Annotated in this window: 37 protein-coding genes; 22 read left to right on the top strand and 15 right to left on the bottom strand. The window is 36.3% G+C overall.

The genetic code is table 11. From position 1 onward, the window contains the following. Positions 1–256: 256 nt before the first annotated feature. Positions 257–721 (bottom strand): hypothetical protein, encoded by a 465-nt coding sequence (locus tag OM074_RS16625; protein ID WP_301201500.1) that lies wholly within the window; start codon positions 719–721, stop codon positions 257–259. 193 nt (positions 722–914) lie between these two features. Between OM074_RS16625 and OM074_RS16630 the strand changes: the two genes are divergently transcribed. After that, positions 915–2,099, top strand: a complete 1,185-nt coding sequence (locus OM074_RS16630) for a BamA/TamA family outer membrane protein (protein ID WP_301201502.1) — start codon at positions 915–917, stop codon at positions 2,097–2,099. Positions 2,100–2,459: 360 nt separating this feature from the next. On the opposite strand, the gene OM074_RS16635 is transcribed toward OM074_RS16630, so the two are convergent. Further along, on the bottom strand, positions 2,460–5,105 hold the full coding sequence (locus tag OM074_RS16635; RefSeq protein WP_301201504.1) for an alpha-L-rhamnosidase-related protein: 2,646 nt from the start codon (positions 5,103–5,105) through the stop codon (positions 2,460–2,462). A gap of 562 nt (positions 5,106–5,667) precedes the next feature. Between OM074_RS16635 and gdhA (OM074_RS16640) the strand changes: the two genes are divergently transcribed. From gdhA (OM074_RS16640) to OM074_RS16670, 7 genes are all read left to right on the top strand, one after another. Next, the gene (gdhA, locus tag OM074_RS16640) at positions 5,668–7,005 is read left to right on the top strand and encodes an NADP-specific glutamate dehydrogenase (protein WP_301201505.1); all 1,338 of its coding nucleotides are present in this window, start codon (positions 5,668–5,670) and stop codon (positions 7,003–7,005) included. A 143-nt stretch (positions 7,006–7,148) separates the two neighbouring features. Then, positions 7,149–7,919, top strand: a complete 771-nt coding sequence (locus OM074_RS16645) for a TatD family hydrolase (RefSeq protein ID WP_301201507.1) — start codon at positions 7,149–7,151, stop codon at positions 7,917–7,919. 13 nt (positions 7,920–7,932) lie between these two features. Continuing rightward, positions 7,933–8,958 (top strand): asparaginase, encoded by a 1,026-nt coding sequence (locus OM074_RS16650; RefSeq protein WP_301201509.1) that lies wholly within the window; start codon positions 7,933–7,935, stop codon positions 8,956–8,958. 152 nt (positions 8,959–9,110) lie between these two features. Further along, positions 9,111–9,917, top strand: coding sequence for a MotA/TolQ/ExbB proton channel family protein (locus tag OM074_RS16655; RefSeq protein ID WP_301201511.1), 807 nt, complete (start codon positions 9,111–9,113; stop codon positions 9,915–9,917). A gap of 7 nt (positions 9,918–9,924) precedes the next feature. Next, positions 9,925–10,371: a hypothetical protein gene (locus tag OM074_RS16660; protein ID WP_301201515.1), complete on the top strand. Its 447-nt coding sequence runs from the start codon at positions 9,925–9,927 to the stop codon at positions 10,369–10,371. A 10-nt stretch (positions 10,372–10,381) separates the two neighbouring features. Continuing rightward, complete coding sequence (locus tag OM074_RS16665; protein ID WP_301201517.1) at positions 10,382–10,957, top strand: ExbD/TolR family protein; 576 nt, start codon at positions 10,382–10,384, stop codon at positions 10,955–10,957. Between the two features lie 5 nt (positions 10,958–10,962). After that, positions 10,963–11,433 carry an ExbD/TolR family protein gene (locus tag OM074_RS16670; RefSeq protein WP_301201519.1) on the top strand — a complete coding sequence of 157 codons (471 nt, stop codon included), beginning with the start codon at positions 10,963–10,965 and terminating at the stop codon, positions 11,431–11,433. A gap of 62 nt (positions 11,434–11,495) precedes the next feature. Here the strand turns inward: OM074_RS16670 and cobT are convergent, their stop codons facing one another. Both cobT and gdhA (OM074_RS16680) read right to left on the bottom strand, forming a co-directional pair. Beyond that, complete coding sequence (cobT, locus tag OM074_RS16675; RefSeq protein ID WP_301201521.1) at positions 11,496–12,554, bottom strand: nicotinate-nucleotide--dimethylbenzimidazole phosphoribosyltransferase; 1,059 nt, start codon at positions 12,552–12,554, stop codon at positions 11,496–11,498. A gap of 95 nt (positions 12,555–12,649) precedes the next feature. Continuing rightward, positions 12,650–14,002, bottom strand: a complete 1,353-nt coding sequence (gene gdhA, locus OM074_RS16680) for an NADP-specific glutamate dehydrogenase (protein ID WP_301201523.1) — start codon at positions 14,000–14,002, stop codon at positions 12,650–12,652. A gap of 233 nt (positions 14,003–14,235) precedes the next feature. Between gdhA (OM074_RS16680) and OM074_RS16685 the strand changes: the two genes are divergently transcribed. Further along, complete coding sequence (locus OM074_RS16685) at positions 14,236–17,043, top strand: PEP/pyruvate-binding domain-containing protein (RefSeq protein WP_301201525.1); 2,808 nt, start codon at positions 14,236–14,238, stop codon at positions 17,041–17,043. A 152-nt stretch (positions 17,044–17,195) separates the two neighbouring features. On the opposite strand, the gene OM074_RS16690 is transcribed toward OM074_RS16685, so the two are convergent. Beyond that, entirely contained in the window at positions 17,196–18,935 is a 1,740-nt protein-coding gene (locus OM074_RS16690) for a response regulator (RefSeq protein WP_301201527.1), read from the bottom strand. 430 nt (positions 18,936–19,365) lie between these two features. Between OM074_RS16690 and OM074_RS16695 the strand changes: the two genes are divergently transcribed. Further along, positions 19,366–20,211 carry a hypothetical protein gene (locus OM074_RS16695; RefSeq protein ID WP_301201529.1) on the top strand — a complete coding sequence of 282 codons (846 nt, stop codon included), beginning with the start codon at positions 19,366–19,368 and terminating at the stop codon, positions 20,209–20,211. Between the two features lie 105 nt (positions 20,212–20,316). Then, positions 20,317–22,002, top strand: a complete 1,686-nt coding sequence (ettA, locus tag OM074_RS16700) for an energy-dependent translational throttle protein EttA (RefSeq protein ID WP_301201531.1) — start codon at positions 20,317–20,319, stop codon at positions 22,000–22,002. A 67-nt stretch (positions 22,003–22,069) separates the two neighbouring features. On the opposite strand, the gene OM074_RS16705 is transcribed toward ettA, so the two are convergent. Next, positions 22,070–23,176 (bottom strand): adenylate/guanylate cyclase domain-containing protein, encoded by a 1,107-nt coding sequence (locus tag OM074_RS16705; RefSeq protein WP_301201533.1) that lies wholly within the window; start codon positions 23,174–23,176, stop codon positions 22,070–22,072. A 6-nt stretch (positions 23,177–23,182) separates the two neighbouring features. Further along, entirely contained in the window at positions 23,183–24,310 is a 1,128-nt protein-coding gene (locus OM074_RS16710; protein ID WP_301201535.1) for an adenylate/guanylate cyclase domain-containing response regulator, read from the bottom strand. A 212-nt stretch (positions 24,311–24,522) separates the two neighbouring features. On the opposite strand from OM074_RS16710, the gene OM074_RS16715 reads away from it, so the two are divergent. Together OM074_RS16715 and hisS are read left to right on the top strand one after the other, a co-directional pair. Beyond that, a complete protein-coding gene (locus tag OM074_RS16715) occupies positions 24,523–25,005 on the top strand; it encodes a WbuC family cupin fold metalloprotein (RefSeq protein ID WP_301201537.1) in 483 nt (160 codons plus the stop codon). A 66-nt stretch (positions 25,006–25,071) separates the two neighbouring features. Then, entirely contained in the window at positions 25,072–26,436 is a 1,365-nt protein-coding gene (gene hisS / locus OM074_RS16720; RefSeq protein ID WP_301201539.1) for a histidine--tRNA ligase, read from the top strand. Between the two features lie 34 nt (positions 26,437–26,470). Here the strand turns inward: hisS and OM074_RS16725 are convergent, their stop codons facing one another. The 3 genes from OM074_RS16725 to OM074_RS16735 all read right to left on the bottom strand — a co-directional run bounded on the left by OM074_RS16725 (position 26,471) and on the right by OM074_RS16735 (position 28,030). Next, positions 26,471–26,950, bottom strand: a complete 480-nt coding sequence (locus tag OM074_RS16725; protein ID WP_301201542.1) for a hypothetical protein — start codon at positions 26,948–26,950, stop codon at positions 26,471–26,473. Between the two features lie 10 nt (positions 26,951–26,960). Continuing rightward, positions 26,961–27,389, bottom strand: coding sequence for a hypothetical protein (locus OM074_RS16730; protein WP_301201544.1), 429 nt, complete (start codon positions 27,387–27,389; stop codon positions 26,961–26,963). Between the two features lie 74 nt (positions 27,390–27,463). Then, on the bottom strand, positions 27,464–28,030 hold the full coding sequence (locus tag OM074_RS16735; protein ID WP_301201546.1) for an RNA polymerase sigma factor: 567 nt from the start codon (positions 28,028–28,030) through the stop codon (positions 27,464–27,466). 259 nt (positions 28,031–28,289) lie between these two features. Between OM074_RS16735 and ychF the strand changes: the two genes are divergently transcribed. Both ychF and OM074_RS16745 read left to right on the top strand, forming a co-directional pair. Further along, positions 28,290–29,390: a redox-regulated ATPase YchF gene (gene ychF, locus OM074_RS16740; protein WP_301201548.1), complete on the top strand. Its 1,101-nt coding sequence runs from the start codon at positions 28,290–28,292 to the stop codon at positions 29,388–29,390. A gap of 124 nt (positions 29,391–29,514) precedes the next feature. Next, positions 29,515–30,123 (top strand): DUF4294 domain-containing protein, encoded by a 609-nt coding sequence (locus tag OM074_RS16745; RefSeq protein ID WP_301201550.1) that lies wholly within the window; start codon positions 29,515–29,517, stop codon positions 30,121–30,123. A 66-nt stretch (positions 30,124–30,189) separates the two neighbouring features. On the opposite strand, the gene OM074_RS16750 is transcribed toward OM074_RS16745, so the two are convergent. From OM074_RS16750 to OM074_RS16770, 5 genes are all read right to left on the bottom strand, one after another. Continuing rightward, on the bottom strand, positions 30,190–30,930 hold the full coding sequence (locus OM074_RS16750; protein ID WP_301201553.1) for a LytR/AlgR family response regulator transcription factor: 741 nt from the start codon (positions 30,928–30,930) through the stop codon (positions 30,190–30,192). 398 nt (positions 30,931–31,328) lie between these two features. Further along, positions 31,329–31,973 carry an isoprenoid biosynthesis glyoxalase ElbB gene (elbB, locus tag OM074_RS16755; RefSeq protein WP_301201555.1) on the bottom strand — a complete coding sequence of 215 codons (645 nt, stop codon included), beginning with the start codon at positions 31,971–31,973 and terminating at the stop codon, positions 31,329–31,331. A 494-nt stretch (positions 31,974–32,467) separates the two neighbouring features. Further along, complete coding sequence (locus tag OM074_RS16760) at positions 32,468–32,857, bottom strand: DUF3859 domain-containing protein (RefSeq protein ID WP_301201557.1); 390 nt, start codon at positions 32,855–32,857, stop codon at positions 32,468–32,470. Between the two features lie 19 nt (positions 32,858–32,876). After that, positions 32,877–35,078 (bottom strand): tetratricopeptide repeat protein, encoded by a 2,202-nt coding sequence (locus OM074_RS16765; protein WP_301201559.1) that lies wholly within the window; start codon positions 35,076–35,078, stop codon positions 32,877–32,879. Between the two features lie 140 nt (positions 35,079–35,218). Further along, positions 35,219–36,454, bottom strand: coding sequence for a tetratricopeptide repeat protein (locus OM074_RS16770; protein WP_301201561.1), 1,236 nt, complete (start codon positions 36,452–36,454; stop codon positions 35,219–35,221). Between the two features lie 321 nt (positions 36,455–36,775). Here OM074_RS16770 and OM074_RS16775 point away from each other — a divergent pair, with 321 nt between their 5' ends. From OM074_RS16775 to OM074_RS21625, 7 genes are all read left to right on the top strand, one after another. Continuing rightward, positions 36,776–39,163, top strand: a complete 2,388-nt coding sequence (locus tag OM074_RS16775) for a TIM-barrel domain-containing protein (protein ID WP_301201563.1) — start codon at positions 36,776–36,778, stop codon at positions 39,161–39,163. Positions 39,164–39,257: 94 nt separating this feature from the next. Next, a complete protein-coding gene (locus tag OM074_RS16780) occupies positions 39,258–41,126 on the top strand; it encodes an alpha-amylase family protein (RefSeq protein WP_301201565.1) in 1,869 nt (622 codons plus the stop codon). A gap of 196 nt (positions 41,127–41,322) precedes the next feature. Continuing rightward, positions 41,323–41,694 (top strand): BlaI/MecI/CopY family transcriptional regulator, encoded by a 372-nt coding sequence (locus OM074_RS16785; RefSeq protein WP_301201567.1) that lies wholly within the window; start codon positions 41,323–41,325, stop codon positions 41,692–41,694. Between the two features lie 5 nt (positions 41,695–41,699). Then, positions 41,700–43,214, top strand: coding sequence for a M56 family metallopeptidase (locus tag OM074_RS16790; RefSeq protein ID WP_301201569.1), 1,515 nt, complete (start codon positions 41,700–41,702; stop codon positions 43,212–43,214). A 173-nt stretch (positions 43,215–43,387) separates the two neighbouring features. Next, positions 43,388–43,651, top strand: coding sequence for a CPF_0552 family protein (locus OM074_RS16795; protein ID WP_301201571.1), 264 nt, complete (start codon positions 43,388–43,390; stop codon positions 43,649–43,651). A gap of 165 nt (positions 43,652–43,816) precedes the next feature. Further along, complete coding sequence (gene hydG / locus OM074_RS16800; protein ID WP_301201573.1) at positions 43,817–45,250, top strand: [FeFe] hydrogenase H-cluster radical SAM maturase HydG; 1,434 nt, start codon at positions 43,817–43,819, stop codon at positions 45,248–45,250. A gap of 215 nt (positions 45,251–45,465) precedes the next feature. Beyond that, positions 45,466–47,748 (top strand): NADP-dependent malic enzyme, encoded by a 2,283-nt coding sequence (locus tag OM074_RS21625; protein WP_301201575.1) that lies wholly within the window; start codon positions 45,466–45,468, stop codon positions 47,746–47,748. The last annotated feature ends 256 nt before the right edge of the window (positions 47,749–48,004 follow it).

The following is a 48,004-nucleotide window of genomic DNA, read 5'->3' on the forward strand; positions in this document are numbered from 1 at the left end:
GGTAGTTTCCACTTCAGAGCCTGTCCCGATCAAACGGGAGGATGTATGGAGGAGTATAACGAGAAAGTACTTTCAGTTTGTAAGTAACCACTCTTCGTTAAAAGAGTTTTCACACCCCCTGCCAGGGGAAGATTGATTCCCGTAACGTACAACATTTTACTAATATCAAAGCTCTTTCCGAACACCCAAGCCCTCCGCTCTAAGCCCTCCGCCCTAAGCTCTATGCCCTTCGCTCTTCGCCCTCCGCTCTCCGCTATCAATCCTTTCCAGAACAACTCTCTACCAGCAAAACAATATATTTCTCACCCTCATAAGCAAACAATTTGGTCGTATACTGAATCCTCATGTCCACTTTATTTTTATCATCAATATAAAAGGGGCGAATGATTTCTTTTCTAAGGGTACTGGTGTTATTCAAATAAGTAGATATGGCACTTAACCTTAACTCACAGTGCCGGCATTTGGTAGTGGTTCCGCAATCCGTTTGTTCTTCAACCTGGTAGGCACAACCAATGGCCTCTCCACATCTTACAAATTTCAGGTCTTTGTCTTTATTTTTAGGAAATATGGTAATGAGGGCATCGTTAAACGACACCAGCTCCATTTTGTTGTTTAATAACAACACCGCACTGTTGATGTTGTTAAGGATCAGGTTCAGGAATTCCTGTGATCCTTTTAAAAAGTTAAACGAAACGTTGGTAAGTGCAATTTCTAAGCTCATGTGTTAGTGATTAAATTGTGTTTAAGCAATATAAGCAAAAATGGAAACGAAATCCACAATAAAGTGAGTAAAAAAAGTAACCTCAATGTGTTTATTACGTAATGTCTTTGATTTCATTAATTTAATGCAAGTTGGTTGTTTTGAAAAGAATACATAAGTTGTATATTTGCAGGGATTTATAATTAGGGTAAAAATGTTGGAATTCAGAGGGGGGGCGCTGGTCTTTTTCTTGTTTTTTGTATTTAATATGTTGGGGCAGGAGGTAACCACCATTGATCCTGTAAAAACAGAAGTTGAGGGATTAAATTCTTTAAGCCCGGAACTATGTAAGGAGAAGAATCTTATGATTACACCTTATGTGGCACCCACTTACACCCCTGAGTTAGGTATGTTAATTTCTGGCGGAGGGTTGGTTTCTTTTAAAATTCATCCACAAAACCCGTTAGTCGACCGCTCAAGCGTACCTTTTTCCATTGGTTATAGTACCAATGGTTCCATTTCATTAGCAGCTTTTCCATGTATTTACGGTAAAAATGATAAAATCAGGATACTGACCAGGATCTTTTATCGCGATATGCCGGATAATTATTGGGGCGTTGGATATGATGCAGGAAACAGGACCGCAGAAACAGATGCTACCACAAATTATCAGCGCCAATGGTTTTCTGTTGAAGGTAAAGTAGTACGGCGGGTAAATAAGAACTTTTTTGTGGGTTTGAGTTATGATTTTAATAGCACTAAGGCCATGGGGCTTAATGAATATATGCAAGCCGACGCGTATGTGATGACTTATGGTTCAAGCGCTACCAATTTTGGTCTTGGACTGGCATTTGAACTGGATAAACGGGATAATGTTCAAAATCCGCAGGAAGGCTACCTGTTAAGTCTGGCATTCACTAAATACAATAAGATATTTAGGTTTTCTGATAGCAATGAGTTTTCAAAGACCACCCTTGATGCCCGAAAATACTTTAAGCTTGGGCATAAAAAAGTGTTGGCCACTCAATTTAAAACCCAGTTTGGAGATGGGAATATTCCATGGATGGATATGCCTCAGTTAGGTACCCCTTTTGATTTAAGGGGCTATCATTGGGGGAGGTTCCGCGACAAAATTTCTTTGTTTGGTATAACCGAGTACCGGCATATGTTCTCGGGCCGCAACATGCGGGCACTCGAAAAATATATTAGTAAGATGGGATTTGTTGTTTGGTCGGGTTTTGGAGCGGTAACCCCACGGTACGACAAACTAAAAAATATCCTCCCCAATGTGGGCGCCGGACTTAGAGTTGAAATCCAACCGGGTATGAATCTTCGAGTTGATTATGGCGTGGCAAAAGATCAGCGTTCGCTTTATATCGCTTTTAGTGAAGCTTTTTAATAATAATTTCTATACAACTTCTATACAAAACCTATATGGTTATGCAACTTCTGTACAACTTGTTCGCAAATGGTATGAAACAGCTAAGGGAAGGAGCCGACTTAACGATGAGGCAGCCACACAAATTTCCGCAGGGTGTCCACCTGTTGCAGGCAGGATGTACACCATAGGTTTTGCGAATAATCTGTATATAATCTGCGATAAATCTGCCTTTCTGTCTCAGATTTGTCTCATGGTTATCCCATAGAAGGTTCATACCAATTCAATTTTTTCGTCCTAATAAATCAGGTACTTTATAAACTTTACGAACTTTAAACTTTATAAACTTTACAAACTTTATACTATACAAACTCCGTCTTATTACTTTCTCTCCAGAATCATTTCGCCCAATAAGGCAGTGTTCGTATCTACATTCATGTTTTCGTTTTCCGGTTCAAAAGTTAGTTTAAAAGCGTGGGTTCCCTTGCTTAAATGGAAATCGACTCTATTGGATTCTCCAAGGTTTTTCCATTCATTGGTGCCTCTTTGTGCCATGATTACCGGAGCAACTTTTTGGTTATCGATCCAAAGTGTTCTGATGGCGCATTTGTTATCTGTATTCCAGGGGCCGCTGCCATTAGTGTATCTAAAATATATGACATAGTTCCCCTCTTTTTTGCAGTTTGCTTTCCAATTTACTGTAGTGTTGCGTGTTTTACTTAACTCAATTATGCCAGTAGGTGCTTCGGGTATTGAAACGGTTTTGTCGGCAGAGTAATTGTTAAAAGTACATATGGGCTGTGGTGTACTGTATATGGGCTCGCTTATAAAAGATGGAGTGTTTACTATATCCATTGCCCTTACAGTATATTCAGCAGGTTCTTTATCAATTGATGCTTTAGTTATATCAGTAGTGGTTTTATAAAGACTGCCATCTTTATAAATCTCGTACTTTACAGCATTAGGAATGGCATCCCAAATAATTTCCGTATCTACAATTTTAGGTTCTGGAGTGGTAATGTGAAACTTATTAGGAACCAGATTGTATTCGCCATAAAAATCATTATTTGCCATTTCTATCTCAATAATATGTTTGCCCTGGCCTAAGAGGCTTATAAAATGGTTTTCTGATTTTTTCCCATCAATACGGAATGACTTGATCTTATTTCCATAACCATGAATCTTGATATTTAAATCCTTGTTTCTGATTTTTAAATTACTCAGCTCCATATTGGCATTGTACGATTTTGGAATAGAAGGTGTAAACCAAATCTTGCTATCAGTAGTAAAATTCATTCCAAAAAATATTTTATAAATATGGCCCAGGTTGCCCGCTACGCTCCATAGTTGCCTGTCTGAATTAAGAGCAGTCATAAAATCGCCATTTTCGGCAACCATATTCTCTTTGTTGGTTAAAAACATGGCGGCAGCTCTGTAAAATGCGCTTATCCCATGTTCCAGTGCATTTGAATTTCCTGTTTTAGCAATAGCCAAATTCCAAAAGGTTTGAACAAATGGCCAAATACCATTATTGTGGTAGGGGGTAATCTCCGGTATCTGAGGGTATACACATGGGATACCCCATGATACAACCGGTGTGTTTTTGATTACAGTGCCAGCCTTGTTATCTGCAACTTCATATAAAACAGAAAAAGCTTCGCCCAGTGCTTCGGATTTTGGAGAGACAAATTCATGGTTTCTTCCATAAATGTACTGGTTGTAATAGCCTTTTTCTTCATTCCAAAGCTTATTGTTTATGGCTGTTTTTAGGTTTTCAGACCAGGCGTAATATCTTTCCTGATCATTTTCATGATTTAGTATACTGGCCATCTCACTTGCAATGAGCAGGGTTTTGTAGTGTACCATGTTGGTTCCCAGATTTTGCGATTGGTAAATATCTACATTATCCATCCACCTGGGGTAAGTTTGGGTTCGCCAGTCTAAAAATGAAGATTCTCCGCGGTAAAGACCCGATTTGTTATTGTAAACAACCTTTCTGTCATCTTCAATGGTATTCCTGATAACCTGATAACTGAATTCCAGCCATTGTTGGTCGCCTGTGATCAGGTAAAGCTCCCATGCCGCCAGCGACCAGGTTGTTCTGTCTGAAGATACAGGCCAGGCACCCCCAGATCCTGTGTCCTGAACAATCCGGTTTCGTTTTACTTTTTTCAGAAGTGAGGTGCGGGCTCTTTGGGTGTCAGCTATCCCCATACCTAAAACAATGGCGTAGCTAACATCACGCGTCCATACTCCGGCCCATTTGGCTCCGGTCCTGAAAGTTCCGTCATCTTCGCTGAGTAGCCTGGTTTCTTCCAAAGCCATGTTATACAGAGATTGGATTAAAGGATTGTTGGTTTTTAACTGGGGGTATTGACTAATGTCTTCGCTTAGTTTCCAAAAAGGTTTTACATACTTGTCAGGATCATGTGTGTTTATCTTTACGGATAATTCATATATGTGATCTCCATCTTCATCTTTAAGTTTAACGTCTTCATTAAGGTTTTCAAAATCAAAGTTTAATGGAGTAATGTTTCCGGCAAGGAAAACTCCTTTAAAATCATTTTTAGAAATCTTTTCTCCATTAGTATCTTTATAATAACCTGTTGTTTCAAATTCTTTAAACACCCTGCTCATGTCAAGCTTTATTTGCAGGGTTGTGTTTAACTCAAGTACCTCGTTAATATCGGCTTTGGAATCGGTATATTGCTTGCCAAATGTTATTAGTGGTGTAGTGTAAACTCCGTTTTGTGGAGTAACAACAATTTTATGGTTCTTGCCAAATGGAAGTTCGTTGTCTTTATTGTTAATGCTGAATTTGAGTTCTATGGTTCTTTTATGAAGCTCGTTTCCCGGACTGGCATAGTTGCTGGTTATGGAACCATCCGGTTTTACTTCTGCAATATATTTGCCCTGAACAACTTTATTGTTGTATACAGTGTAGTCACGATTTACGTGCATGGGTTTTTGTGTGTTGTTACAGCTCAGTAGGCCATAGGTTAGTAATAAAATCAGGAGGTGTTTCATCTCGTTATAATTATTAAATATGAATCAATACTTCGTTAAGCCTTTGGAAAGCACTTGTAAATAATGTATTGGTGGTGTCAATTTGTTTTATTCTTACTGCTAAAAAACTATAATGCCAGGTATGTTACTAAAAATACAAAAAATATATAGATGATAATAATGATGCATGGATTGAATATCAGGTATATAAGGTGTGGTGGTGAGGCGAGTAATATAGATTGAGTATGGCCGGTGTTACGGTGTTTAAACAAGGAATTGGAAGGATAATTATATAAAATGACAAAAAAAGTGTAACTGCATTGTAATGCTTATGTGTACGAGGTTTTTGATAGGTTTTTTTTGTAGTTTTTATGGAGGGCTTATAAATTGTAACTGATTTTGTGCATTATTTATGATGGTTATCATGACTTCTGGTATTAATGAAGTTTTTAATGAGGTAAGTGTTTGAAAATTAATGAGGAATAAACTTTTTGCTAAAAGGAGATAAGTTGCTAAAAGTCATGAATTCCGTATTTTGAAATACCTAATTTTGAATTGTTAAAAATTTATAAATGTATTTGTCATGGATGCTAAAATAAAAGAGTTCATAGATACAGTAAGGATGAAAAATCCTGGGGAAGACGAGTTTTTACAAGCTGTTGAAGAAGTAGTTGAAACAGTTTGGGAATTTTATCAGGAAAATCCACATTACCAAAAAGCAAAAATACTTGAGCGAATGACTGAACCTGAGAGGGTAATCATGTTCCGAGTGCCATGGGTAGATGATAGTGGTGAAGTTCAGGTAAACAGAGGTTATAGAGTTGAGTTTAATAGCGCAATTGGGCCATATAAAGGTGGGCTTCGGTTTCACCCAAGTGTTACTTTGAGCGGGCTTAAATTTTTAGGTTTTGAGCAGACGTTCAAAAATAGTTTAACAAGTTTGCCTATGGGTGGTGGCAAAGGAGGTTCTGATTTTAATCCAAAAGGAAAGTCAGACTATGAGATTATGCGTTTTTGCCAGGCGTTTATGAGTGAACTATATCGCCATATTGGTCCAAATACCGATGTTCCTGCAGGAGATATCGGTGTTGGCGGCAGGGAAATAGGCTATTTGTTTGGTCAGTACAAAAAGCTCCGTAACGAGTTTACAGGCGTTTTAACCGGTAAAGGCTGGGAGTTTGGCGGTAGTTTGATCCGTCCTGAAGCAACCGGTTTTGGTGCTATTTATTTTGTGCGCGAAATGTTGGCACTAAAAGGTCAGTCCCTGAAAGGAAAAACTATTGCGCTTTCAGGATTCGGTAATGTGGCATGGGGGGCTGCTTTAAAAGCAGTTGAATTAGGAGGTAAAGTAGTCACTTTATCAGGACCAGATGGGTATATCTATGATCCGGAAGGTGTTTCAGGTGATAAAATTGATTTCTTGCTTGAATTAAGGGCTTCAAACCAGGATGTTATTCAGCCCTATGCCGATAGATATGGAGTAGCGTTTTTTGAAGGCAAAAAGCCATGGGAACAGAAGGTGGATATAGCAATTCCTTGTGCAATCCAGAACGAGTTGAATGAAGAAGACTGTAAAAAGCTTATTGAAAATGGGTGCCAGTTGATTGCAGAAGCATCAAATATGGGATGCACAGCAGAAGCTGCATTTATGGCTACTGAGAAAATTCTGTTTGCACCAGGAAAAGCTGTAAATGCCGGGGGTGTTGCAGTTTCTGGTTTGGAAATGAGCCAGAATAGTATGCGCTTAAACTGGAACGAGGAAGAAGTTGACAGCCGACTGAATGATATCATGGTTAACATACATAAAGTATGTGTTCAGTATGGAACGGAAGTTAACGGGAAAATTAATTATATCAAAGGCGCCAATGTGGGTGGATTTGTTAAGGTGGCGGATGCAATGATCGCACAGGGAGTTGTGTAATGTCATCGGTTCAACTAGCTGAACGTAATAATTGAAATTTATTAAAAACCTTAAAGGGGCTAATTCTCCTTTGAGGTTTTTTTCTATTGGTCTTTGTGAAAAATATTCCACCTTTGTAATTGATAAAAAACAATATTTGCTGAATGGGAATAATAGATACGCACTCTCATATCTATCTGGAGCAGTTTGATGATGATCGTGATGAAATGATAAGGAGAGCTTTTGAAGCAGGCCTCGAAAAAATACTGATGCCCAATATAGATGTTGAATCTATAAAAGCGATGATGGACTTGCATGATAAATATCCTGAGAATTGCATTCCTATGATGGGGCTGCATCCTACTTCGGTTGGAGAAGGATATCAAAAGCAGTTGGATGAGATGTTTGGGCAGCTTCAAAAACATCGCTTTTGTGCCATAGGTGAAATAGGGATAGACCTGTATTGGGATAAAACCTATTTAAGCCAACAGCTGGAGGCGTTTAGAATCCAGCTCAATTGGGCAAAAGAGTTTGAACTGCCTGTTGTTATTCATGCAAGGGATGCTTTTGATGAAATTTTTCAGGTGCTGGATGGTATGGATATGCAAGGGATTACCGGTGTGTTTCATAGTTTTAGCGGTACAGAAGAGCATGCCAGGAAGATTCTGGACTACCAGAACTTTTATCTGGGAATAAATGGAGTGGTGACCTTTAAAAATTCCGGACTGGATAAAATAGTTCGTGAGATTGGCTATGAAAAGCTACTTCTTGAAACAGATGCACCATATCTGACACCAACTCCTTTTCGGGGAAAACGTAATGAGCCCGCATATATTAACTATGTGGTTCAAAAGCTGGCTGATATTTTTGAAGTTTCACAAACAGAAATAGAGGATGTGACAACAGCAAATGCCAGGGATTTATTCAACCTTTAAATATTTTGATATTTTGAAACGTAAATTGCTGATAATATATACAGGAGGTACAATAGGGATGGTGAATGATCCTGAAACAAATTCACTTGTTCCTTTTGATTTTTCAATGATTGAAGAAAAGGTTGTTGAGCTTAAACGCTTTGATTTTAAGGTCGACAGCACATCCTTTTCGCCCATTGTAGATTCTTCAGATATGAATCCCCAAACGTGGATAAAGCTGGTCACAATTATTGAAGAAAATTACGATGTGTATGATGGTTTTGTGGTTTTGCACGGAACAGATACCATGGCCTACACAGCCAGTGCGCTCAGCTTTATGTTGCAAAACCTGGCTAAGCCGGTTGTGTTTACAGGAAGCCAGTTGCCTTTAAGTACCCTGCGTACCGATGGAAAAGAAAACCTGATTACCGCATTGGATATTGCCTCTACATACGAAAACGGGCAGGCAAAAGTGCCTGAGGTCTGCATCTTCTTTCAAGATAAGCTGTACAGGGGCAACCGGACAACAAAATTTAATGCCGAGCACTTCAGGGCATTCCGAAGCGATAATTATCCTCCCCTTGCAGAAGTAGGGATTCATATACGATACAACGATCCATATATACACCGGAATAACCCCAAAGACGAATTTTGTGTTGCAAAACATATGGATAATAATGTGGCCCTTTTAAAGATATTTCCGGGTATGAGTCAGGCCTATCTGGAAACCGTTTTGGGTACCCCCGGATTAAAGGCATTGGTTCTTGAAACATATGGCTCTGGCAATGCACCAACCACTCCCTGGTTCCTGAATGCAATAGAAAAAGCGGTGCGTAATGGCTTGATTATACTCAATGTTACTCAGTGTCTTGCAGGAAGTGTGGCTATGGGAACTTACAAAACCGGTGTGCATCTTTTGGAGATGGGAGTTTTTAGTGGAGCCGACATCACAACAGAATCTGCAATCACCAAATTAATGTACTTGTTGGGTAATACCAGCTCGTTGGACGAGGTTAAGATTTATTTAAATAAGTCACTAAAAGGGGAAATCTATATTTAAATACTATTTGTATTTGATGATTTTTTTGTATTTTGCACACCTGAATTTTTAAAATTTCAATTATTAACTTGTTTATTGCGATAAAAAGGGAATTATTAGCAAATAAACTATAGTATTAACAAACTAATACAAACAAAAATTTTTTACAGACTATGAAAAAGCTATTTGCGTTTTTTGCAGTTTTCGGGATGATGACGATTGGTGCATCAACAATGTATGCTCAGGATGAAACTGAAGCACAAGAAGAACAAGCTGTTGAGCAGACAGTAACCGAAGAAGTTGCTGATGAAGTTGTAACTGAAGAAGTTGCTGCAGAAGCTCCTAAAGGAGTTCACAAACAAATCAAAGCTAAATTTATCGAAGGTGGTGCTATCTTCATGAGTTTCGTGCTTTTATGTTTGATTTTTGGATTGGCTTTGGCTATTGAAAGAATCATTTATTTGAATCTTGCATCTACCAATACCAAAAAATTATTACAAAACATTGAAGATGCCCTAAATGAAGGTGGTGTTGAAGGTGCTAAAGAGGTATGTCGTAATACGCGCGGACCAGTAGCTTCAATTTTCTATCAAGGTTTAGATCGTATTGATGAAGGTGTTGAGGTTGTTGAGAAGTCAGTTGTTTCTTACGGATCAGTTCAAATGGGTCTTTTGGAAAAAGGTTTAACCTGGATTTCTTTATTTATCGCACTTGCTCCTATGCTTGGGTTTATGGGAACAGTAATCGGTATGATTGAAGCATTTGATAAAATTCAGGCTATGGGTGATATCTCTGCAACAGCTGTAGCAGGTGGTATTAAAGTAGCACTTATTACTACAGTATCTGGTTTGATCGTAGCAATTATTCTTCAGGTATTCTACAACTACATCGTATCTAAAATCGATGGTATTGTAAATACAATGGAAGATGCTTCTATCTCTCTATTAGATATTTTAGTAAAATACAACATGAAAAAATAAGTAAAACATGACTAAGCTTTCAAAAATATTAAATTTCGTATTATATGCATTGATAGCTGTGACTGTTGTATTTACTATCATGTTTTATACAGGAGGTGATGTTGCTGGTGAAACTTATCAGACGCCTGTTTATACTGACATGATCTTAAACTGGGCTAAGGCTTTAGTTTTTGCAACAGCTATTATAGCTATCTTGTTTGAGATTTTTCATTTGGTACTTAATCCAAAGAATGCCGTTAGAACTTTAATTTCAATTGGAGCATTAATTGTTATTGCTTTAATTTCTTATAGTTTGGCAGATGGCACACCTATGGAATTAGGAGGTTATGAAGGATCAGATAACGTACCTTCAATGCTAAAACTTGCAGGAGCATTCCTTTATGGTACTTACATACTTTTAGCAGTTGTTGTTGGTGCAATTTTGGTATCAGAGGTATCAAAAGTATTTAAATAATTAAGGTAATATGGCAAAAAGAGAAACACCAGAAGTGAATGCGGGGTCAATGGCCGATATTGCATTCCTTCTACTTATATTCTTCCTTGTTACCACTACCATGGATACTGATTCTGGTTTGGCAAGGCTTTTGCCTCCTCCAGTACCGGAAAATCAGGAGCCACCACCACCAATTAAAGACAGGAACGTTTTTACTGTTCTTTTGAATAGTAACAACCAATTGTTGGTGAAAGGTAAACCATTGAGGGTAGAAGAACTCAAGGATGCTGCAAAAGAATTTATTCTTAACGAGGATAATGATGAAAAATTACCTGAATTTAAAGATGTTGAGGTAGATTTCTTCGGAGTTGTTCCAGTAAGTAAAGGGGTAATTTCTTTGCAAAACGATAACGGAACTCAGTATCAGGCATATTTGATGGTTCAAAATGAATTACAAAGAGCCTATAATGAGGTTAGAAATGAATTAGCTAGAAGAAAATGGGGTAAAGGTTACGATGATCTTGATGAAGATCAGCAAAAAGCAATTCGTGCCATTTATCCTCAAAAGATTTCTGAAGCGGAACCTAAAAATATTGGTAAAAATTAAACATTATGGCAAAGTTTAGAAAAAAAGGATCGAAAGGACTTCCTCCTATTAGTACAGCTTCTTTGCCGGATATCGTGTTTATGCTTTTATTCTTTTTCATGGTATCAACTACCATGAAAGAGGTTTCATTAAAAGTTAGAATCCAATCACCACAGGCAACAGAATTAGCTAAATTAGAGAAGAAGAGCTTGGTAACTTATATTTATGTTGGTGTACCAACACATCAGTATAAGGCGCTTTATGGTTCAGAACCTCGAATTCAGTTAAATGACCAGTTTGCAACTGTTGGTGACATTCAAAGTTATATCGCGCAGGAGCGTGAAGGTATGAAAGAAGCAGATCGTCCTAAGATGACTACTTCTATCAAAGCTGACTTTGACTGTCCAATGGGTATTATTACCGATATTAAACAGGCATTACGTAAAGCTCAGGCACTAAAGATTAATTATTCTGCAGTGCAAAAGTCGAATTATTAAGATTGACTTGAAATATAAAAGAAAGGGGATCAGTTTTGATCCCCTTTTTTTATCCTTTAGTTTTAAAGAATCCTGATTCCTTCTCCGGTAGTATCTGTAATGCTGGCCTGCTCAAAACTTGTCATGTCGTTTATCATGGCCACTGCTCCCTGGATAATAGGGTATGCCAAAGCTGCTCCCGTTCCTTCACCTAGTCTCAGATCAAGATTAAGAACCGTTTCTGCTTTTAGATAATCCATCATCAATGCGTGTCCTCCTTCTTTTGAATTATGTGAATAAATAACGTAATCAAGAACGTTTTTATTCAAGGCCTTTGCTGCCAACAAAGCAGAAGTAATGATAAATCCATCGTTAAGTATAAGCATTCCAAGTTCTGCTGCCATTAACATACCACCGGTAATTGTAGCAATTTCTAATCCTCCGTATTGATAAAGGATTTCTAATGGATCACTAATTCCTGGACATCTGTCAATACACTTTTGTAAGATGGTCAGTTTTTTCAGTACCCCTTCTTTATTCAACCCGCTTCCTGCACCAACGCACTGTTCTAGTGGTATGTTGCAATATAGATGCATTAAAATGGATGCCGGGGATGTATTACCAATGCCCATTTCACCAAAACCAATAACATTACAGCCCTGTTGGTTTAATTCCTTAACGATTTTGGCTCCGTTTTCAATGGCCTTTAGGCACTCATCTTTGCTCATTGCCGGTTCTGTTAAGAAATTTTTTGTAGACCTGACGACCTTTGCGTCAATAATATTGCTATTTGCTGACAGATCGTAATCCACTCCTGCATCTACTACCTTTAAATTCATATTGTAGAAGCTTGAAAAAAGACCTATTCCACCACCTCCTTTGGCAAAGTTTTGCATTTGCTGCCACGTTATTTCCTGTGGACAGGGGCTAACTCCTTCTTCGCAGATTCCGTGATCGGCTCCTACCAATACAATATGTGGATTGGTTAGCCTGGGGGATGTCGTTTTTTGTATCCTGCAAATTTGATAAGCAATCTTTTCAAGTTGACCTAAAGAGCCAAGGGGTTTTGTTTTATGGTCAATTTTGTATTTTATCTCCTCATTTAGTGTGTCAGATAGAGGGGAGATTTTAAAATTTAACATCGTATTGTAACTTTAGAATAATAAAGCACAAAGATGTTCAAAATATGTTTGAGTTATAATATACAAGCCAGTTTTTATATTTAATTAGTATTGATTTATACTGTTCCAAGGTCTATCATTGTGTCAGCTACTTTTACAAAACCTCCAATGTTGGCACCGTCCATGTAATTGACATATCCACCGGGTTTGGTTCCGTATTTAATACATGTTTTATGTATCTCTTTCATAATATTTTTTAGTCTGGCATCAACCTCTTCCCTTGTCCAATTCAATCGCATGGAATCCTGGCTCATTTCCAGTCCGGATACAGCTACACCTCCAGCGTTTGCAGCTTTACCCGGGCCATAAAGTAGTTTGTTTTGTATTATTATTTCAATTGCTTTGGGGGTGCATGGCATGTTTGCCCCTTCCGAAATGCAGATACATCCATTGGCAATTAAACTTCGGGCATCATCTTTTGTTATTTCATTTTGCGTTGCGCTGGGTAGTGCAATATCAGCCTTCTCCTTCCAGGGTGTTTCATTTTCGACGTATTTTACATTGTATTTTTCTGCATACTCTTTGATTCTTCCTCTTTCAATATTTTTGAGTTGCATAACAAATTTTAATTTGCTTTTATCAATACCATTGGGGTCGTAAATATAACCGTTGCTATCAGACAGGGTAACAACTTTGCCGCCCAGGTCATTTACTTTTTCGGCGCTGAATTGTGCTACGTTGCCCGAACCGGAAATCAATACAGTTTTTCCCTTTATGCTTTCATGTCTGGTGTTGAGCATTTCTTCTGCGAAATATACATTCCCATACCCGGTGGCTTCCGGTCGTATGTAGCTACCGTCCCAGTTAACTCCTTTTCCGGTAAGTGTTCCTGTAAATTCGTTAGTTATTCGTTTATACTGTCCAAATAGATATCCAATTTCCCTTCCTCCAACACCAATGTCTCCAGCCGGAATATCGGTATTGTGTCCAATATGCCTGTATAATTCTGTCATGAAACTTTGACAGAATCTCATTACTTCACTGTCGCTTTTCCCTTTGGGGTCGAAATCGCTACCTCCCTTGCCGCCTCCAAGCGGCAGCGTTGTTAAGCTGTTTTTAAATACTTGTTCAAATGCTAAAAATTTTAGGATTCCCAGGTTTACTGTTGGGTGAAACCTTAATCCTCCTTTGTATGGGCCAATGGCACTGTTCATCTCAATTCTATAACCGCGGTTTACAATTATTTTCCCCACGTCGTTTACCCAGGGTACCCTGAATATGATAATTCTTTCAGGTTCCACCATTCTTTCTAAAATACCTGAATTGATATAGTGGGGATTCTCTTCAAGAAAGGAAGCGAGAGATAATAGTACTTCATGAACAGCCTGGTGAAATTCTGGTTCTGCAGGATTTTTATCGATAAGGTCAGACATAAAACCTTCAACAAAGGAATCAATGTAGCGTTTCATGATTGTGAAATTTTGAAGTTTTGTTTAGAAAAAGTTAAGGAAATATTTTAATAAATACCTAATAAGTTGTTAAAAAGCAATATATTAAGAACGTTGCCGTGTTGGGTATTTATTTACGGGCATCAGGTTAGAGCCCTTATGGTATAAGGTGTTAATTATTTGTAATTGTGTGTAAAGATTAGTAAGGTTTAAGTGTTTATAAATTATTGTGTTAGGCGGATAATTAAAAAGATATGGATAGAGAAGGGGAAATAATTTACTCTGGATTGTTCGAAGAAACTGCATTTGATCATCTTATGCAAAATCGTATTCAATCGGTTTTGCTAATTTTGAGTAATTATGATGCATTTTTGCTGGAAGAAGATGGCCGTATTGAAGAACAAATATTTAATGAGTATGTCTCCTTAAATTTAAGGTACCCACCCAAGTTTATTTTAGTTACTACATCGGAACAGGCTTTAAAAACGTTGGAGAGAGAATCCGTTGATTTGATTATCTCAATGTTGAATATTGGAGGTATGGATCCATATCAACTTTCTAAAACCATCAAAAATCAATATCCTGCAATCCCTATTGTTGTTTTAACTCCATTTTCGCGTGAGGTCAGTATAAAATTAAAACATGAAGATACAAGTGCTATCGATTATGTGTTTTGCTGGTTAGGGAATACAGATATACTAGTAGCCATTATAAAACTAATCGAGGATGAGATGAATGCGGAAACCGATATTCTTGAAGTGGGTGTACAGTGTATCATATTGGTAGAAGATTCCATTAGGTTTTATTCTAGTTATTTGCCTCTTATTTACAGGATAGTTTTAAAGCAGTCGAAAAAGTTTATGGCAGAAGGTTTGAATGAACATCAAAAGATGCTTAGGATGAGGGGGCGTCCTAAAATTTTATTGGCCAGGAATTATGAAGAAGCCATTGATTTGTATCAAAAGTATAAATCCAATTTGTTAGGGATTATTTCGGATGTTTCATTTAATAGAAATGGTGTTAAAGATCAATTTGCAGGTGTCAGGTTAGCCAAACAGGTTAAACGAGATGATGTTTATATGCCTTTAGTTTTGCAATCTTCGGATATAAAGGTTGCTGCTATTGCTAAAGATCTTAAGGTTGGTTTTTTATTTAAGCACTCAAAGAAACTACTTAGGGAATTAAAAAGCTTTTTAAATTATAACCTTGCGTTTGGGGATTTTATTTTTGTAGATCCGGTGACCCAACGAGAGGTGGAAAGGGTGAGTACGCTAAAAGAATTGCAAGATAAACTCCTTCGGATACCAGACGACTCCTTGCGGTATCATTTTCAGCGTGATCACATATCAAAATGGTTAAAGGCACGGGCTTTGTTTCCTATAGCCGAAGTGATCAAAAACCTGAAGATTGAAGATTTTGGATCATTGGAAGCGTCCAAATCCTTTTTATATAATACAATCGTTAATTTTCGAATTTCTAAAGGGAATAGGGTTATTGCCCAGTTTTACCCGGACAGGTATGATAAATATGTGAAATTTGCAAGGATTGGGAATGGGTCCATTGGTGGTAAGGCCCGAGGGTTGGCTTTTTTGAACACCATTATAAATAATAATATAGGAGAACTCAATTTTGAAAATGTTGAGATTACCATCCCCAGGACTGCTGTTGTCGGGACTGATATTTTTGAGCACTTCATGGATTCTAATAATTTGTACGAGGTGGCCTTGTCTGATTTTAGTGATGAAGAAATACTGGACCGTTTTGTTAAGGCTAAATTGCCAAGTGTATCGGAGGTGTATTTAAAACGTTTTATTTCAGTAGTGAACAACCCTATAGCAATCCGTTCATCCAGTGTTTTGGAGGATAGCCATTATCAACCATTTGCAGGGATATATTCTACGTATATGATATCCAATACTGATGATATCGATGTGGTGGTAAGGCAAGTTGCTGATGCAATCAAATGTGTTTATGCTTCTGTTTACTTTAAATCGAGCAAGGCATATATGACGGCTACGATGAATATTATTGATGAGGAACGCATGGGGATTGTTTTGCAGGAAGTTGTTGGGCAGCAACATGAAAATCGATTTTATCCTACGATTTCGGGAGTTGCACGATCAGTGAACTTTTATCCAATATACCCAGAAAAGACAGATGATGGAATTGTCAATGTAGCTTTAGGTCTTGGGAAGCAGATTGTAGAAGGGGGTGTTTCCTTGCGTTTTTCACCTGGTTACCCTCAAAAGTCTCTACAGTTGTCAACTCCTGAGTATACACTTAAAGATACCCAAAAAACGTTTTTTGCGCTTGATTTGGACAATCATAGCTTTAAGCCTTCAGTAAATGATGCTATAAATCTTTTGAAATTGGATGCCAAAACAGCGTTAAAAGATGGTACATTGCGCTGGTTAGGGTCAGTTTATGATTATCAAAATAATATTATTCGAGATGGAGTTACTTTCAAGGGGATTCCTTTAATTACGTTTGCAAATGTTTTGAAATATGATACTTTTCCACTGGCAAGTATCGTTAAATCTATCCTGGCAATTGGTCAAAGGGAAATGAATCAGCCGGTAGAGGTGGAATTTGCAGTTGATTTACAGTCGGCTTCGGGCAAACATGTTTTTTATCCCCTTCAAATACGCCCAATTGTGGAAACGGAAGAGAGCCTGAAGGAGGATCTTCTCAGTTTAACTCCAGACAGGCATTTGGTGTATTCTACATTGGCTTTGGGGAATGGAGTTGTTGATGATGTTAAAGATGTGGTGTTTGTTAAAACAGATGGGTTTAAGGCGGCTAATATGGTTAAAATGGTTTCTGTTATTGAAAAATTAAATCAGAGTATTTTAAATGAGAACAGAAATTATATACTTATCGGTCCTGGGAGGTGGGGCTCCCAGGATCCATGGTTGGGAATACCTGTAAAATGGCCTCAGATATCAGGGGCTAGAGTTATTGTAGAGACAGCTCTTGATGGGTTTAGTGTTGATCCAAGCCAGGGAACCCATTTTTTTCAAAATCTAACCTCGTTACGGGTTGGCTATTTTAATGTAAATTAGATATCGGATAAAGACCGTTTGGATGAGTCTTTTTTGTTAGCCTTGCCGGCAATCTATGAAGACGCCTGGATAAAACATGTACGTTTATCTTCTGCTGCAATTATAAAAATTGACGGAAAAAACAGTGTAGGAGTGATTTACTACCCTGATGTTTAACTTAAATGGTGTTTGATTTTCCCTATCAGGTCTTCCGGTTGAAATGGTTTACTGATATAATCATCCATGCCGGATGCCATGCACCTTTCTTTATCTTCAGGGAAAGCGTTTGCTGTTACTGCAATGATTGGCGTGTGGGTATTGGTGCTTTTTTCTATTTCCCTGATTTTTTGAGTGGCTTTAAAGCCATCCATAATAGGCATCTGAACATCCATCAGTATTAAATCATATTTGGCCTTGCCAAATTTATCCAGCGCCTCTTTCCCGTTGTAGGCAACTTCAATCTTATTAACCTCATTTTTTATGTACAGGATAATAATTTGCTGGTTGCTAAAATTATCTTCAACCAATAATATATTGGCATTTTTAATATCAACAGATGGTTTATAAAAGGATTCGCTATTAGTAATCTTATCGTTTAGTTTTTGTAGTGATATACTTTGAGTGTTTTCCTTGAATGTAATTCCAAATTCAAAGGTAGTCTCTTCTATATTAGGTTGTATATGAAGAATGTGGCCATCTTGCTCGATAAGTTTTTGGGTTAATCCCAGATCGAGATACTGAATGTGCTTTGAAGTATTGAGCCTAAGGATGTCATCGCTATATAAAGAGTCTTCAGACTTATATTCTTTAGGGAAAGGAATGTTCCCAATGCTGATTATCTTAAAGTTCAGTTCGATAATTCCTGGCATATTGTTAATTCGGGAAACTTCAATATTAATAAGCTTTTGTTCAGCAACGTTATATTTTGCAATGCTATTGAGGATATTCAGAAATATTTGTTTTGTTTTAATAGCGTTCCCCAACATAGTTGAAGGAATGTCGGCCGAGAAAGAAAGGCTGAACTTTTGTTTGGTGTTATTTTCCGAAAACAAACGAATGGTATTGTTTAAAGTGGAATAAAGATTAAAGCTAATTTCCTCTTCTGTAGCCGGTGTTAACCCTGATTTGGAGGATGAAACCATGTTGGTTACCACATTTACAAGGTTGTTTGCTGAAGCGTGTATGGTGTTGATGTAATCTCTCTGGTCATCAGTTAAGTTTGTTTTTCCAAGAATGTCCAGGATACCGGTTATATTACTTAATGGGGTTCTGATTTGCCTTGAAAGGTCAGATATTTGCTCCTCTTTAGAGTTTTTGCTGTTTTGGGAATTGATCATTGCCCTTTCCTTGGTAAGCATAACTTCTGCAAATATAAACTTAAGTGTATATGCTATGATAAAGGAGAAAATGAAATATATAGAGAACAGAATTTCCATGTTTAAGGTGTATTGGGTAGCTTGAGGAACTATTTTGCTAAGCAATACAAAATCAATAATCACAAAAAGGAACATATATAATGAATACATGGCTCCCTGGTGTCTGCCAAACAGGTTAATTGCAACAAACGGGAAGATGCCAAGCCAGATAATATTAATGTTTGTTGGCCCTCCAAAAATTACAAAAAAAGAAAAAGTAATTATAATAAATGAAAAAAGAATTTCTTTATAATAGGTGGAGTTTGACCGGCGTCCGGTGTATAAATAGTTAAATGCAAAAAGTATACTGAAAAACAACAGCGGGCCTGCAAAAAACAGGTTCTCCTCAAGCAAAGAAATAATACCTTCGATAAAAACAATTACAAAAAGAAAGAAGTTAAGAACATTTGAAAAAAGTTGTACGGTTTTTGTTTCTACTTCAACCTTTTCGTCATGATCAAAAGAAAAGAGCAATATAAATTTATTAATAAACTTCATATGGTTTTAACTCAAAATGTTTAATGGTACTCAAACACAAATTATTCATACACAAACATCCTGAAACAGTTATTGGTGTGGATGTTCAGATATAAAAATGATTATACCAAATCAGGCTATCGTTATTAGTTGCGTTCAAATAGTGCAAAAATGCAAAAACTTTTACGTGTTCAAACTAAATAGGTTTGAATTTTTAATGCAATTTAAAGTAAATATGCGAATATAAATTGAATAACTATGAATTTAAATGTTTTAGAATTTATGACGATTTATAAGTGTTTGAATGCTAAGGTGTATTTGCTGATGGAATAGTGAAGTTGAAATTGTTTTTGTAAATTTTTCCTTTAAAATATAACCCAATCTAATTATTTTCGTTTTAGTATATCTTAATAAAAGAAAATTGTTGTTTTTGAATTAAAAATAAAAAGAAATGAAGAAATTAATTGTTAGTCTAATAGTTGTGGCAATGGCAGTAGGTGTTGTTGCTCAAAAAAATATGGCAACAGAAGCTGATTATAAAAAGTTCTTTAATACCAAAACTTATGTTGTAATGGATGACAACCCCATGTCTGATTTTAACTTTATGATAAAAAAGGTTATGCCTCGGGTTTGGGATGTTACTGAATATGAAATTATTTCCCATTCAGAGTTTGATGAGAAAAGAAGAGATCCGTCATATTCATTTATTGTTACTTCTACAGTCACTTTTGATAAGGATAAAACAAAAGCCAGGTATACCTTTATTAGTTTATTATTAGGAAAGGATGTGTATTCGATTACAGATATGCCGGATTTGTGTTCAATACCATTGTCTTATTTAAGGGTAGAAGATGATAGTTATGCCTATAAAATGGAGGGCTTTATCAAGTTTATGCAGGATCATGTAAAGTTGGTTTCTCAAAACCCAAACATTATAGGTGCTAATATGTTTAAGTATTATAACAAAAATGTAAAGAGCCTGAATAATAAAAAGTTATTGCTGGTTAAAGAAGACCTTACTGCCGACATTAATACTTTAAGCAAGTTGCAAAAAGAATATCCTTATCATGTAGAGATTGTGGATCAGGAGATTATTACAAAAGCTATTGAAGATAAAGATCCTGATGTGGTTTATTTGCATAAGGTAGGACCTGAAGGAACTAAGTATAAAGCAAGATGTTATAAAATTGTGATAGGGGCTGCCGATTCGCAGTTTTATTATTTCGACTGGCACATGGTAACTCCCAAAAACAGAGATGGCCTGTTGCTTAAAGATGTTAAGGCAATGGCAAAATAGGATATTTACATTCTTTAATATAAAACCTTACTAGTTTTTCTGGTAAGGTTTTTTTATGCCTGTTTTTTAATGTTATTTTTGCAGCAAATTTAATACTCTTAAATAATGTCTGACGATAAGAAAATTATATTCTCAATGGTTGGAGTGAGCAAAGTGGTTCCTCCCCAAAAAAAGATTTTAAATAATATTTATTTGTCTTTTTTCTATGGTGCTAAAATTGGTATTATTGGATTAAATGGTTCAGGTAAATCAACCTTAATGAAAATAATTGCCGGAGTAGATAAGAACTTTCAGGGTGAAGTGGTTTCTTCTCAGGACTATTCGGTTGGTTATTTGGAGCAGGAACCGGTTTTGGATGATAATAAAACAGTAAAACAAGTTGTGGAAGAGGGAGTGCAGGAGGTTGTTGATGTTTTAAATGCATATAATAAGGTGAATGAAAAGTTTGCCGATCCTGAAGTATTGGAAGATCCGGATAAAATGCAGGCCTTGATGGACGAGCAGGCCAAATTACAAGAGAAAATTGATCAGTATGATGCATGGAATCTGGATACAAAACTTAATATTGCGATGGATGCTTTGCGTTGTCCGGATGAGGATAAGCAAATAAAATTCTTATCCGGTGGAGAACGCAGGAGGGTGGCTTTGTGTAGGTTGTTGCTTCAGGAGCCGGATGTGTTGCTTTTAGATGAGCCTACTAACCACCTGGATGCGGAATCTGTGCAGTGGTTAGAGATGCACTTGCAGCAATATAAAGGTACGGTTATTTCAATTACACACGATAGGTATTTTCTGGATAATGTAGCAGGCTGGATTTTGGAATTGGATAGAGGAGAGGGCATTCCATGGAAAGGTAATTATTCATCGTGGCTTGAGCAAAAAACCAAGAGAATGGAGCAGGAAGAGAAGTCTGCTTCAAAAAGGAGAAAAACGCTGGAAAGGGAATTGGAGTGGGTTAGGATGGCTCCTAAAGCACGGCATGCAAAATCAAAAGCCCGCTTATCAGCCTATGATAAATTGATGGATGAAGATGTTAAAGAGAAAGAAGAAAAACTGGAAATCTTTATTCCTAATGGTCCCCGTTTGGGAGATAAGGTAATTGAAGCGCATGGCGTAGCAAAAGGATTTGAGGATAAGTTACTTTTTGAAGATTTGGAGTTTCTTTTACCTAAAAACGGTATTGTAGGTGTTATTGGCCCCAATGGCGCAGGTAAAACTACATTGTTTAGAATGATTATGGGACTTGAAGCTGTAGATAAAGGTACTTTCGAGGTTGGCGAAACAGTTAAAGTAGGGTATGTTGATCAAACCCATGAGGCTATAGATCCCGACAAGTCTATTTTTGAAGTGGTTGCAAATGGACAGGATACTTTGAAAATTGGCGGGAGAGACTTGAATTCAAGAGCATATCTTGCAAGGTTTAATTTTACGGGTGGTGATCAGCAAAAAAAATGTGGGGTACTTTCCGGAGGAGAGCGTAATCGGTTACATCTGGCCTTAACCCTAAAAGAAGAGGCTAATGTGTTGCTGTTGGATGAGCCAACCAATGATATTGACGTAAATACACTACGGGCTCTGGAAGAAGGACTGGAGGATTTTGCAGGTTGCGCTGTTGTAATTTCTCACGACAGGTGGTTCCTTGATCGGATAGCAACGCATATCCTGGCATTTGAGGGTGAATCAAAGATCCATTATTTTGAAGGATCATTCTCGGAATATGAGGAGAGTAAAAAACGTAGAATGGGCGATATAACTCCTAAACGTATACGTTATAAAAAGTTGATGGATTAATCAATTTTGTGAATGAACTAACAGGGTTGCCAGAAAATTTGGCAACCCTTTTTGTATAACGAAGGTTTTAAAAAACATCAAAGTTTTCGTAAATGTTAATCAATTCTATATCTGAAATTACATCCATAACATGAAATACATCTACTTCTTTCATACCTTTTAACTTTACCTTTCCCTGGTGTTCATATATAAAATCATCTTTGGTTAGGTTGTATGTGTTGTTGCTCACAGCAATGTTCATGGGGGTACAACTTGTTTGTATTCTTGAGGCTGTATTAACATTTTCACCAAATACATCAAACAAATAGTTTTCAACCCCAATCAGGCTGCCAATTACATCACCACTGTTTATGCCAATTGTAATTTCCCATTTCACGGGATTAACAATGTTTCGTTCCAGAATAAACTGTCTGAACTCAATAGCGGCCTGTATCAGGTGTTTTGCATGGTTTTCGTTTTCGTCAGGAAGTCCGCAAACGGCAAGGTATGCATCACCAATTGTTTTTATTCGTGTACAATTGTATTTGCAGATTATCCTATCAAATGCAGAAAAGATATCACTTAGTTCGTTAATTAATCTTTTGGGCGACATGGTGGTGGTTTTTTTTGTAAAACCTACCAGGTCGGTAAACATTACAGAGGCATTTTTGTACCGTTGGGGTTTTGAAGTACCGGTTTCTTTTATTTCATGCAGGATTTTTTTGGGTATTAAGCCTTCAAGTATTTTTTCTACTTTATGTCGTTCGTCTTCTAATTCAGCATGTTTTTGTTTTAATGCACTAATTGTGCTGGTCAGGGCTAAAGTTGATTTAACCCTGGCAATGAGTTCTACAGGAGAAATGGGTTTTTTAATATAATCAATTGCCCCGGCATCCAGGGCTGTTTTTACGTTTTCAGCATCTGAAAAACCGGAGGAAATAATTACAGGGATGTCTTTTGTGGAAGGATGTTTTTTTATCAGGTTTAGTGCATCAATCCCCGTCATTTTGGGCATTTCCCAATCCATTATAATTAAATCAGGTAAAGCATTCCTTGCAATTTTACAGGCATCCCTGCCATTTGTGGCTTTAAGGTAAATAAAACTCTGACCCATTTCTTCGAGGTGGGATATGATAATATCCATTATAATGGACATATCATCAACAAGAAGAATTTTATACGGTTTTTCTAACATGGGAATTTAGTTTGTCGACAGTTTTTCAATGAGTTTCCCTAGTTTTAGGTTATGTTTTTTTTTGTCATTTAATAGGATGGGATTGATTGAGGATTTTAAGTAATACATCCTTTTTTTACCAATTCCTTTCACTTCCGCAGGTAACCTTTCTATGTATCTAAACGAATTTCTTGTGATAAGATATGTTGTCTGAGATATGTTTACCTGATTAGGTTCGCATGTATTCTCCATCCTGGAAGCCTCGTTGACCGTATCTCCAAATACATCAAATAAGTAGTTGGATTTTCCAAGGACGCTGCCAATAACTTCACCAGAATTAATTCCAACTTTGATATCCCATTTTACCTTATTGATTAAGTTTCTCTGTTTAAGGAATTCTCTCATGTCAATGGCTGCTTGTATTAAATTTTTGGCATGGTCTTTATTTGGCGTTGGTATTCCCGAAACTGCCAGATAGCCATCTCCCATGGTTTTAATTCTGGTGCATTGATTTTTTTTCATGATTTTATCAAATTCCTCAAATATCTCCGAGAGCTCATCAATAACTACCTTAGGAGATAGGGTGCGTGATTTTTTTGTAAAATCAACCAGGTCGGCAAACAATACTGAGGCGTCCCGGTATTTTTTAGGCTTGGATTCTCCGTACCGGGTAATTTCATTAATAATTTCAGAAGGCATGAGGCCTTTGATCATTTCCTCAATTTTTTCTTGAGATTCGTTTATAACCCTGTTTTGCCTGTTTAATTTTGCGATGGTGCTCGACAGGGTTAACGCTGTTCTGACCCTTGCGAAAAGTTCTATAGATTTAAAGGGTTTTTTTATGAAATCGAGGGCTCCGTTTAGTAAAAACTCTTCAATATCACTGGCAGAACATTCTTGTATACTAACAAGAATTGGGGTGTCAGCGTTTTTTGTTGAGTTTTTTATTTCAGAAATTTTCTGATTTAACATTTCAGAAGTTTCGCTACAGTCAATAATGCAAAGGTCGAACTTGCTTTTGTTGATTGCATGGTGAGCATCTTCGCACCCCATATTAAATATCAACCAATCATCACCAAACTCAAGTAACCTGCTTTTGATAATCTGCAGGTTTATCTTGTCGTTCCCAATTGCTAAAATCTTCACTGTATCCATTCTTTCACTTCTTGGCTTAAAAATTATCCTATCAAATTGTATTATTCTATAATACTGTAAAGTTTTAGTACGGTTTATGAATAGTGACGAAACCGATTTTTTTTTTTTTGAATGTTTGGTTTCCTTAGACTAATGGATTTTACCCTGCTTATGGATAATATTATGAAGTTTTTATTGTGTTGGGCACTAAAAAAATATATAGTTTTAAGCCTATGATAGTTATAAATAAAAGTGTAATTGAGCAACTCATATCAGATGCCAGGCAGGCAGACCGGAAAAGAAAGAATCTAAACTTTCATAAGTATAAAGAGGATCCCCTTCAAAGGATGTTGAACGCCTTTGAACCAGGCACCTATGTTCATCCTCATACACATGAAAACCCTGATAAAAGAGAAGTGTTTTTAGTTTTGACAGGTAAGCTTCTGGTAATTTTCTTTAACGAAAAAGGAGATGTTGTGGAGCATGTTGTTTTAGACAGGGATAAAGGGTTTTTTGCAGTTGAGATCAATCCCGGTGAATGTCATACAGTAACAGGACTGGAAACAGGTACTGTAGCTTATGAAATTAAAGATGGCCCTTACGATGTTTCAGATGATAAAAATTTTGCCGATTGGGCACCGGAAGAAGGTAGTGCAGAAGCAGATAATCAACTTAAACAATGGATTAATAAGCTTGGTTTTTCTTTGAATTGCTAAATGCCATGCATGTTTCAAATAAAATAAATAACTTTGCGCTTCGTTAAAATTTAAATGTTTAATATAATGGCTCAAAAACCTGCTATACCAAAAGGAACCAGGGATTTTTCGCCCGTTGAAATGGCGAAACGTAATTATATATTTGATACCATAAAATCAGTATTTGTAAAATATGGATATCAACCTATAGAAACACCGGCAATGGAAAATTTATCCACATTAATGGGTAAATATGGAGAGGAAGGGGATAAGTTATTGTTTAAGATATTGAATTCTGGTGATTTCCTGGCAAAGGCAAATGAGCAATTTTTAACCGAAAAGAACTCGGTAAAAACTACAACCCAAATTTCTGAAAAAGGGTTAAGATATGACCTAACGGTACCATTTGCCCGCTTTGTTGTACAGCACCAGAATGAGATTACATTCCCTTTCAAACGATACCAGATTCAACCCGTTTGGCGGGCAGATAGGCCACAAAAGGGGCGCTACAGGGAGTTTTATCAGTGTGATGTAGATGTTGTTGGTTCGGACTCGCTGATGAATGAAGTGGAGTTGATTCAGATAGTTGATGATGTTTACAATGCCTTGGGGATTAATGTTGTGGTAAAACTGAACAACAGAAAGATACTTACAGGTATTGCCGAGATCATTGGAGAGGCTGATAAAATAATAGATATAACTGTTGCTATTGATAAGCTCGACAAGATTGGATTAGATAAGGTGAATGAAGAGTTGAGGCAAAAGAATTTGTCGGAAGGAGCTATAGAAAAGCTACAGCCTATCATTAACCTGGCAGGAACCAATCAGGAGAAGGTAGAAACACTTAAATCGGTTCTTAAAACATCGGAAGTTGGTTTAAAAGGTGTAAGTGAAATTGAAAGTGTACTTGAATATCTAGCAACCTTAACAATTACAACTGAAGTTGAGCTTGACCTCACCCTGGCAAGAGGGCTGAATTATTATACAGGAGCTATTTTTGAGGTGAAAGCCCTTGATGTTCAGATAGGGAGTATTACCGGGGGTGGAAGGTATGATGACCTGACCGGTATCTTTGGGTTGAAAGATGTATCTGGTGTTGGTATATCTTTTGGTGCAGACAGGATTTATGATGTGATGAATACCTTGGATCTTTATCCTAAGGAATCTATTGTTTCGACCCAATTGCTGTTTGTTAATTTTGGGGAAAAAGAAGCCTTGTATTCATTAAAGGCCTTACAACATGTTAGGGCTGCCGGAATCAAAGCTGAGTTGTATCCTGATTCTGCAAAAATGAAGAAACAAATGGCTTATGCTAATAAAAAAGAAATTTTGTTTGTGGCCATGGCAGGCGAAGATGAAATTTTGGAGAATAAGATTACCCTCAAAAACATGAGTTCAGGTGAGCAGAGTCTTGTTACTGTTGAAGAAGCAATAAGTATTATTCAGAAATAAAATATTGCAACGAGCAGGAACAACCTGCTCGTTTTTATTTTCTTTTAGCCTCTCTTTGTGATGGTTTTAAAGAGTTTTGATTTCTTATTTGTGTAAGTAAGTAGTTTTTGTATTGCTGTTCGGAATTATATAGTTTAATTACTTTATCAATACTAAGTATACTTTTGAATTTTTGATGATAGGCTTGTTCCAGTTTTGCTTCTTTCAATCTAAAGTTAATCAGGCTATCAGCCAATTCAGTCTTCTTTTCGCTTGAGTATTTCATCCAGTTGTTTTGTAAATCAAGAGTAATCTGTTTTTTTTGTCTGGCAAGACCTTCCCGTTTTTTAAAAAAATCATTGTAAACAGGCCAAAATGCCTGGGCTTCTTCTGTTGACAGGTTTAATTTATTGGTTATAAATGCAACTTTTTGTGCTTTAAGTCGCTCTATTTTTTCTTCCCTCGAGAATTGTTGTCCCCAGGAAAATATATGTATAGAAAGAAACAATATTATTAGTAGAAAAGTCTTATTCATTTTTTTTGCTTTAAAAGATTACAATATCTTCAATGTCTTCGTATGTCAATCCTTCAAGTAAGTTGGGATCGGAATTTATATTGTCAAATATAGCATTGTTTTCATTATCGATTATGATATCTATTAACTCATATTCATCAAAACTGGGGGATAAATACTCAAGAGATACTTCTGTTGTAAATGATGCATCTGCAATTTGATTGTTGGTTTTTGATATTGGAGATACATAGTAAACCAAAGTAATCAGGGTAAAAATAGCCGCAAGTGACAGCCATGGCTTTAATATCATAACAACCTTTTTCCCGGTGGATATTTTTTTTGACTCAATCAGGCTCATCATTTGATCATCAAACGAATCAAAATAATGATCTGGAACAGAGAATCCAGTATCCGGGTTTTCCTTTTTTATCTGATTAAGTATATTAAACTCCTCTTTCATTTCAATTATCTCCTGTTATTTCTTTGATTCTGGTTTTATTAAAAGGTTTAATTGTTCAGATCAAAAAAAATCTATTATTTGTTTACTAATGTGTTTTTTAAGTATGCTTCAATTTTTTTTGCAGCGTGGTGATATGATGCTTTTAAAGATCCAACTGAAGTTTCTAAAATTTCAGCAATCTCACCATATTTTAAATCATCAAAATATTTCATATTGAATATGATTTTTTGTTTTTCAGGTAAAGTGCTAATTGCTTTTTGAAGTTGTATCTGAATTTCAGTTCCTTCAAAGTAAGGATCGCTTTTTAGTTGGCTTTCCAGTTTGTTTACTTCTCCATCTATAGGATAGGCACTGTTTTTTTTCTTTTTCTTTAGTAAAGTTAATGATTCGTTTGTTGCTATCCGGTATATCCAGGTGTATAAAGCCGAGTTGCCTTGGAAAGAATCAAGGTTCTGCCATATTTTCACAAACGTATTTTGTAGCACATCGTCGGCATCTTCATGTGTAAGTACTATTTTTCTAATGTGCCAATATAGCCTTTCTTTATACTTTTGCATTAGTATCTTAAAGGCTTTTTGTTGGCTGTCCTTAGATTTAAATAGTTCAACAAGTTCTATGTCATTTATTTTCTGGTATGCCATTAATATTATTTCTCAATCAATATCGATTAACTTACGGTTCTTTTGACGTGATATATGTAAAAAGGTTTAATATTATGCGGCAAAATTTATTGAATGGGCAGTTTTAGTTTTTTAAAGTATTGTTATATAATGAGATGTGGGGTAGTGCCAAGTTGCAGTAATTTGTTGTGTTATTTCCCATAATGTTTTTTCAAGCCGAAAATTTGATGTACTTTTGCACAAATTTTTGATAAAATAGTGATACTGAAATAAATATAAAATGGGATTACAATGTGGGATTGTAGGTTTGCCAAATGTTGGAAAGTCTACATTATTTAATTGTCTGTCAAATGCTAAAGCTCAGTCTGCTAATTTTCCATTCTGTACTATTGAGCCTAATGTGGGTGTTATAACAGTACCGGATGAGCGTTTGATTAAACTTGAAGAATTGGTTCAGCCACAAAGGGTTTTGCCTGCAACGGTTGAGATTGTAGATATTGCAGGATTGGTGAAGGGTGCAAGTAAAGGTGAAGGTCTTGGAAATAAATTCTTGTCAAATATCCGTGAAACAGATGCAATTATCCATGTTTTGAGATGTTTTGATGATGATAATGTAACTCATGTTGACGGTTCGGTTGATCCGGTCAGAGATAAAGAAGTGATTGATATGGAACTTCAGATGAAAGATTTGGAGACCATTGAAAATCGTTTGCAGAAATCAGAAAAAGCAGCCAAGGCTTCTAAAGATCAGGATCTAAAGCGGTTGGTAGAAGTTTTGTATTTGTATAAAGAAGTTCTGGAATCAGGGAAATCTGCCAGAACGGTTGAGCTTACCGAAGCCCAGCAAAAAGTATCTAAAGATTTATATTTGCTTACCAATAAGCCAGTATTGTATGTGTGCAACGTTGATGAAGGCTCGGTTGTTGATGGCAATGGTCATGTTGAAGCAGTAAAAACAGCTGTTGCTGATGAAAATGCTGAGGTTTTGGTAATTGCAGCACAAACAGAAGCTGATATTGCAGAGTTGGATTCGTTTGAGGAAAGACAAATGTTTTTAGAAGATATAGGGCTTTCTGAATCAGGGGTTGCAAAATTAATCAGGTCGGCCTATAAACTTTTAGAGTTAGAAACTTATTTTACCGCAGGGGTTAAGGAAGTAAGAGCTTGGACCTATCCTAAAGGTGCATGTGCGCCACAGGCAGCTGCTGTTATTCATACTGATTTTGAAAAAGGTTTTATCAGGGCTGAGGTTATTAAATATGATGACTATGTACACTATAAGTCGGAATTGGCTTGTAAAGAAGCAGGGAAGATGAATGTTGAGGGTAAAGAATATGTTGTTCAGGACGGCGACATTATGCATTTTAGGTTTAATGTATAATTGCCTCGTTCAAAATTTAAGATAGTAGAATAAGCCGGTCAGTAATGATCGGTTTTTCTTTTTTATGCACTATTAAAAGTTGTAATTTTATTGCAGGAATTACTTTTGTCATACTCTCTTTTTTATGAGGAAGCTTTGCAAAAATATAATTGTGTTATATGGATTAATGACATTCAGTTTGAGCGTTGTGGCTCAGGTGGATACTCTTAAAACCAGTACTCTAAATCTTTTAAAAGGCAAAGTGCTTGAAGGAGATACAATTCCCCATGTGTACATTAAAGAGGTGCAGGTTTCTCCCCCTTGGAAGTTTAAAAATAAAAGGCAGCATAAGCGATATAGCAGATTGGTTATTAATGTTAAAAAGACTTTGCCCTATGCCAGGCTGGCTAAGCGGCGGTTGGATGCCATAGCTTTGGCCTTAGACACAATATCTGGCGAAAAGCAGAAGAAGCAATATATCAAAATTGCTGAAAAAGAACTTTTTGAAGAGTTTGAAAAGCCTTTAAGGAAACTTACTTTTTCACAGGGAAGGATGCTTATTAAATTGATAGAAAGAGAAACCGGAGATACTAGTTATAAGTTAATAAAAGACTTAAAAGGAGGTTTGTCGGCATTTATGTGGCAGTCTGTTGCACGAATTTTTGGTTCAAACCTTAAAACTGAATTCGATTCGGAAGGAGATGACAGAATGATTGAGCATATAATAATGTTGTTGGATAATGGGGTGTTGTGAGGGAGGTGTAGGAAAAGATGCAAATTTCTTATTGAGAAAGTTAGGTGTGTTTGATAGTGATAAGACCTAGTTTGAATTATTAGTTAATCTGGATAATTCTTCAATTAGATTTTTAAAGTTGGCAGAGGCCAGGGGTACTTTAATACCATCAAGGTGAATAATATTTTTCTCTTTATCAATTTCAGATATGTAATTAAGATTTGCGATACACGAACGGTGGGTTCTGAAAAAATGTAGTTTAGGAATGTTTTCTTCAATACTGCCTATTGTTTTGGATACATATAAAGGTTCGTCATTATCCCTGTATATTTTGCAGTAATTTCCATCTGCCTCTATGGCTTTTATTTTTTTATACGGAATAATATGAACGCCTTTTTGGTGGTTAACCAAAAGTTTGCAATTGTTATAGATCCATTGTGCGTTGTTTTTGTAATTATCTGTGTTTTGTTGTCGAATATTTATTTTTAGTACTATGTCTACCAATTGCTTTGGCTTTATTGGTTTTAATAAATACCCGGCTGCTCCAAGTCCAACAGCATTAACCGCATATTGTTGGTGTGCAGTAACAAAAACCACATCAAAGTTTATGTTGGTAAAATAATTGAATAACTCTAAACCTGATTCTTTGGGCATTGATATGTCAAGAAAGACAATGTTGGGGTTTAATCTTCTGATTAAAGCAATCCCTTTTTCAAGATCGTCTGCTGTATCCATAACTTCAACAATATCGTTAAGATACATTTCAAGTATTTTTTTTATGCTCTGACGGGCAGAAGATTCGTCATCAATTATTATTGCCTTTAGCATGGAATAGATTTTTGGATGCTTGTAGTTATTTTAATTTATAACATGTGAATTTAAATAAAATATTCAAATTTTCAAGCATAAAAAAGTCGTCTTGTTTAAAAAAGTGGGGGGTTCATTTGTAAATCATGGTGTTTCATTAAATGAGGCGGATGAGGTTTGGTTAGAAAACTGAAATTTTATCATCTTTGTGTGAAATTTGTAATAACTAAATGACTAATTATGAGAGTTACCAGACAAACACCTTTGCTAGGATCGATTTTAAGGGCTGATGTCCCAAACGTAATTTTAACCATTCAAATTATTATCGTAGGCCTGGCTATCTTTGTACTTATTTTTTAAAGTGCAAAAAAGGCCTCCTTTCTTTTGGGTGGCCTTTTTTATGTTTCGATTAAAGTAATTTATAATTTTATTATTTCGTCAATTAAATTTAAGGTTCCCTGTTCAATCTGAGCAATGTTTGCATCAAGCATGTAACAAGGGGTTGTTACAATTTTGTTTTTTGCGTCTATAACAGTCTCTGTATGATTTGTATTCTGATGCGTCGATCCCATTTGGGTGATGGTATCTTTGGTGGCAATATCGTTTCCTATGGTGACCAGAGAGCCTGGAATTATTTTAGCAATTACTGCAGGAGCTATGCACATGGCCCCAATGGGTTTTTTGTTCGTCCAGAATTCTTTTATTTTTTCAGCAACTAATGGAAGAACTTTGCAATCTGCTCCCTCAAAAGCAAGATTGCTTAAATTTTTGGCAGCTCCAAAGCCTCCCGGAAAAACAATGGCATCAAAATCATTAGAATTTAAAGTTTCAAGATCTTTGATCTGGCCTCTGGCAATCCTGGCTGATTCGACCAATACATTTCTTGATTCCTGCATTTCTTCACCGGTAATATGGTTTATTACGTGGTGTTGAGTGGTGTTTGGGGCAAAACATTGGTAAATAGCACCTTTTTTATTAATAGCTAAAAGAGTTAGAGTTGCTTCATGTATCTCAGAGCCATCAAAAACGCCACACCCCGATAAAACTACTGCTATATTTTTCATTTGTCTTTATTGGTTAGTAGTATATTTCATTATTGAAAAAACCAAAGTACTATTTTTTGTGGTAAAGCTCAATAATTATGTATTCTTTTCGTTATTATAACTAAGGAAAGTGCTTATATATTGATGTGTTTATTAATAATTTTTAACTTTTAAAGACGGTGTTTTTTTAATAGCTTGGTAAAGCTAATTTAGATATTGGAGCAGCAATTGTTGGGGTGTTTGATTTTTTATTGAAATGAAAACCGGTAATTATAAAGGGCTAAAGGAATCTAAATTGTAGTTAAAAGCTGTTAAGGTTTTTTTTATCAATTAGTTAAACTGTTATATTTGTAGCGTAATGTTAGAAAAATTTAGGGAGATGTTTAGAAAAACGGATGATAATACGGTTAGGTTAAAGAGAAAGATTTTTTGGTTTTTCGTAATTGAAGTTTTGTTGGTAATTGCTTTATTAGGTTTCACATTTTTCTTGATTACTGTTGTGTTGAACTAATATATTACGGTTCTTTAACATATAGTGATTTTTGGATTAATAGTTCCCCTTCGAGCCAGGTTGTAAGTTTCCATTCTCCTTTTTTATTATGGATGGGTTCCCAGATGGTATCTCCTAAAAAGAACTCATAATCGTTAGAACGTACAAAATATTCTCCGGTAAAGGGGGGTGCAATTCTACCATTTTCATCTGTAAATGGCGGATGATCTATCTTAAACGTAATCCTTTTTCCTTTTGCTCCTTTAATTTTAATCACATAGCCAAATTCAATGTCTAATTCCAGGGGTATCTGTTCTGTTATTTTTAATAATTTTGGTAAAGCGCGGGAATTTCTATCCCAGTTTGTATATATTCCGTAGCTATATAATTCTGTCTGTATTTTTTTCTTTGCCATTTATTTGTAGGTTTATGTATTATCCTTCAATATTATATTTTAGTTGATCAATAATAAAAGGGATATCCTCTTTTAGGATGCCGTTTTTGGTAAGATAAGGGATGTCTTCATTAAATACTTCGAAAAACTCAGTGAAGTTATTGTTCATTTTAGAAATAGCTTTTTGATAAAATTTTAAGGCTTCTCTTCTGTTGTTTTGGCACCAAAAAACATGTGCGATGTTAATTATATCGTGTGTGTTTGATGATGTAAGAAGTAGTTTATTGTAATATTTTTCTGCTTGTTTCAAATTGCCGACAACAAATGAACACCATGCGATCGGTCGCCATACTTTGGTGTTTGATTCGTCAAGATATTCAACCTTAAAATAATATTTAAGGGCATCAGTGTAGTTTTTTAAGTCTAAATGGCAATGGCCAATGGAGGCTTGAGTATATAAGTCTTTAGGTTTTAGTCTTTCTGCAATTAAATAGTATTCCAAAGCTTTTTCTGGTTGCCTTAATAGTTTATACATTAAGGCAATTTTTTTTGTAGTCCATATTTGCTCAGGTTTTAAAATGTCGGCCTTTAAGTACTGTTTCAGGGCTTTTTTATATGTTTTGTTTTGCTGATAACAGTAAGCCAGCTTTTGTATGATTTCAATATTATCTATTTGTTTTTTATTGATGATCTCAAAAGCTTCAGCCGCTTCATTAAAGTATTCTTTTTTAAAGAAAAATTCTGCAATCTGTCTTAAACTGTCAATGTCTTCAATAATGTACGTAAAGAAAGTTTTGTTATGAAAATCCATTTTCCATGCAAAAATATCTTCAAATTGGTGGTGCTGAGGATGGATCTTAAAAAAACGATATAAATCCTGGATATACCTGTTCGAAATAATTGATTGTTTTTTTTCGGGACTAATAATTTTTTCGTCTTTTTCTATTTCATCCATTTGTTCCATCTGTTGCTCAAACATTTTTCCCATCATATCTTTTTGAAATGGTGGCATGTGTGGGATGCTCAGAAATAGAGAATATTTATCTGAGTTGCATAGAAAACCTGAGTTGGCTAAACTTTCTTGTATTTTCTTGTTTGAGAAAATATTATCTTCATTTCCGAGGGCTTTTTTTAATTCAGGATTTTCGAGGTAAAAAGGAGTAAACCAGTTGTAAACAGAATTGAAGAAGCTAAAGTGTTTGAGCATTTTAAAGGTCGTCAGGAAAACATCAGCCCCTTCCAGTTGCAATTCCGTTAGTTCTTCCAACTTGTTCATTAATTCAGGAGAGTCTTTGAAAAAGTCTTCCCATTCCGGGTTTTCTCCTTCGTTGAGCTTTTCGCCAAGGAGGTTATCTAAATCCAACTTGTTTCTAAGGTTTGGTTGCATTTTTACTACCTCCGGAAGTATCTCCTCATTTAGTTTTGTAGAAATCTTTTCTGTCTCCCTTGTTCTGATGAGTTGTATTGCGATAGATAATATATTTTTAATCAATCGCTTGTCTTCCTGTAATAATGTAAGCCTTGATTTGATTTTGGGGTAGACAAACAATCTGCTGTCATATTTAAAAAGGACTAATAGCAGGCCGGTTAGTGTTCTTTGCAATATTACATCCTCATTGCTTTGTAAAGCATTGAAAAGAAGTAGAATCTTATTTTCGTTGAATTCCTGAAATAACCCAATTGTTATGGCTGAGATAAAAATGCACCTATAACTAAAGTGTATATTATGGTCAACAATAAGTTCCAGGATTCTCTTGTATTCATCATCAGAAATATTAGAAGTAGCCCAAAGGTGGTTAAATAATATTCCAGATATTTCAAGAGAATACTGGCTGCTGATTTCATTTTGTGCTGTAATTTGGTTTTTTGCGTGTTCAGCAAAAAACTCTTCAATAACCGATACAACTGATATTTGATTATTTAATTGAAGGTTACGCTGGGTTTCATAAAAAATATTGTTGGATTTGCTGTTGTTAATTGAAGCAAATAGTGCATCGGATAAATCGTAGCATGATTTTATAATATTGTTATATACCTGTTGTTGTTCCGGATCACTAACTCCGTCAAAAGTGTATTTTAACATGCTTTTATATGCGAACTCCAAATTATAAAGTTCATCGTTAAGCATCCCTTTATGGTTGTTTAGCGCTAATTGGTTAAGGATTGACAGAGCATCTTTTATGCGTTTTTGATTCAGTGCTGTTTCAACGTTGTTTTGTAAATGTGGTATATTTTTGTTCATAACAATATTTTCGTTGTTTATTGGGTAAAAGTACGAAAATATTGTGTTTTGGAATACGGTGATCAGCTGCCTGTTTGTATTAAATTGTTTGTTTTGAAAAGCAGGAGCTTATTTTTATGAAAGTTTGATGATTTATACCGTTAATTTTCTTTTTCCCAAAAAAGGGTTTCATTCAGCTTGGCAACCCTCATTTTGCAGAAAGTTTCTATTTGGCTTTCCGAGGTTGAATCTTCCCTGTTTATTTTGTTTATAAGGTTATTGTAGCATTGTAGTGCCTTCTCTTTGTTTTTTATTTCGTAATCATATATCATGGCAATCTTATATTCACCAAAAATGTTTTCAGGACTGTAATTTGATATTAGTTTGTAGTGGGCAATCGCCTGTTTGTATTCCATCATCCATTCGAATGATTCAGCTATTCCTTTGTGAATCATGGCCATTGTTTTACTGTCGGGAGTGTACAATTCTAGTGATTTGTTCAGATAGGCAATGCTTTTATTGAAATTATTGTTGCGTTTGCAGCATATGCCTAAAACGTAATAAGCCAGGTAGTCTGTAGTGTCCTTTTTAATATAGTTCTCTAATACCGATTCCCCCCTAGTAAAATGAGAAATCTTCCAGCATGAAAGTCCTAAAAATTTAGAAGTAACCTGTGATGAATCTCCATTTTTATATAAGTCATTAAAAATTTCGTATGCATCATATATACTGTCGTTTACATATTGGGTTTTTCCATATAGTCGTTGCAGGACTTTACTGCAGTGCTGTTTTTTTGAATAGTAAGTGTTTAGGAAATGAAGTGCTTCGGTGTTCTTTTTGTTTTTTAATAGGATATCGGCCCCCTTGATTAAATTTGAGGTAGTTGGGTTCATTTCACAAGCCTTAGTATAATAAACTAAAGCGCTGTCTGCCGCATTAATATCACGATAGGTGTCTGCAATTTGTGTAATAATATATAAGTTGTGTGGATCCTGCCATCTGATGTTTTTTAAAATTTGCAAGGCTTTCTTGTGTTCGTCGAGTTTCTTGTATAGTAATCCGCTTTTTATTCTGTAATGATTATTTTGAGGTTGATATTTTAATATTTTTAAAGTAAAGTCTAGTGCTTCCTGGTATTGCGAAGTATTTGTGTATAGCGACTCAAGTTCCTTGAGTATTTCCAAATTGGTAGTGTCGCGTTGATATATTTTTTGATAAGCATTAATTGCTTTATATAACTTGTAATTGTGCTCTAGCAGCTTGGCTTCTGAAATTTCGCTTGCATTGTTTGTATTTAATGTATCAGATAATATTTGGAATTGGGCAGATATTGCTGTCAGGTGTCCTGCCAAAAAAAGCAGAAAGCAAATTATAATTGTTTTTCTTGATAGTTTCATGGTTATATTTTTTAAGAACTAAAATATTAGTTCAAACTTAAACTAAAAAAATAAGTTTGCAAATTATTTAACTAATAAATTAGTTGTATTGAATTGGTGGGTAACAATAGATTGTATAGTTTCTATATTTTATGATAGTTTAAGTAAATTAAGTGGCAGATATATAGGTTGATATAAGTAGTGTTGTTTATATTTTTTGATGTTGTGTAGTAAAAAGGAGAAATTGCACTTTTACTAATTTATGAAATTGGGATTGATATTAAATGTGCGCAGAAAAATTTGTATTGAGACCATGTTATAAAATATCTTATTAAAATGTATATGAAATTTACTTCTGGATTGACAATTTTACTAATTACCCTGATTGGTTTCACAGGATGCCGTTCTAATTGCGACGGTCGCTTTGTAAAGGATGTAATTGAAACCGAAAAGGGCCTGACTGTAATTACTAATGAAGGAGAAATCTATTTGAATGCGTTAACAGATTATTCGATTGAAGTTGAGTACGCATTATATGATATCGAAAACCCTCCCTCTTATGCAATTCCAAACACCCGCAAAAAGGTTGAAACAATTATAAAGGATAGTGGTACAAAACTTTCATTTTCAACAAAGGGAATGACCGCAGAGATAGGTAAATGTCCTTTTTCTTTATCTTTTTTTTCAGGAGATTCACTGTTGTTTTCAGAGGAAGTTGGTTTGGTGTATAATGATTCTTTAAAAGGATTCCGGATGAATCTTGAGCCAAATGAAATATTGATGGGGGGAGGCGAGCGTGTGCTGGGTATGGACAGAAGGGGGCATCGTCTTAGGCTGTATAATAAGGCTAGTTATGGTTATCAAACACATGCTGAACTAATGTATTATTCTTTGCCTGTGGTGGTTTCATCAAATAAATATATGCTGTTGTTCGATAATGCTGCAGATGGTTGGTTAGATCTGGGTAAAACAGATCGGGATATTCTTCAGTTTGAAACAGTAGGAGGGAGGATGAGTTATGTTGTGGTGGCCGGGGAATCGATGCAAAAAGTGACCGAAAACTATGTGCAAGTTACAGGTTATCAACCAATGCCTCCTCGATGGGCGTTGGGTAATATTACTTCTCGAATGGGTTATCGTAGCCAGAAACAGGTAGAAGCTGTTGTTGATGAATATAAAAAGCAGGGATTTCCTCTTGATGGAATAGTTCTTGATCTGTACTGGTTCGGACCTGATGTTAAGGGGCATATGGGTAATTTGGACTGGGATTGGAATGCATTCCCGGAACCAGAAAAAATGATGGAGAAAATAAAATCACAAGGTGTTAAAACAGTTTTAATTACCGAACCTTTTATTTTAAAAACAAGCAAAAAGTTTGAGGAATGTGCCCGTAATAATTTATTGGGGACAGATTCGTTGGGAAATCCTTATGTATTTGATTTTTTCTTTGGAACTACTGCTCTGCTCGATATATTTAAACAAGAGACAAAAGATTGGTTTTGGAGTGTTTATAAAAAACATACATTAAGTGGAGTAGATGGCTGGTGGGGCGATTTAGGTGAGCCGGAAATGCACCCGGATAACTTGCGTCACATAGTTGGGGATGCTAATGTGGTGCATAATGCCTATGGGCATGAATGGGCCAAAACAGTTTTTGAAGGTTTTCAAAATGATTTTACAAACAGGCGGCCTGTTATTTTAATGAGGGCAGGTTTTGCTGGTTCGCAACGGTATGGTATGATACCCTGGTCGGGCGATGTGAGTCGTACGTGGGGAGGTTTAAAGCCTCAGGTGGAAATATCTTTACAAATGGGAATGCAGGGTTTGGCTTATATGCACTCGGATTTAGGCGGTTTTGCAGGAGATTATAAAGATGCTGAATTGTACACAAGATGGCTTCAATATGGCGTATTCCAACCAGTGTACAGAACCCATGCACAGGAAGATGTTCCTCCGGAACCTATTTATTGGGATAAAAAAACAAGGGATATAACCCGTAGATATATAAAATTGAGGTATGCGTTGACTCCATATCTATATACTATGGTTTACGAAAACAGTACAAAAGGAACACCATTGATGCGTCCCTTGTTTTATATGGATGAAGATACTGCTATAATGGATAATAAAGATACTTATTTATGGGGTAAAAACATGCTGGTTTCGCCGGTTACGGAGAAAGGTGCTGTAGATTGGCAGGTTGCCTTACCTCAAGGCGCTATTTGGTTTGATTTTTTCACAGGCGAAAAATTTGAAGGTGGTCAGGTAGTGACTGTTCCTGTGGATATTGAAAATATTCCGGTTTTTGTAAAAGGGGGTGCTTTTATTCCTATGGTAGACCCTGTTGGAAATATGGAAGAATATAGTACAAAAAAACTAAGCCTTCATTATTATCATGATTCATCATTGATGAGTTCAGAGGATTTTATGTATGAGGATGACGGTATGTCAAACAATAGTTGGAAAACTAATAGGTTTGAAAAACTTAATTTTAGGATGGAGAATATAAAAGGAGGTTTTGCTGTTATCCTATCCCGGGAAGATTATGAATACAAAGAAAAACCAGATAATAGAGATATTTCTTTTTTTATCCATAATGTTCCTGAAGAACCAGAGGAAGTTGTCATAAATAATATAAAAACATCTTTTAACTATGATAGGAAAAAGCAGCAGCTTTATATAGATGCAGTCATGACAGGGAGTGATCAATTAGAAATAGTTATTAAATAATAATGTCAAGGACTTAAATTAGCATGACGATAAAAAATGGAGATCTCTTTTCTCAGGATTCCGGTTTATCAGGATTGACACTAAATTTTATAGTATGAAAAATAATTTAATAAGCATAGTGATTATGTTTGCTTTGTTAAGCGGGGCTTGTGTGCAACAAGGAAAACAGAAATCAGAACAGGATATAAAACCTGAAAAAGCGATAGTTTACCAGGTATTTACCCGTTTATTTGGAAATAAAAATACCAATAACAAGCCATGGGGAACCATAGAAGAAAATGGTGTTGGAAAGTTTAATGATTTTACCGACCAGGCGCTTTCAGAAATCAAAGATTTAGGAGTTACACATATTTGGTATACAGGTGTTCCACATCATGCAACCATTACAGATTATTCTAAATATGGGATTTCCAATGATGATCCGGATGTTGTAAAGGGTAGGGCCGGGTCTCCTTATGCAGTTAAAGACTATTACCAGGTAGATCCTGATTTGGCAGTAGATCCTGAAAACAGGCTTGAAGAATTTAAGGCATTGGTGAATAGGACTCATAAGCACGGAATGAAAGTTATTATAGATATTGTGCCAAACCATGTGGCACGCAATTATAGAGGATTAAATAATCCGGAAGGAGTTGTTGATTTTGGGAGTCAAGATGATGTGAATGTTGAATATAAGAGGGATAATAATTTTTACTATGTGGTAAATGAAGCCTTTGAAGTACCTGAGACAATAGATGGATATGTGCCTTTGGGAAGTGCTGTACATCCTCTGGCTGATGGGAAGTTTGTTGAAAATCCTGCAAAATGGACAGGAAATGGATCCCGGTTGGCTCAGCCACATCATTATGATTGGTATGAAACGGTAAAAATCAACTATGGCGTTCGCCCCGATGGTAGTTTTGATTTTGATACACTACCAGTGGCTTATTCAAATAAAGGGTTTGAAGCCCATTATGAATTTTGGAAGGATAAGATTGTGCCTGATTCGTGGACTAAATTCCGGGATATTGCTTTCTTTTGGTTGGATATTGGAGTTGATGGTTTTCGATATGATATGGCAGAAATGGTTCCTGTTGAATTTTGGAGTTTTATGAATTCATCCATTAAAATGAAAAAAACAGATGCATTTTTGATGGCTGAGGTCTATCAGCCCGGGCTTTATCGTGATTACATTCATAAGGGCAAAATGGATTATTTATACGATAAGGTGGATTTGTACGATACACTGAAGCATATCATGCAAGGTCGTGGTTTAACCGATAATATTGCTCCCATACAGGAAAAGCTTATGGATATAGAACATCACATGTTGCATTTTTTAGAAAATCACGATGAGCAGCGTATTGCTTCACCGGGTTTTGCAGGCGATGCAAGAAAAGGAATGCCAGCTATGGTAGTTTCAGCAACATTAAGTACTTCACCAACCATGGTTTATTTTGGACAAGAAGTTGGGGAGCCAGGAGATGAAGATGCTGGGTTTGGGAACCCTACACGAACTTCTATTTTTGATTATGTTGGGGTGCCTCACCATCAGAGGTGGATGAACGGAGGGGCTTTTGACGGAGGACAATCGACATTGGCGGAAATAGAGTTGCGTGATTTTTATAAGCGATTGTTAAATTTTACTGCCAAAAGCAAGGCTTTAATGGGATCATATAAAGATATTCATGCTTATAATAGAGAAAAAACAACAGGTTATACCTCCAAAGTTCATTCATTTGTTAGATGGAGTAGTGATGAGAAGTTGGTTATTGTCTCAAATTTCAGCGATTCTGAGAATTTTGCTTTTCAACTAAAGCTACCGGAGGAAATTGTAAAAGAGTGGCAATTAACTAATAAGCAATACAAACTTACAGATCAGTTATATCAGGAAGAGATTATGTATTTAGATGTGAAAGATGGCTTGGGTACTATAAATTTAGAAATAGGGTCATTGCAATCATTCATTTTAAAGCTCATGTAAATGCACCTTTTGTATTATCTCGGGTAAGGAGAGGAGTAATTGGTTTTGTGTAACTAAAAAAGTAGTTTAAAATTTGGATATTAAAAATAGATCGTTTATTTTTGAACTAATATTTTAGTTGAATGATAAGACAGGATAGAAAATGGGATCGAGTATAAAGATGATTTTTCTTCTTGTCGGATAAAGAGAGTGTGAAATGAAGGAATTAACAAAAGCAGAAGAACAAGTAATGCAGATTATGTGGCAATTGGGCAAAACCACAGTGAAAAGCATTGTTGAAAAAATGCAGGAACCCAAACCTGCATTCAATACCATATCTACCATAGTAAGGATTTTAGAAACTAAAGGTTTTGTTGATCATGAAAAGGCAGGTAGAGGGTATGTTTATTTTGCTGTTGTATCTAAAGAATCATATCGTAAAAAGTTTATGAAGCGTTTTGTGTCAAACTATTTTCAAGGATCGTTGAAAGAATTGGTATCCTTTTTTGCAAAAGAAGACAATATGGATATTAAAGAACTTGAAGATCTGATGAATGATGTTAAGGACGAGTTAAAAAACGAAAATTGACAGCTATGGAAACTATTATTAAGTATTTGTTAGAATCATCCGTAATATTAGGAGTGTTAGCTGTTTTTTATCGCCTTGTGCTTCATAACGAACCAATGTTCAGGTTTAACAGAATGTACCTGCTTTTGTCGCTATTGGTGGCTGCAGTAGTTCCTTTGTTGGATTTGTCATCGTATTTTTTTACAAAAAACAGTGGCCCAAATATCACTTACATGCTTGGGGCGGTGAATGTGTATTCTGGTCAGGTACAGCAAACTATTGTCCCGGTTATTACAAAGCACCATTTCTTTAATTGGCTTTATGTTGTCGGGGCATCTGTTTTGTTAGCCAGGCTTTTTTATGGGTTTTTCCGTTTGGGCGGATTATCCCAAAAGGCAGAATGGCAAAAAATTAATGGTTATAAGGTGGCAAATTTGCCCGGTCGCTTTAATCCGTTTTCGTTCTTTCGTGTCATTTTTGTTAACAGTTCTCTTTATTCAAAAGATGATTTGGCTAAAATTATGGAGCATGAAATGGCTCATGTTCGATTCAATCATTCACTAGATGTTATTATTATTGAGGCACTTTTGGTAATACAGTGGTTTAATCCATTTGCCTGGATTATTCGTCGGTTATTAAAAGAGCTTCATGAGTTTCAGGCCGATCAGGAAGTGTTAAAAAAGGGAGCTTCCATTGGTCAGTACAAAATGTTGTTGTTGTTTCAGGCATCAGGTGCCCGTTTGCTGCCTGTAAATAACTTCAATCAATCCATTACTAAAAAACGATTTAAAATGATGACAAATAATTCTTTAAGAAACAGTGGCGTTATGAAGGCTGTTGCTGGTCTCTTTGTTGTAGCCACAGTTACCTTCTTTTTTGCCTGTGATAATATTGGTACAGAAGAAATTCAGCAACAGGCTGATGAAATATCCAATGAAGAGCTGATGGCTACAAAAGTTGAAGGATATTTTTTGCCGGACTCTTCAACCGTATATTTTATGGTTGACGAGATGCCGCAATTTCCTGGAGGTGATATGGAATTGCGGAAGTATATAGCACAGAGCGTGAAGTATCCTGTAATTGCCCGGGAGCAAGGAGTGCAAGGAAGGGTTTATGTGCAGTTTGTGGTTGATACAGATGGTAAGGTTGCTGATGTGAAAACGGTCCGGGGTGTTGATGTTAATCTTGACGAAGAAGCTATCCGGGTTATAGCCGGAATGCCAAAGTGGATACCCGGAAAGCACGAAGGTGAGCCAGTTAGGGTTTCGTATACTGTTCCTATAAATTTTGTTTTACAGGGTGAAGGTTCCGGGAAAGACATAATATCTGAAGAGCCCATGGTTTTAAAAGATGGAGTTGAGATAAGTAAGGCGGATATGAATAAACTGGATCCGGAAATAATAGAGTCGGTTAGTGTATTGAAGGACAAGGCTCTTGCGGTAGAAAAATACGGTGAAAAAGCTAAGAATGGAGTAATAATTATAGAAACCAAAGAGGCTAATTCTGAAAAAAATGCAGTTCATGTTGTAGGCTATAAGTAGTATATAAACATTTAGAAATCCAAAAAATGCCGTTAATTCAATGAGTTGGCGGCATTTTGTGTTTTAAGATGGGGGGGGGCCGAGTGTAAAGATTCTCTCAATTTTGAAATTGTTGCTTGAAAAAGTCATCCTGTTATCTTAACTTTTGTTTTTACATTAAAATTTAAAGCGTTATGGCTAATTCAGACATTACAATTTTAGGCGTAAGTGTGTATGACCGTACACAAGAAGCTGGTGAAGTGCAAAATGTATTGACAAAGTATGGGTGTTCCATTAAAACTCGTTTAGGAATGCATGAAGTATCTAATGATTTTTGCAGTAAAAGTGGTTTAATTATCCTCGAGCTTTTTGGAGAAATGGAAGAACAAGAGAAGTTAGAGACATCCTTAAAACAAATTAATGGTGTAGAAGTGCAAAAAATGGTATTCGGAAAGTAATATTTGTCAAACGAAAATAGCGAAGTGGGGACCTAAAGCAATATATTATAGTCCTACCTTCGCATTTCTGGAATAACCTGGAGACTTAAATTATTTGGTAATTATTTACCTTTTTCTCCGAAAAAGCCCTTATTTTTGCATCTCTAAACTTATAGGAGAGAAAAGATGTCAATGATCTATCATCCACAAAAATATCGTATTGAGGATAAATCAATGCAGAATTTCATAGATGAGGAAGAAATTAATGAAATTCTACAAAAAAATGAAAACCCTTCCAGGGAACGAGTAAGGGAAGTAATTGAAAGGTCTCTGAAAAAAAACAGGCTCTCACTTGAAGAAACGGCTGTTCTTATAAATGCCAATGATCCGGAACTGATTCAGGAAATAAAAAATGCTGCCAAAGAACTTAAAGAAAGGGTATATGGAAAACGTATTGTTCTTTTTGCCCCTTTGTATATCGGGAATTTGTGTGTGAACAATTGTACATATTGTGGTTTTCGCAATGATAATAAAGACCAAAAGAGAACAACACTTACAGAACAGGATTTAAAGGACCAGGTAAAAGCATTAGAAGATAATGGTCATAAACGGCTTATCCTGGTTTATGGTGAACATCCTAAATATAATGCAAAGTTTATTGCAGATTCTGTGCGTACCGTTTATTCCGTCAAGCATAAAAACGGTGAGATTCGCAGGGTTAATATTAATGCTGCCCCACTTGATGTGGAGGGATTTAAAACGGTAAAAGAAGCGGGTATCGGGACTTACCAGATATTTCAGGAAACATACCACAAAGAAACCTATCTGAAAGTTCACAAAAGCGGAGTGAAGCGTGACTATGACTGGAGAATTTCCGGTTTAGACCGGGCAATGGAAGGAGGGATAGATGATCTGGGAATCGGTGCTTTGCTTGGCCTGTATGACTGGCGTTTTGAAGTAATGGGACTGTTGCGTCATGTTAATCACTTTGAGGCGGTGTATAATGTAGGTCCCCACACCATCTCGTTTCCGCGTTTACAAATGGCCTCAGGAGTTAATGCTGATAAAAAGTGGATGGTATCGGATGAGGATTTTACTAAATTAGTGGCTATTCTTCGTTTAGCAGTACCTTATACCGGATTGATTCTTACAGCCCGCGAACCAGCAGCTATACGTGATGAGGTATTACAATATGGTGTTTCGCAGATAGATGGAGGTACTAATATAGAGTTGGGTGGATATACTAGCATAGAAGAACAGCAGGATTTGGATCAGGAGCAGTTTGAAATATGTGACGACCGTTCACTGAATGAAGTCATGGAGGAATTGGTTAGTAATGGTTATATCCCCTCTTTTTGTACGGCTTGTTACCGTTTAGACCGGACAGGTGAACATTTTATGGAGTTTTCTGTGCCTGGGTTTATTAAGCGCTTCTGTCAGCCCAATGCTATGCTCACTTTAGCAGAATATTTAGAAGATTATGCACCGGAAGAAACCAAAAAGAAAGGGTATGATTTGATAGAAAAAGAGTTGGCAAATTATGAAGATGAGCGATTCAAAGAAAAACTTGTCGATCGTTTAGAAAAAATAAAAGAAGGCCAACGCGATTTATATTTTTAACAGCAATATAAAATTGGAAGTATGAGGGAGGATGGTAGGACTGCTCTTCTCTCTCTGAACTTCTAAAATATGATCTCCATTCCTGGCACTATACTTCCCTGATTTAATTCATGCTTATCGCATCGTATATTTCAGTAACTTTATTTACTTAGAAGTTTGTACAGTTGTAGCAAGCTTAAATAGTCGAATAATTTATTGAAATAAATCTATCACTTATGGCTGATTCAAAGATAAGAATTCAGGATGCACTTGATTATCATACCAAGGGAACCCCAGGAAAAATTGAAGTTGTTCCAACAAAAGCTACCAAAACACAACGAGATCTTGCTTTAGCCTATTCTCCAGGAGTAGCTGAGCCATGTCGTAAAATTGCCGATGAGGTTGAAGATGTATATAAGTATACAGCAAAGGGAAATCTTGTGGCTGTAATATCAAATGGTACGGCGGTGCTTGGTTTGGGGGATATCGGTCCTGAAGCTTCAAAACCTGTAATGGAAGGAAAGGGATTGTTGTTTAAGATCTTTGCTGGTATTGATGTATTTGATTTGGAGTTGAATACCAAAAACATTGAGGAATTTATTACCGTGGTAAAAGCTCTTGAACCCACATTTGGCGGTATTAATCTGGAGGATATTAAGGCTCCTGATTGTTTTGAGATTGAACAAAGGTTAAAGGAAGAACTCAATATCCCTATCATGCACGACGATCAGCATGGAACTGCAATTATTTCCGGGGCGGGTCTGATAAATGCGCTGAAAGTAGTAGGTAAAAAGGCTGCAGAAGTCAGGGTAGTAGTTTCTGGAGCTGGCGCATCAGCCATTTCTTGTATAAAGATATTTATAGAGTTGGGTGTACAAAAATCTAATATCATAGTTTGTGACTCGAGAGGTGTAATCCGAAATGACCGGGATCAGTTGTCAGGGAGCAAAAAGGAATTTGCAACAGATAAAGATTATCATAATCTGGAAGAAGCAATGGCAGATGCAGATGTTTTTTTAGGTTTGTCAAAGGGGAATGTAGTAACTCCATCTATGTTAAAGAAAATGGCTCCCAACCCAATTGTATTTGCCCTGGCAAATCCAGATCCGGAGATTGCTTATGATCTGGCAATGGCTACACGGGATGATGTGTTAATGGCAACAGGTCGTTCAGATCATCCCAACCAGGTAAATAATGTGCTTGGATTTCCCTTTATTTTTAGAGGAGCTCTGGACGTAAGGGCTACGGCAATTAATGAAGCCATGAAGTTGGCGGCGGTAAAGGCTTTGGCGGATCTTGCCCAGGAACCAGTGCCAGATGTGGTTATAAAAGCTTACAATAAAGATACTATTTCGTTTGGGACGGAGTATATCATTCCCAAACCACTTGATCCCCGGTTGTTAACAGTGGTGGCACCTGCTGTAGCAAAAGCTGCTATCGATAGCGGGGTGGCAAAACATCGAATTACAGATTGGGAAGAGTATAAAACGAGTCTGATTAAACGTTTGGGGCACGATGACCAGATTATTAGGCGGTTAACCAATAAAGCCAAGCAGCATCCCAAACGTATTGTTTTTGCTGAAGCAGAAGACTATCGTGTGCTTAAGGCAGCGCAAATTGCTATGGATGAAAGAATTGCCATTCCGATATTATTAGGTGATGAAGATAGGATCAATGCTTTAATTGAAAAGTATAATCTTGATTTGGGGGATACCAGGATTATTAATCCACAGAGCAAGTGTTCTTCCGATATGGTTAAGCGCTACGGAAAAATGTTCTTCGAAAAGCGGCAGCGTCGTGGCTATAATCTCTATGAAGCAAATAATGAAATGACTAAGCGTAATTATTTTGGTTGTATGATGGTTGAATCAGGGGAGGCAGATGCGATTATTTCTGGTATTAGCCGTAAATATGCACATACAATTAAACCGGCGCTTCAAATTTTTGGAACAGAAACTCCAGGGAAAAAAGTGTCAAGTATGTATATGATGCTGACCAAACGTGGGCCGTTGTTTCTTACCGATACTACTATGATACCTAACCCAACTTCCGAAGAGCTTGTGGAAATAGCCTTTCAGGCAGCAATGGCTGTTAAAGAAATGATGGGTATGGAGCCAAGGGTTGCTTTTCTTGCCTATTCAAATTTTGGATCTTCGGATGATGTTGAGCCTAAATTGGTAAGAAGTGCAGCTGCACAAATGAAAGATAAATACCCCGAAATTATCTCTGATGGGGAAGTCCAGGCAAATTTTGCCTTCAACCAGCAAGAATTGAAAGAAAATTACCCGTTTTCAAATTTAATAGGTCATGAGCCCAATGTTTTAGTGTTTCCAAATTTGGCAAGTGCAAATATTGCTTATAAATTAATGCAGGTTATGAAAAGTGGAGAAGCAATAGGGCCAATTGTTCTTGGAATGAAACAACCGGTACATATTCTGCAATTGGGGTGTTCTGTACGTGAGATAGTCAATATGATTACTATTGCAACTGTAGATGCACAAATAAAGGGAGGGGAATAGAAATGCTTTTATCAATGAGCAATAATCAATAACCAATAAGCAGTAACCAGTAACCAATGTCCATTGACCATTGACTAATAGCTAATGCCTATTTCCCATCAAAAAAAATCCCCATCCAACCCCTTGACAAGATGCCAGTTATATTATATCTTTGAATTCTTTGTGAAAAAACTTTGCAAAAAAGTTTGGCGGGTAAAAATAAAACCTCTTTCTTTGCACCCGCTTTAGAGAAAAACGGTTCTTTAAAAGATAGCAA

Source organism: Plebeiibacterium marinum, assembly GCF_026013615.1.
Taxonomy (GTDB): domain Bacteria; phylum Bacteroidota; class Bacteroidia; order Bacteroidales; family Marinilabiliaceae; genus Saccharicrinis; species Saccharicrinis marinus_A.

Coding starts and splice junctions, on each gene's coding strand:
- OM074_RS16635 (WP_301201504.1), bottom strand. CDS start 5,105: ATGAAACACCTCCTGATTTTATTACTAACCTATGGCCTACTGAGCTGT.
- cobT (WP_301201521.1), bottom strand. CDS start 12,554: ATGTTAAATTTTAAAATCTCCCCTCTATCTGACACACTAAATGAGGAG.
- OM074_RS16780 (WP_301201565.1), top strand. CDS start 39,258: ATGAAAAATAATTTAATAAGCATAGTGATTATGTTTGCTTTGTTAAGC.
- OM074_RS16715 (WP_301201537.1), top strand. CDS start 24,523: ATGATAGTTATAAATAAAAGTGTAATTGAGCAACTCATATCAGATGCC.
- OM074_RS16745 (WP_301201550.1), top strand. CDS start 29,515: ATGAGGAAGCTTTGCAAAAATATAATTGTGTTATATGGATTAATGACA.
- OM074_RS16790 (WP_301201569.1), top strand. CDS start 41,700: ATGGAAACTATTATTAAGTATTTGTTAGAATCATCCGTAATATTAGGA.
- OM074_RS16775 (WP_301201563.1), top strand. CDS start 36,776: ATGAAATTTACTTCTGGATTGACAATTTTACTAATTACCCTGATTGGT.
- hydG (WP_301201573.1), top strand. CDS start 43,817: ATGTCAATGATCTATCATCCACAAAAATATCGTATTGAGGATAAATCA.
- OM074_RS16670 (WP_301201519.1), top strand. CDS start 10,963: ATGGCAAAGTTTAGAAAAAAAGGATCGAAAGGACTTCCTCCTATTAGT.
- OM074_RS16725 (WP_301201542.1), bottom strand. CDS start 26,950: ATGAATAAGACTTTTCTACTAATAATATTGTTTCTTTCTATACATATA.
- OM074_RS16760 (WP_301201557.1), bottom strand. CDS start 32,857: ATGGCAAAGAAAAAAATACAGACAGAATTATATAGCTACGGAATATAT.
- elbB (WP_301201555.1), bottom strand. CDS start 31,973: ATGAAAAATATAGCAGTAGTTTTATCGGGGTGTGGCGTTTTTGATGGC.
- ychF (WP_301201548.1), top strand. CDS start 28,290: ATGGGATTACAATGTGGGATTGTAGGTTTGCCAAATGTTGGAAAGTCT.
- OM074_RS16655 (WP_301201511.1), top strand. CDS start 9,111: ATGAAAAAGCTATTTGCGTTTTTTGCAGTTTTCGGGATGATGACGATT.
- OM074_RS16645 (WP_301201507.1), top strand. CDS start 7,149: ATGGGAATAATAGATACGCACTCTCATATCTATCTGGAGCAGTTTGAT.
- gdhA (WP_301201505.1), top strand. CDS start 5,668: ATGGATGCTAAAATAAAAGAGTTCATAGATACAGTAAGGATGAAAAAT.
- OM074_RS16785 (WP_301201567.1), top strand. CDS start 41,323: ATGAAGGAATTAACAAAAGCAGAAGAACAAGTAATGCAGATTATGTGG.
- OM074_RS21625 (WP_301201575.1), top strand. CDS start 45,466: ATGGCTGATTCAAAGATAAGAATTCAGGATGCACTTGATTATCATACC.
- OM074_RS16735 (WP_301201546.1), bottom strand. CDS start 28,030: ATGGCATACCAGAAAATAAATGACATAGAACTTGTTGAACTATTTAAA.
- OM074_RS16710 (WP_301201535.1), bottom strand. CDS start 24,310: ATGGATACAGTGAAGATTTTAGCAATTGGGAACGACAAGATAAACCTG.
- OM074_RS16795 (WP_301201571.1), top strand. CDS start 43,388: ATGGCTAATTCAGACATTACAATTTTAGGCGTAAGTGTGTATGACCGT.
- OM074_RS16685 (WP_301201525.1), top strand. CDS start 14,236: ATGGATAGAGAAGGGGAAATAATTTACTCTGGATTGTTCGAAGAAACT.
- gdhA (WP_301201523.1), bottom strand. CDS start 14,002: ATGAAACGCTACATTGATTCCTTTGTTGAAGGTTTTATGTCTGACCTT.
- OM074_RS16770 (WP_301201561.1), bottom strand. CDS start 36,454: ATGAAACTATCAAGAAAAACAATTATAATTTGCTTTCTGCTTTTTTTG.
- OM074_RS16750 (WP_301201553.1), bottom strand. CDS start 30,930: ATGCTAAAGGCAATAATAATTGATGACGAATCTTCTGCCCGTCAGAGC.
- OM074_RS16625 (WP_301201500.1), bottom strand. CDS start 721: ATGAGCTTAGAAATTGCACTTACCAACGTTTCGTTTAACTTTTTAAAA.
- OM074_RS16705 (WP_301201533.1), bottom strand. CDS start 23,176: ATGTTAGAAAAACCGTATAAAATTCTTCTTGTTGATGATATGTCCATT.
- OM074_RS16660 (WP_301201515.1), top strand. CDS start 9,925: ATGACTAAGCTTTCAAAAATATTAAATTTCGTATTATATGCATTGATA.
- OM074_RS16665 (WP_301201517.1), top strand. CDS start 10,382: ATGGCAAAAAGAGAAACACCAGAAGTGAATGCGGGGTCAATGGCCGAT.
- OM074_RS16730 (WP_301201544.1), bottom strand. CDS start 27,389: ATGAAAGAGGAGTTTAATATACTTAATCAGATAAAAAAGGAAAACCCG.
- OM074_RS16695 (WP_301201529.1), top strand. CDS start 19,366: ATGAAGAAATTAATTGTTAGTCTAATAGTTGTGGCAATGGCAGTAGGT.
- ettA (WP_301201531.1), top strand. CDS start 20,317: ATGTCTGACGATAAGAAAATTATATTCTCAATGGTTGGAGTGAGCAAA.
- OM074_RS16630 (WP_301201502.1), top strand. CDS start 915: ATGTTGGAATTCAGAGGGGGGGCGCTGGTCTTTTTCTTGTTTTTTGTA.
- hisS (WP_301201539.1), top strand. CDS start 25,072: ATGGCTCAAAAACCTGCTATACCAAAAGGAACCAGGGATTTTTCGCCC.
- OM074_RS16690 (WP_301201527.1), bottom strand. CDS start 18,935: ATGAAGTTTATTAATAAATTTATATTGCTCTTTTCTTTTGATCATGAC.
- OM074_RS16765 (WP_301201559.1), bottom strand. CDS start 35,078: ATGAACAAAAATATACCACATTTACAAAACAACGTTGAAACAGCACTG.